36 protein-coding genes, 2 other RNA genes and 25 pseudogenes (1 of these 63 running past the window's edge) are annotated in these 57,671 nt (G+C 73.1%); 28 read left to right on the top strand and 35 right to left on the bottom strand.

The window, feature by feature from the left end:
- Window positions 1-1,003: pseudogene (locus tag ABD946_RS07770) on the bottom strand (HelD family protein) (it extends 1,276 nt beyond the left edge of the window).
- Here ABD946_RS07770 and ABD946_RS07765 point away from each other — a divergent pair.
- Complete coding sequence (locus tag ABD946_RS07765) at window positions 944-1,069, top strand: hypothetical protein (protein WP_345281363.1); 126 nt, start codon at window positions 944-946, stop codon at window positions 1,067-1,069. The pseudogene ABD946_RS07770 and the gene ABD946_RS07765 sit on opposite strands and share 60 nt — an antisense overlap.
- 286 nt (window positions 1,070-1,355) lie before the next feature.
- Here the strand turns inward: ABD946_RS07765 and ABD946_RS07760 are convergent.
- The 7 genes and pseudogenes from ABD946_RS07760 to ftsE (ABD946_RS07730) all read right to left on the bottom strand — a co-directional run bounded on the left by ABD946_RS07760 (window position 1,356) and on the right by ftsE (ABD946_RS07730) (window position 8,058).
- Window positions 1,356-2,530, bottom strand: a pseudogene (locus ABD946_RS07760) (uroporphyrinogen-III synthase).
- A gap of 169 nt (window positions 2,531-2,699) precedes the next feature.
- Window positions 2,700-4,072 (bottom strand): annotated as a pseudogene (locus ABD946_RS07755) (nitrate/nitrite transporter).
- 187 nt (window positions 4,073-4,259) lie between these two features.
- Window positions 4,260-4,635, bottom strand: a transfer-messenger RNA (tmRNA) gene (ssrA, locus tag ABD946_RS07750).
- 91 nt (window positions 4,636-4,726) lie between these two features.
- Window positions 4,727-5,213 (bottom strand): annotated as a pseudogene (smpB, locus tag ABD946_RS07745) (SsrA-binding protein SmpB).
- Window positions 5,214-5,244: 31 nt separating this feature from the next.
- A complete protein-coding gene (locus ABD946_RS07740; protein ID WP_345281359.1) occupies window positions 5,245-6,225 on the bottom strand; it encodes a S41 family peptidase in 981 nt (326 codons plus the stop codon).
- Between the two features lie 174 nt (window positions 6,226-6,399).
- Window positions 6,400-7,311 carry a permease-like cell division protein FtsX gene (gene ftsX / locus ABD946_RS07735; protein ID WP_345281357.1) on the bottom strand — a complete coding sequence of 304 codons (912 nt, stop codon included), beginning with the start codon at window positions 7,309-7,311 and terminating at the stop codon, window positions 6,400-6,402.
- Between the two features lie 57 nt (window positions 7,312-7,368).
- Window positions 7,369-8,058 (bottom strand): cell division ATP-binding protein FtsE, encoded by a 690-nt coding sequence (gene ftsE, locus ABD946_RS07730; protein ID WP_345281355.1) that lies wholly within the window; start codon window positions 8,056-8,058, stop codon window positions 7,369-7,371.
- 299 nt (window positions 8,059-8,357) lie between these two features.
- Between ftsE (ABD946_RS07730) and ABD946_RS07725 the strand changes: the two genes are divergently transcribed.
- Window positions 8,358-8,552, top strand: coding sequence for a hypothetical protein (locus ABD946_RS07725; RefSeq protein ID WP_345281353.1), 195 nt, complete (start codon window positions 8,358-8,360; stop codon window positions 8,550-8,552).
- Between the two features lie 142 nt (window positions 8,553-8,694).
- On the opposite strand, the gene prfB (ABD946_RS07720) is transcribed toward ABD946_RS07725, so the two are convergent.
- The 3 genes and pseudogenes from prfB (ABD946_RS07720) to ABD946_RS42535 all read right to left on the bottom strand — a co-directional run bounded on the left by prfB (ABD946_RS07720) (window position 8,695) and on the right by ABD946_RS42535 (window position 13,219).
- A complete protein-coding gene (gene prfB, locus ABD946_RS07720) occupies window positions 8,695-9,804 on the bottom strand; it encodes a peptide chain release factor 2 (RefSeq protein ID WP_345281351.1) in 1,110 nt (369 codons plus the stop codon).
- 9 nt (window positions 9,805-9,813) lie between these two features.
- Window positions 9,814-11,089: pseudogene (locus ABD946_RS07715) on the bottom strand (serine/threonine-protein kinase).
- Window positions 11,090-11,256: 167 nt separating this feature from the next.
- A pseudogene (locus ABD946_RS42535) lies at window positions 11,257-13,219 on the bottom strand (serine/threonine-protein kinase).
- A 1,046-nt stretch (window positions 13,220-14,265) separates the two neighbouring features.
- On the opposite strand from ABD946_RS42535, the pseudogene ABD946_RS42530 reads away from it, so the two are divergent.
- Together ABD946_RS42530 and ABD946_RS07695 are read left to right on the top strand one after the other, a co-directional pair.
- Window positions 14,266-14,728, top strand: a pseudogene (locus ABD946_RS42530) (FtsK/SpoIIIE domain-containing protein); the annotation flags it as partial.
- Window positions 14,729-15,817: 1,089 nt separating this feature from the next.
- Complete coding sequence (locus ABD946_RS07695; RefSeq protein WP_345281344.1) at window positions 15,818-16,039, top strand: hypothetical protein; 222 nt, start codon at window positions 15,818-15,820, stop codon at window positions 16,037-16,039.
- A 209-nt stretch (window positions 16,040-16,248) separates the two neighbouring features.
- Here the strand turns inward: ABD946_RS07695 and ABD946_RS07690 are convergent, their stop codons facing one another.
- The 14 genes and pseudogenes from ABD946_RS07690 to ABD946_RS07670 all read right to left on the bottom strand — a co-directional run bounded on the left by ABD946_RS07690 (window position 16,249) and on the right by ABD946_RS07670 (window position 24,133).
- Entirely contained in the window at window positions 16,249-17,046 is a 798-nt protein-coding gene (locus ABD946_RS07690; protein ID WP_345281342.1) for a CU044_5270 family protein, read from the bottom strand.
- A complete protein-coding gene (locus tag ABD946_RS07685) occupies window positions 17,046-17,660 on the bottom strand; it encodes an RNA polymerase sigma factor (RefSeq protein ID WP_345281327.1) in 615 nt (204 codons plus the stop codon). Before ABD946_RS07685 ends, ABD946_RS07690 begins: the two co-directional genes overlap by 1 nt.
- Window positions 17,661-17,762: 102 nt before the next feature.
- On the bottom strand, window positions 17,763-19,034 hold the full coding sequence (locus ABD946_RS42525) for an NAD-glutamate dehydrogenase domain-containing protein (protein WP_425558544.1): 1,272 nt from the start codon (window positions 19,032-19,034) through the stop codon (window positions 17,763-17,765).
- A gap of 112 nt (window positions 19,035-19,146) precedes the next feature.
- A pseudogene (locus tag ABD946_RS42520) lies at window positions 19,147-19,371 on the bottom strand (NAD-glutamate dehydrogenase domain-containing protein); the annotation flags it as partial.
- A pseudogene (locus tag ABD946_RS42515) lies at window positions 19,371-19,712 on the bottom strand (NAD-glutamate dehydrogenase domain-containing protein); the annotation flags it as partial. The pseudogenes ABD946_RS42515 and ABD946_RS42520, both read right to left, overlap by 1 nt.
- Window positions 19,654-19,944, bottom strand: coding sequence for an NAD-glutamate dehydrogenase domain-containing protein (locus ABD946_RS42510; RefSeq protein WP_425558547.1), 291 nt, complete (start codon window positions 19,942-19,944; stop codon window positions 19,654-19,656). The pseudogene ABD946_RS42515 and the gene ABD946_RS42510, both read right to left, overlap by 59 nt.
- A gap of 118 nt (window positions 19,945-20,062) precedes the next feature.
- Window positions 20,063-20,119 (bottom strand): annotated as a pseudogene (locus ABD946_RS42505) (NAD-glutamate dehydrogenase domain-containing protein); the annotation flags it as partial.
- Window positions 20,120-20,207: 88 nt separating this feature from the next.
- A pseudogene (locus tag ABD946_RS42500) lies at window positions 20,208-20,384 on the bottom strand (NAD-glutamate dehydrogenase domain-containing protein); the annotation flags it as partial.
- Between the two features lie 80 nt (window positions 20,385-20,464).
- Window positions 20,465-20,629, bottom strand: a complete 165-nt coding sequence (locus ABD946_RS42495) for a hypothetical protein (RefSeq protein ID WP_425558546.1) — start codon at window positions 20,627-20,629, stop codon at window positions 20,465-20,467.
- 190 nt (window positions 20,630-20,819) lie between these two features.
- Window positions 20,820-20,918: pseudogene (locus ABD946_RS42490) on the bottom strand (hypothetical protein); the annotation flags it as partial.
- Window positions 20,888-21,193 carry a hypothetical protein gene (locus tag ABD946_RS42485; protein ID WP_425558545.1) on the bottom strand — a complete coding sequence of 102 codons (306 nt, stop codon included), beginning with the start codon at window positions 21,191-21,193 and terminating at the stop codon, window positions 20,888-20,890. The gene ABD946_RS42485 and the pseudogene ABD946_RS42490, both read right to left, overlap by 31 nt.
- A gap of 86 nt (window positions 21,194-21,279) precedes the next feature.
- A pseudogene (locus tag ABD946_RS42480) lies at window positions 21,280-22,542 on the bottom strand (NAD-glutamate dehydrogenase); the annotation flags it as partial.
- Between the two features lie 461 nt (window positions 22,543-23,003).
- The gene (locus ABD946_RS07675) at window positions 23,004-23,657 is read right to left on the bottom strand and encodes an HAD family hydrolase (RefSeq protein ID WP_345281340.1); all 654 of its coding nucleotides are present in this window, start codon (window positions 23,655-23,657) and stop codon (window positions 23,004-23,006) included.
- A gap of 29 nt (window positions 23,658-23,686) precedes the next feature.
- Window positions 23,687-24,133, bottom strand: a complete 447-nt coding sequence (locus ABD946_RS07670; RefSeq protein ID WP_345281339.1) for an SsgA family sporulation/cell division regulator — start codon at window positions 24,131-24,133, stop codon at window positions 23,687-23,689.
- Between the two features lie 300 nt (window positions 24,134-24,433).
- Here ABD946_RS07670 and ABD946_RS07665 point away from each other — a divergent pair, with 300 nt between their 5' ends.
- Window positions 24,434-25,405, top strand: coding sequence for an RsbRD N-terminal domain-containing protein (locus ABD946_RS07665; protein ID WP_345281337.1), 972 nt, complete (start codon window positions 24,434-24,436; stop codon window positions 25,403-25,405).
- Window positions 25,342-25,653 (top strand): PucR family transcriptional regulator, encoded by a 312-nt coding sequence (locus tag ABD946_RS07660; RefSeq protein ID WP_345281336.1) that lies wholly within the window; start codon window positions 25,342-25,344, stop codon window positions 25,651-25,653. Before ABD946_RS07665 ends, ABD946_RS07660 begins: the two co-directional genes overlap by 64 nt.
- Here the strand turns inward: ABD946_RS07660 and ABD946_RS07655 are convergent.
- The 4 genes and pseudogenes from ABD946_RS07655 to ABD946_RS07640 all read right to left on the bottom strand — a co-directional run bounded on the left by ABD946_RS07655 (window position 25,593) and on the right by ABD946_RS07640 (window position 27,396).
- On the bottom strand, window positions 25,593-26,009 hold the full coding sequence (locus tag ABD946_RS07655) for an endonuclease/exonuclease/phosphatase family protein (RefSeq protein ID WP_345281334.1): 417 nt from the start codon (window positions 26,007-26,009) through the stop codon (window positions 25,593-25,595). The two genes, ABD946_RS07660 and ABD946_RS07655, sit on opposite strands and share 61 nt — an antisense overlap.
- A gap of 162 nt (window positions 26,010-26,171) precedes the next feature.
- Window positions 26,172-26,480 (bottom strand): endonuclease/exonuclease/phosphatase family protein, encoded by a 309-nt coding sequence (locus tag ABD946_RS07650; protein WP_345281362.1) that lies wholly within the window; start codon window positions 26,478-26,480, stop codon window positions 26,172-26,174.
- Between the two features lie 172 nt (window positions 26,481-26,652).
- Window positions 26,653-27,164: pseudogene (locus ABD946_RS07645) on the bottom strand (DUF6912 family protein).
- 49 nt (window positions 27,165-27,213) lie between these two features.
- Window positions 27,214-27,396, bottom strand: coding sequence for a hypothetical protein (locus ABD946_RS07640; protein WP_345281333.1), 183 nt, complete (start codon window positions 27,394-27,396; stop codon window positions 27,214-27,216).
- Between the two features lie 736 nt (window positions 27,397-28,132).
- On the opposite strand from ABD946_RS07640, the pseudogene ABD946_RS07635 reads away from it, so the two are divergent.
- Both ABD946_RS07635 and ABD946_RS42475 read left to right on the top strand, forming a co-directional pair.
- Window positions 28,133-28,558: pseudogene (locus ABD946_RS07635) on the top strand (Rv3235 family protein); the annotation flags it as partial.
- 32 nt (window positions 28,559-28,590) lie between these two features.
- Window positions 28,591-28,716: pseudogene (locus ABD946_RS42475) on the top strand (Rv3235 family protein); the annotation flags it as partial.
- A 256-nt stretch (window positions 28,717-28,972) separates the two neighbouring features.
- On the opposite strand, the gene ABD946_RS07630 reads toward ABD946_RS42475, so the two are convergent.
- Complete coding sequence (locus tag ABD946_RS07630; RefSeq protein WP_425558542.1) at window positions 28,973-29,398, bottom strand: hypothetical protein; 426 nt, start codon at window positions 29,396-29,398, stop codon at window positions 28,973-28,975.
- Window positions 29,399-29,400: 2 nt separating this feature from the next.
- On the opposite strand from ABD946_RS07630, the pseudogene ABD946_RS07625 reads away from it, so the two are divergent.
- A pseudogene (locus ABD946_RS07625) lies at window positions 29,401-29,866 on the top strand (preprotein translocase subunit SecA); the annotation flags it as partial.
- A 252-nt stretch (window positions 29,867-30,118) separates the two neighbouring features.
- Here ABD946_RS07625 and ABD946_RS42470 read toward each other — a convergent pair.
- A pseudogene (locus tag ABD946_RS42470) lies at window positions 30,119-30,590 on the bottom strand (Rv3235 family protein).
- Window positions 30,591-30,841: 251 nt separating this feature from the next.
- Here ABD946_RS42470 and ABD946_RS07620 point away from each other — a divergent pair.
- Genes ABD946_RS07620 through ABD946_RS07610 form a run of 3 tightly spaced genes read left to right on the top strand, consistent with a single transcriptional unit; the run spans window position 30,842 to window position 33,374 of the window.
- On the top strand, window positions 30,842-31,837 hold the full coding sequence (locus tag ABD946_RS07620) for a patatin-like phospholipase family protein (protein WP_345281332.1): 996 nt from the start codon (window positions 30,842-30,844) through the stop codon (window positions 31,835-31,837).
- 49 nt (window positions 31,838-31,886) lie between these two features.
- On the top strand, window positions 31,887-32,396 hold the full coding sequence (locus ABD946_RS07615) for a DUF6912 family protein (protein ID WP_345281331.1): 510 nt from the start codon (window positions 31,887-31,889) through the stop codon (window positions 32,394-32,396).
- A gap of 36 nt (window positions 32,397-32,432) precedes the next feature.
- On the top strand, window positions 32,433-33,374 hold the full coding sequence (locus tag ABD946_RS07610) for an endonuclease/exonuclease/phosphatase family protein (protein ID WP_345281330.1): 942 nt from the start codon (window positions 32,433-32,435) through the stop codon (window positions 33,372-33,374).
- A 17-nt stretch (window positions 33,375-33,391) separates the two neighbouring features.
- On the opposite strand, the gene ABD946_RS07605 is transcribed toward ABD946_RS07610, so the two are convergent.
- A complete protein-coding gene (locus tag ABD946_RS07605) occupies window positions 33,392-34,609 on the bottom strand; it encodes a PucR family transcriptional regulator (protein WP_345281329.1) in 1,218 nt (405 codons plus the stop codon).
- Window positions 34,610-34,909: 300 nt separating this feature from the next.
- Between ABD946_RS07605 and ABD946_RS07600 the strand changes: the two are divergent.
- From ABD946_RS07600 to ABD946_RS07575, 6 genes and pseudogenes are all read left to right on the top strand, one after another.
- Window positions 34,910-35,275 (top strand): annotated as a pseudogene (locus tag ABD946_RS07600) (SsgA family sporulation/cell division regulator); the annotation flags it as partial.
- 111 nt (window positions 35,276-35,386) lie between these two features.
- The gene (locus tag ABD946_RS07595) at window positions 35,387-36,040 is read left to right on the top strand and encodes an HAD family hydrolase (protein ID WP_345281340.1); all 654 of its coding nucleotides are present in this window, start codon (window positions 35,387-35,389) and stop codon (window positions 36,038-36,040) included.
- A 281-nt stretch (window positions 36,041-36,321) separates the two neighbouring features.
- A complete protein-coding gene (locus ABD946_RS07590; RefSeq protein ID WP_345281328.1) occupies window positions 36,322-41,262 on the top strand; it encodes an NAD-glutamate dehydrogenase in 4,941 nt (1,646 codons plus the stop codon).
- A gap of 102 nt (window positions 41,263-41,364) precedes the next feature.
- Window positions 41,365-41,979, top strand: coding sequence for an RNA polymerase sigma factor (locus ABD946_RS07585; RefSeq protein WP_345281327.1), 615 nt, complete (start codon window positions 41,365-41,367; stop codon window positions 41,977-41,979).
- 252 nt (window positions 41,980-42,231) lie between these two features.
- Entirely contained in the window at window positions 42,232-42,546 is a 315-nt protein-coding gene (locus tag ABD946_RS07580; RefSeq protein WP_345281326.1) for a hypothetical protein, read from the top strand.
- Window positions 42,543-42,776 (top strand): hypothetical protein, encoded by a 234-nt coding sequence (locus ABD946_RS07575; protein WP_345281325.1) that lies wholly within the window; start codon window positions 42,543-42,545, stop codon window positions 42,774-42,776. The genes ABD946_RS07580 and ABD946_RS07575 overlap by 4 nt, the downstream gene beginning before the upstream one ends.
- A gap of 7 nt (window positions 42,777-42,783) precedes the next feature.
- Here the strand turns inward: ABD946_RS07575 and ABD946_RS07570 are convergent, their stop codons facing one another.
- Both ABD946_RS07570 and ABD946_RS07565 read right to left on the bottom strand, forming a co-directional pair.
- Window positions 42,784-43,608, bottom strand: a complete 825-nt coding sequence (locus ABD946_RS07570; protein WP_345281324.1) for a hypothetical protein — start codon at window positions 43,606-43,608, stop codon at window positions 42,784-42,786.
- A gap of 618 nt (window positions 43,609-44,226) precedes the next feature.
- The gene (locus ABD946_RS07565) at window positions 44,227-45,201 is read right to left on the bottom strand and encodes an FHA domain-containing protein (RefSeq protein WP_345281323.1); all 975 of its coding nucleotides are present in this window, start codon (window positions 45,199-45,201) and stop codon (window positions 44,227-44,229) included.
- Between the two features lie 833 nt (window positions 45,202-46,034).
- Here ABD946_RS07565 and ABD946_RS07560 point away from each other — a divergent pair.
- The 3 genes and pseudogenes from ABD946_RS07560 to prfB (ABD946_RS07550) all read left to right on the top strand — a co-directional run bounded on the left by ABD946_RS07560 (window position 46,035) and on the right by prfB (ABD946_RS07550) (window position 50,329).
- Window positions 46,035-46,181 carry a hypothetical protein gene (locus tag ABD946_RS07560; protein WP_345281322.1) on the top strand — a complete coding sequence of 49 codons (147 nt, stop codon included), beginning with the start codon at window positions 46,035-46,037 and terminating at the stop codon, window positions 46,179-46,181.
- Window positions 46,182-47,921: 1,740 nt separating this feature from the next.
- On the top strand, window positions 47,922-49,166 hold the full coding sequence (locus ABD946_RS07555; protein WP_345281321.1) for a serine/threonine-protein kinase: 1,245 nt from the start codon (window positions 47,922-47,924) through the stop codon (window positions 49,164-49,166).
- Window positions 49,167-49,213: 47 nt separating this feature from the next.
- Window positions 49,214-50,329: pseudogene (prfB, locus tag ABD946_RS07550) on the top strand (peptide chain release factor 2).
- 142 nt (window positions 50,330-50,471) lie between these two features.
- Here prfB (ABD946_RS07550) and ABD946_RS07545 read toward each other — a convergent pair.
- Complete coding sequence (locus ABD946_RS07545; RefSeq protein ID WP_425558540.1) at window positions 50,472-50,624, bottom strand: hypothetical protein; 153 nt, start codon at window positions 50,622-50,624, stop codon at window positions 50,472-50,474.
- 342 nt (window positions 50,625-50,966) lie between these two features.
- Between ABD946_RS07545 and ftsE (ABD946_RS07540) the strand changes: the two are divergent.
- The 7 genes and pseudogenes from ftsE (ABD946_RS07540) (at window position 50,967) to ABD946_RS07505 (ending at window position 56,944) form a co-directional block, all read left to right on the top strand.
- Window positions 50,967-51,658, top strand: a pseudogene (ftsE, locus tag ABD946_RS07540) (cell division ATP-binding protein FtsE).
- A 57-nt stretch (window positions 51,659-51,715) separates the two neighbouring features.
- Window positions 51,716-52,627: pseudogene (gene ftsX, locus ABD946_RS07535) on the top strand (permease-like cell division protein FtsX).
- 103 nt (window positions 52,628-52,730) lie between these two features.
- Window positions 52,731-53,785 (top strand): annotated as a pseudogene (locus tag ABD946_RS42465) (S41 family peptidase).
- Between the two features lie 35 nt (window positions 53,786-53,820).
- Window positions 53,821-54,290, top strand: a pseudogene (gene smpB, locus ABD946_RS07520) (SsrA-binding protein SmpB); the annotation flags it as partial.
- Between the two features lie 103 nt (window positions 54,291-54,393).
- Window positions 54,394-54,767, top strand: a transfer-messenger RNA (tmRNA) gene (ssrA, locus tag ABD946_RS07515).
- A 188-nt stretch (window positions 54,768-54,955) separates the two neighbouring features.
- Window positions 54,956-56,337 (top strand): annotated as a pseudogene (locus ABD946_RS07510) (nitrate/nitrite transporter).
- A gap of 208 nt (window positions 56,338-56,545) precedes the next feature.
- The gene (locus ABD946_RS07505) at window positions 56,546-56,944 is read left to right on the top strand and encodes a uroporphyrinogen-III synthase (RefSeq protein WP_345281317.1); all 399 of its coding nucleotides are present in this window, start codon (window positions 56,546-56,548) and stop codon (window positions 56,942-56,944) included.
- The last annotated feature ends 727 nt before the right edge of the window (window positions 56,945-57,671 follow it).

Genomic DNA, 57,671 nt, shown 5'->3' with positions numbered 1-57,671 from the left:
CACGTTGCCGCGCACCGCCTTCAGGCGGCGTCGTCCAGCGCAGCGCCTCGCCGCGGCGAAGACCTCAGCTCCGGTCGGGCACCCAGCTCCAGGGCGGCCTTAGGCCGCCCGGCGCAGCAGCGTCACCATCCGGGCCGAGCCCTTCACGTGGGCGGTCTCCGTGGTGTCGTACCGGCCCGCCTCGATGCCGTCGACCAGGCTGCCGACCGCGCGGATCGCACCTGGCCCTCCTCGCCAGCGACGGGCAGCAACGCCCTCGGTGTACGAGACCAGCAGCGCGGTCGGGCTGACCACCAGGATGCCGCCCGCGTACCGGCGGCGGTCCTGGTAGAGCAGGAAGGCGGCGCGGTGCAGCGCGACGGCGGTCTGCCGGTGCCCGGGCCGCCGGTGACCAGGGTGGCACCGGGCGCGGGGGCCCGGATCACCTCGTCCTGCTCCTTCTGGATCGAGGAGACGATGTCGCGCATGGTGGTGGCTGCGGGCCCGGCCCAGCGTCGCCATCAGCGCGCCGTCGCCGACCACCGCCAGCTCCTGACCGCCCAGGGTCGGCGTCAGGTCCGGACGGAGCAGGTCGTCCTCGACGCCGATCACCCGGCGGCCCTTGGACCGGATCACCCGGCGCCGGAATCACCCGGCCCGGCTCGACCGGGGTCGAGCGGTAGAACGGCGCGGCGGCCGGGGCCCGCCAGTCGATCACCAGCGGACCGAACTCGGCGTCCAGCACGCCGAGCCCGGCCGATGTGCAGGGTCTCGGCCACGGCCGGGTCGGCCGGGTCGAGCGGGGTCTGCGACGGGATCCCGTGCTCCTCCGGGGCGTCGGCCTGCTTGGAGGTCGATCCGGCCGAACAGGAAGTCCTCGAACTCGGTGTTCAGCCGGTGCAGGTGCGCCCCGGCGCGGTACACCTGGGGCGTCCCGCTCCGCGAGCGCGCCGGGCGTGCCCACGTGGACGCGCTTGGCGGCGTCCTCGAGGATGTACTCGGCCTCGGCGAGCTTCTCCTCCAACCGGCGGTAGACGGTGTCGAGGTGGCGCTGCTCCTCGGCGATCTCGCGGTCTCGGACGGTGTCTGAGTCTGTGCTGCTGTGCATGGCCTCGTTCAGTGGCGGCTGTGAACCTGCGGGAAAAAAGAGACGGACGGAAGATCCTACGCCCAGGACCCCGCCCAGCGGCAGACACCCGCACACATCACCTGCACCGCACCACCACTCGTAGTGGTCACCCCGGGGGCGCGAGGAACTGCGCGCGGGGGAACGGCAGCACCTGCAACTGGCTCGACTGCCCCGACCTCATCACCGGTCCGCCTTCCGTACTCGCGCAGTTCCCCGCGCCCCTGGGGCCTTCGGCCCGGGCGGCCCGTCAGACGGCGCCGTACTTCTCCCCCGGCTCCGCCGTCGGGTCGACCGCCAGGCGGTAGCCGCGCTTGACCACGGTGGCGACCAGGTTCGGCGTGCCGAGGGCCGCGCGCAGGCGGGCCATCGCGGTCTCCACGGCGTGCTCGTCGTTGCCGGCTGCCGGGCAGGGCGCGAGCAGCTCGGCGCGGGCCACCACCCAGCCGGGGCAGGCGGGCCAGGGCGCGCAGCAGGGCCATCCCGGCGGGCGGGACGGGCCGCAGCTCGCCGTCCACCAGGGCGGCCTGGCCGCGCAGCTCCAGCTGGTGCCCGGCCACCGAGAGCCGCCGCCGCGCTCGGGGAGCCGGGCGGTGAGCAGCTGCACCATCGCGCCCAGCCGCATCCGTTCGGGCCAGACGGTGGCGATGTCCAGTTTCCTCCAGCGGGGCGGCCGTCACGGGCCCCGACGCAGACGGCAGGACGTCGCGGCGCAGCGCGTGCAGCAGCTGGTCGGTCAGGCCGCGCTCCGCTGCCCGGTCGTAGCAGGGCTGAGCACCGCCGGGGCGGAGGTGAAGGTGATCGCGTCCAGCGCGCCGGTGCAGCAGGCGTCCAGCAGCCGGTCCAGCGGGGCGATGGTCGGCGGGCGGCAGCCAGCGGTAGACCGGCACCTCGACCACCTCGGCGCCCGCCGCGGTGAGCGAGTCGACGAAGTCCGCGCTGCGGGGCGCCGTGCAGCTGGACGGCGATCCGCTTGCCCTCGACGCCGTCCTCCAGCAGCTTCTCCAGCACCTCCACCGAGGACTCCGACCTCGCCGACCCACTCCTCCCGCAGCCCGGCGGCCCGGATGGCGCCCTTGGCCTTGGGGCCGCGGGCCAGCACGGAGGCCTTGCCGAGCCGTTCGATCAGCTCGTCGCCGAGGGCCCCAGCCCTCGGCGGCCTCGATCCAGCCCCGGAAGCCGATCCCGGTGGTGGCCACCGCGACGTCCGGCCGGCCCGGCCACCAGCGCCCGGGTGGCGGCGAGGAGTTCGGTGTCGTCGGGCAGCGGCACGATCCGCAGTGCGGCGGCCCGCTGCACGGCGGCGCCCCGGCGTTGGAAGCAGCGTGGCCAGCTCCTCGGAGCGGCGGGCGGCGGTGATGCGACGGTGAATCCGGCCAGCGGAGGCACCGGCTCGGCGGCGTGAGGGGCCGTCAGTTCGTCCATGGCTGTGGGTCCTTCGGTGGTGCGCACCCCGGCTGCGGCGGGCCGGGAGGGGTGGGTGGACGGGCATCCTCCCCCGGGGCGGTGTCGCTGCGGGGTCGGCCGGATTTCCGGGGTGTTTCACGGGCCGGACCGGCCGTCCAGGGGATGGACGGCCGGTCCGGCCCCGGGGTCAGGCCGCGACCCGCTCCTTCACCGGGGCGGTCACCGCGCTGCCGGTGGGGCGGCGCAGGTAGACGGCCCAGGTGAGGGCGGCGCAGACGGCGTACGCCGCCAGGAAGGAGGCGAAGGCGGGGGTCCCGGTCTTGGCGACCAGGAAGGACTGCCGGAAGGCCAGGTTGATGAAGAGGCCGCCGAGCGCGCCGACCGCGCCCGATCACCACGACGGCCGCGCCGGACATCCGGCGGGACCAGGCGGCGGCCATGCTCGGCGGTGGCGCCGAGCTCGGCGATCCGGTTCTGCGCCTTGGCCTCGGAAGATCACCGGGATCATCTTGTAGGGTGGAGCCGTTGCCCAGCCCGGCCAGCACGAAGAGCGTGGTGAACCCGGCCAGGAAGACCGGCAGCGAGCGCTCCGAGGAGGCGTACAGCACCACCAGGGTGGCGGCGGCCATCCCGGCGAAGTTCCACAGGGTGATCCGGGCGCCGCCCCAGCGGTCGGCCAGCCAGCCGCCGACCGGGCGGAATCAGCGAGCCGAGCAGCGGGCCGACGAAGGTGAGCTGGGCGGCTGCAGCGGGGGTGCGGCCGAACTGGGTCTGCAGCACCAGGCCGAAGGCGAAGCTGAAGCCGATGAAGGAGCCGAAGTGTGCCGATGTAGAGCACCGACATCAGCCAGGTGTGACGCTCCCTCAGCACCTCGGCCAGCGCGCCGGTGTCGTTTCTTCATCGGCGCCAGGTTGTCCATGAAGAGCGCGGCGAGGGTGGCCGCGATCACGATCAGCGGCAGGTAGATGCCGAGCACCAGCCGGGGTGAGGTGGCCCCGGCCCAGGTGATCACCGCGAGCGCGACCAGCTGGATCACCGGCACCCCGATGTTGCCGCCGCCGGCGTTCAGCCCGAGCGCCCAGCCCTTGCGGTGCTGCGGGAAGAAGGCGTTGATGTTTGGTCATCGAGGAGGCGAAGTTCCCCCCGCCGAGCCCGGTGAGCGCGGCGACCACCATGAAGGTGGTGTAGGAGGTCCCCGGCTCCATCACGTACGCGGCGGCCAGTGCGGGCAGCAGCAGGAGCAGCGCCGAGACCACCGTCCAGTTCCGCCCGCCGAAGCGGGCCACCGCCACGGTGTAGGGGATCCGGACGAAGGCGCCGACCAGGGTGGGCATCGCGACCAGGAAGAACTTACCGGCCGGGTCGATCCCGTACTTGGGCCCCATGAAGAGGACCATCACCGACCAGAGGCTCCAGATCGAGAAGCCGATGTGCTCCGAGAGCACCGAGAAGACCAGGTTGCGGTTGGCGGTCCGGCGCCCGGTCCGCTCCCAGAACGCCCGGTCCTCCGGATCCCACTCCTGGATCCAGCCCCGTCGCACCGCCGTGTCTCCACTCATCGCAACTCCCCTTGTGCAAGTTCGGCGCCCTGACCTGGACGACCCTAACGGGCCGGGATTTCCGGGGAGTTGTGGGTTGTGAACCCGCCGGTACGGTCCTCTCACCGGGCCGCCCGGCGCGGTGTGAGACCGCCGAAACGCAAGAAGGCCGCCTCCTCGCGGAGTGCGGCCTTCGAGCGACATGGGTCTGTGGAGATGCCGGGAATCGAACCCGGGTCCAGTGGAGTGGATTCAGGACTTCTCCGAGCGCAGTCCGCTGTGAGTTTCTCGGCCCTGGCAGTCACGCGGACAAGCCGCCAACAGGCCCAGCCACTGTTTTATTTTTCCGCCGACCCCCGTGGCCGGGGTGGCGGATGAGTTCCCTAGATTATGCCAGGATCCGGGTCGGGAACTCCCCGGGCTGACACCCATTCACTCTTGCTTAGGCAGCGAGAGCGAACTGCTGGGAATCGCGCTTAGAGTTGGCGATTATTTTTTTGCGACAGATGGTTAACGAGATCATTGCCGCGTTCCTCGGCTCGCTTCTCCTGTTTCGACGTCCCCTGTCGAAACCGATCATCCCCATGTTGAATTGACAAACAGCTCCGGCGGGCGGGCCCTCCGGTGATGTTGCTCGGGCCATAGTACGCGCAGGCACCGGCCAGGGCCAAGCGATTAACCCCGCTGGCGCTTCCGTGCCGCCGCGACGGCCCCGGTCGGACTCGCGGCGGTCCTGCTTCTCGCGCAGGGTCTGCCGCTTGTCGTACAGCTTCTTGCCGACCGCGAGCGCCAGCTCCAGCTTCACCCGGCCGTCCTTGAAGTACAGGGAGAGCGGCACCAGGGTGTGGCCGGTCTCCTTGACCTTCGACTCGATCTTGCGGATCTCGAGCTTGTGCAGCAGCAGCTTGCGCTTGCGCCGCGAGGCGTGGTTCGTCCAGGTCCCCTGGGTGTACTCGGGGATGAACACGTTGTCGACCCACGCTTCGTGGCCCTGCACGTAGGCGTAACCGTCCACCAGGTTGGCCCGCCCCTCGCGGAGCGACTTCACCTCCGTGCCGGTCAGCACCATGCCGCATTCGTACGTGTCGAGGATGGTGTACTCGTGTCGCGCCTTCTTGTTCTGCGCGATCAGCTTCTTTTCCCGTTTCCTTAGCCATAGCACCGGCCATTCTCGCACCTCGCCCGCCCGGTGGTCAGCCCATTTGGCCGCGGCCCAGCCCGGAGAGCACGGTGTCGGCGAGCCGGGTCACCGCCTCCGGGTCGCCGCCCGGCGGCTGGGGGACGTCCGGGGTGAGGCCGGTGCCGTCCGGCGAGCGGCCGGCCGGGGTGGCGTAGCGGCCGACGGTGAGTTCCAGGACGGCGCCGTCGGCGAGGCGGCTGGGCTGCTGGACGGTGCCCTTGCCGAAGGTGCGGGAGCCGACCAGGACGGCGCGGCTGCGGTCCTGGAGCGCCCCGGCGAGCAGTTCGGCGGCGCTCATGGTGCCGCCGTCCACCAGCACCACCAGGGGCACGGTGGTGTCTCCGCCGCGCGCTGCGGTCAGCTCGCGCCGCTCGCCGCGCTCCTGGTACGAGGCCACCGGGCCGCCGTCCAGGAAGAGCGAGGCGGTCCCCACGGCCTGGTCCACCAGCCCGCCGGAGTTGCCCCGCAGGTCCAGCAGGACACCCCGGGCGCCCCGGACGGCCTGCGCCACCTCGGCGGCCACACCGGCCGTGAAGCCGCGCACCGCGACCTTCACCACCCCGGGCCGCAGCTGCTCCACCGTCACGTCCCGGGCGGCCAGCTCGGCCCGGCGCAGCGTCAGCTCACGGGCCGGCCCGCCCGGTCGGCGGACCGTCAGCTCCACCGCCGTGCCGACCTCGCCGCGCAGCCCGGCCACCACCTCGGTGACCGGGAGCCGGTCGGCCGGGGTGCCGTCGATGCCGAGCAGCACGTCCCCGGCCGCGATCCCGGCCTGCCGGGCGGGCCCGTCGGGGTGCACCCGGTCCACCGTGGTGGCCCCGTCCGCCGCCCGCCGCACCGAGAGCCCGACGCCGCGGTAGCGCCCCTTGGTCAGGTCGGTGTACTCCTCGGGCGTGTAGTACGCGGCCCACGGGTCGCCCCCCCTCGGCGACCAGCCGCTCGGCCTGCTGCCGGGACAGCGACGCCCCGGCCAGGTCACGCCCGGCCAGGGCATCGGAGGAGGAGGTGGGCGGGCGCCCGTCGGCCGGAGCCCCGCTCCAGGCCCCGGTGACCGCCCCGGTGAACAGCACGGCGCCGAACGCCAGGGAGAGCACAGCTCCCTGGCGCACTCCCGCACGCAGAGTCACCGGCATGGCAAGGGAGTCTAGGCGCACTGCCTGAGGGGGCGTCAGACCTTCAGGTACTTCCGGAGGGTGATGAACGCCGCGATGCCGGCCATCCCCATGCCGACCACGACCAGCAGCGGGATGACGGTGAGCACCGAGGAGAGCCCGATGAAGTGGATGAACTGCACCCGCTGGGCCAGGAACTCCTGCACGAAGAAGTGCCCGCCGAGCAGCAGCCCGGAGGCCAGCACCGCACCGAGCAGCGCGGCGAAGGCCGCCTCCGCGATGAACGGCATCTGCACGTAGAAGTTCGAGGCACCGACCAGGCGCATGATCCCGGTCTCGCGCCGTCGGCTGAACGCGGACACCCGGACGGTGTTCACGATCAGCAGCAGGGCGACGAAGAGCATCAGCACCATGATCACGAACGCGGCGGTCTGCAGACCGTTCAGCAGGCCGAACAGGTTCTCCAGGATCTTCCGCTGGTCCTCGACCGACTTGACGCCCGGCTTCCCGGCGAAGGCGCTCTGCACCACGTCGTACTTGGTCGGGTCGTTCAGCTTGACCCGCCAGGACTGCGGCATCGCCTCCGCACCCACCGCGGCGAGCAGCGGGTTGTCCGGGTTGGTCTCCTTCCAGCGCTTGTACGCGTCCTGCGAGCTCTCGAAGGTGGAGCTCTGCACCAGCTGGGTCATCTTGTCCAGCTGGCCCTTGACCTCGGCGATCTGCTGGTCGGTGGCGGCACCCGCCGAGCACTGGGCGGAGGTCTTGGCGTCCGACTTGGTGCAGAAGTAGATGCTCACCTCGACCTTGTCGTACCAGTACCCCTTCATGGAGTTGACCTGGTCGCGGACGAGCAGCGAGGCGCCGGCGAGGGCGAGCGATAGCGCGACGCTGACCACGACCGCGATGGTCATGGTCAGGTTGCGGCGGAGACCGACGCCGATCTCCGACAGGACGAACTGGGCGCGCATGGCGTTACTCCAGGGGCAGGCAGGTGGAACGGGCAGGCGGACGGGGCGTCGGGTGGCTCAGTTCTGGTAGCCGTAGACGCCGCGGGCCTGGTCGCGGACCAGCAGCCCCTTGTCGAGCTCGATCACCCGCTTGCGCATCTGGTCGACGATGGCCTGGTCGTGCGTGGCCATCAGGACCGTGGTACCGGTGCGGTTGATCCGGTCGAGCAGCTTCATGATGCCGACCGAGTTCTGCGGGTCGAGGTTTCCGGTGGGCTCGTCCGCGATCAGCAGCATCGGCCGGTTCACGAAGGCCCGGGCGATCGCCACGCGCTGCTGCTCACCACCGGAGAGCTCACCGGGCATCCGGTCCTCCTTGCCGCCGAGGCCGACCAGGTCGAGCACCTCGGGCACCACCTTGTTGATGGCGCTCTTCGGCTTGCCGATGACCTCCAGCGCGAACGCGACGTTCTGCGCGACGGTCTTGTTCGGCAGCAGGCGGAAGTCCTGGAAGACGGTGCCCAGCTGACGCCGCATGTGCGGCACCTTCCAGTTGGACAGCTTGCCGAGGTCCTTGCCCAGCACGTGGACCGCGCCGGTGCTCGGGCGCTCCTCGCGCAGGCAGAGCCTCAGGAAGGTCGACTTGCCGGAGCCGGACGAACCGACCAGGAAGACGAACTCGCCCTTCTCGATCTCCAGCGAGACGTTGTCCAGGGCCGGACGGTTCTGCTTGGGATAGGTCTTGGAGACGTTGTCGAATCTGATCACGGCTGCATCACGGGGGCCATCCTAGGTGGGTCAGGACTCGGACCCTACGCGAAGCCCCTCCGGGCCCGCAGGCACTGTCCGGGGGTTCACCTGGGATTTGGCGAGAAATATCCCGTTCTGCCCGGATAAGTGCGACCCATGTCACAGCCCGGCATGCGGTTGAGCGGTCGGCGAACGGGGAGGACGGGCCGGAACGGGCGGAACCTGGCACAGTGGTAGCTGAGAGCGCCCGTCCAGGGCCGTCCGAGGAACCGGAGGCCCGTCCGGCGCGTTGCAGTAACCAGCAAGGAGGAGATCGCATGACTTGCGACCATCTGGTGTGCGCCAACTGCAACGGCCGCGTGAGTGACGGCCGCTGCCCGGTCTGCCGCGCCAACCGGGCCCGGCTGCAGGACCAGCAGGGCCCGTTCGCCGCGCTGTCGCCCACGGCGCTGCTCGCGCTGATCGTCGGCCTGCTGGCGGTGGCGCTGATCGCCCGTCAGGCCCTGGCCTGACCGACCCCGCACGCGAAAGGGCCCCGGGAACTCCCGGGGCCCTTTTCGGTGCGTCCTTACGCGGCGGCCTCGCGCTGCTTCCGCCAGCGGATGCCGGCCTCGATGCTGTGCTTGATCTTCATCGAGGCCGGCATCCTTCCGATCACGCGGCGGCTTCGCGCTGCTTCCGCCAGCGGATGCCGGCCTCGATGAACCCGTCGATGTCGCCGTCCAGCACCGACTGCGGGTTGCCGACCTCGAACTCCGTCCGCAGGTCCTTGACCATCTGGTACGGGTGCAGCACGTACGACCGCATCTGGTTGCCCCAGGACGAGCCGCCGTCCTTGAGCGCGTCCATCGCGGCGCGCTCCTCCTGACGGCGCCGCTCCAGCAGCTTGGCCTGGAGGACGTTCATCGCCGAGGCCTTGTTCTGGATCTGCGAGCGCTCGTTCTGGCAGGAGACCACGATGCCGGTCGGCAGGTGGGTGATCCGGACCGCGGAGTCGGTGGTGTTGACGCCCTGGCCGCCGGGGCCGGAGGCGCGGTAGACGTCGACGCGCAGCTCGCCCTCGTCGATGTCGACGTGGTCGGAGGTCTCGACGACCGGGAGCACCTCGACGCCGGCGAAGGAGGTCTGCCGGCGGCCCTGGTTGTCGAAGGGCGAGATGCGGACCAGGCGGTGGGTGCCCTGCTCGACCGAGAGGGTGCCGTAGGCGTAGGGCGCCTTGACGGTGAAGGTCGCGGACTTGATGCCGGCCTCTTCGGCGTACGAGGTGTCGTAGACCTCGGTCGGGTAGCCGTGCCGCTCGGCCCAGCGCAGGTACATGCGCATCAGCTGCTCGGCGAAGTCGGCGGCGTCCACGCCGCCGGCCTCGGCCCGGATGTTGACCAGGGCCTCGCGGGCGTCGTACTCGCCCGAGAGCAGGGTGCGGACCTCGAGCTCCTCGACCGCCTTCTGCACCGACGTCAGCTCTGCCTCGGCCTCGGCGCGGGTGTCCGCGTCGTCCTCGGCCTCGGCGAGCTCGAACAGCACGCCGAGGTCCTCGACCCGGCCGCGCAGGGTCTCGAACTTGCGGACCTCGCCCTGGAGGAAGGAGAGCCGGCTGGTCACCTTCTGGGCGTTCGCGACGTCGTCCCAGAGGGCCGGGGCGGCTGCCTCCTCCTCCAGAACGGCGATGTCGGCCCGGATCTTGTCCAGGTCGAGGACGGCCTCGATCGACCCCATGGTCGTTTCGAGGGACTTGAGCTCTTCGGAAGGATCGACGGCTGCCACGCCACCAGACTAATGGTTCGGCGGGCCCGGCTGCGCATGGGTATCCGTCACCCAGTGGATTCCCGCCGGTCGGGCGCCGGAGGTGTGCCGTTCCCGGGCGAAGGCGGAGTACGCGGCGGCCGCGCCGGCCAGCAGCAGCACCGCCGCGATCAGCACCGCGTAGAGCCGGCGGCGGCGCACCAGCGCCCGGCGGCCCTTGCGGTGTCCGGCCGGAGCGGCCTCGCGGCGCTGGGCCTGCGATTCGGCGGCGTAGGAGGCGAGTTCGCGGTCGGAGGGGCGGCGCAGGCTGGTGTGGGTGTCGCGGGTGGAGTCCGGCAGCGGGGCCTGGACCAGCGGGACGGCCGGGCCGCGCCGGCGGCGGTGGGTGCCGGGGCCGGCGTCCACTTCGGTGTAGACCGCCTCGCCCGGGGTGAGCGGGGGCTCGGCCTCGGCGCGCTCGGGGGGGCAGCTGCGGGGGCAGGCCGACCAGGTACGGGAGCTGCTCGCGCAGCCGGGTGGCCAGCTCGGCCGCGCGCAGCCGGGAGGCCGGGGCCTTGGCCAGGCACTCGGTGATGATCCGGGACAGGCCCTCGGGCAGGCCGGGGACGGCCGGCACCTGCTCGGTGACGTGCCGTCGGAGCACCGCGCCGGTGTGGCCGCCGCCGAACGGGGTGAAGCCGGTGAGCAGCTCGTAGAGCACGGTGGCCAGGGCGTAGATGTCGACCGCGGCGCGCGGCTCCAGGCCCTCGATGATCTCGGGGGCGAGGTAGTCGGGGGTGCCGATGATCCGGGTGGCCCGGGTGCGCCGGGGGGCGTCCACCAGGCGGGCGATGCCGAAGTCGGTGAGCTTGGCGCGCGGGGCGCCGCCGGGGCCGGCCGGGGCGGCCAGGTCCAGCAGCACGTTCTCCGGCTTGACGTCGCGGTGGACGATCCCGGCGGCGTGCGCGGCGGCCAGGCCGTCGGCCACGTCGGCGATCACCGAGACGGCGACGGCAGGGGCCAGCGCGCCCTCGCGCTCCAGCCGGGAGCGCAGGTCGGTGCCCTGGACCAGCTCCATCACCAGGGCGAGGTCGTCGCCGTCCACCACCATGTCGCGGACCTCGACCACGTTGGGGTGGTCGAGGCTGGTCAGCGCGGCGCGCTCCTGGACGAAGCGGCCGACCAGCACCTGATCGGATGCCAGGTCCTCGCGCAGCAGCTTGACTGCCACCGGTCCGTCCGGGCCCTCACCGAGCCACACGGTCCCGGCGGACCCCCGGCCGATCACCTGCTGGACGGTGTACCGGCTGCCGATCTTGCGTGCCAATGCTGCTGCTCCGTAGGCGGCGGGAGCGCGCTGCCCTTCTGCGCGCTCGGTAGGTCGGTGCTTCAGCCACCCAACCTACGCGCCCGAGGGCCGTTCGGGGGGACGCCGATCGGCCCGGAACAGCCCTCAGGGGGCAGGAAAAATCGTGAATTGTCGACAAGTCGCCATCACGGCCTCCGGGCTGACGGCCCGGCGGCTAACTGCTCGTCAGGCTGCTGACCCAGTCGCTCGCGTCGGCGAACCAGCCCCTTCACGTTCTCCCACCAGACGGGCAGGTCGGTGAAGTTCCACAGCGCCACGGCGGCCAGGGCCAGCACCACGATGACCATCAGACAGCCCTTCAGGCAGCCCAGGCCCGGGATGTACATCCGGTTCCGGCTGCGCCGGCGCGGCTCGCGCTCCCGCTCCCGCGGGGGCTCGGGCTCGCGCTGCTGCGGGGCCGGGGGCTCCTGGCGGCGCGGCGGGGCCGGCTCGGGGCGGCGGACCGGGGCCGGGGCGGGCGGCGGCGCCTGCTGGTAGGCGGGCGGCTGGGGCTGCTGCTGGGGGTGGCCGTAACCGGGCTGCGCCTGCTGCTGCGGGTACCCGTACCCCGGCTGGGGCTGCTGGCGTCCCTGGTACGGCGGCGGGGCCACCGGCGGGCGCTGGTTGTAGCCACCGGGCGGCTGCGGGCGGGGGCCGCCCTGCGGCGGGCCCGGCTGCCGGTGGGGCTGCGGCTGGTGGGGCTGCGGCTGGTCCGGGCGGTACGGCGAGTACGGCTGCGGCGGCTGGTAGCCCTGCGGGGGCCGGGGCGGCTGCGGGTGGGACTGGTAGGGCTGCGGCGCCACCTGCGGGGCGGGCCAGTCGTCCTGGGCGCCGTAGTCGCCGGGGGCGAAGACCTCGGTCTGCTGGTTGCGGTCCCGGGCGGCCCGAGCTGGGTCTGCCACGGGTGCGGCTGTTCGCCGGCGGGCGCCGCGGGCGCGGCCGGGGCGCCGGGGGGGCACCGGCGGCATCGCCGGGGTCTGCGGCATCACGGCGGTGCGGTCGGCGGCGCCGAGCGGCGGGGCGCCCGCGCCCTGAGGGCTCATCAACCGGGTGGCGGCGGCCGCGTCGTACTGCCCCGAGGGCAGCACCTGGGTCTGCTCGCCGAAGGTCTGGTCGCCGAAGGAGGAGTCGGCGAACTGGGCCGCACCGGCACGCCGGGCTCGGTCGGGGCGCCGGTGGCCGGGGTGGGCCGCGGGTCCGGGCGGAGCAGCTCGCCGACCGCGAAGGCGGCCTCGGCCTGTCCGGCGAGGCGTGCACGCCGATCCCGGCGGCCACCACCCGCAGCGCCTGGGCCAGCGCCACGGCGCTGGGCCGCTCGGCCGGATCCTTGCGCAGGCAGCGCTCGATCACCGTCCAGAGCGGCTCGGCATGGTGCGCGGGCGCTCAGGTCCTGGGCCAGGTGCGCCTGGAGGATCGCCACCGGGTTGTCGCCTCGGAACGGGGCGCGGCCGGTGGTCAGCTCGTACAGCATGATGCCGGCGCCGTAGACGTCCACCGCCGAGGTCTGCGGGCGGCGTCGGCGGGACTCGGGGCGACGTAGGCGGGGGTGCCGACGAACTCGTGGCTGCGGGTGATGCCCGGGGAGTCGGCGAGCCGGGCGATGCCGAAGTCGAGTGAGCATCGGGTGGGCATCTGCTCGGCGCCGTCCACGGTGGTGGAGGCGAGCAGCACGTTGGCGGGCTTGAGGTCGCGGTGCACCCACCCCGTCGGCGTGGCTAGCCGCCAGCGCGTCGGTGATCTGGGCCATCAGCAGGGCGCCGGCGATCGGGCTGAACGGAACCGTTCCGCGCGCAGGTAGTGGAAACAGGTCGTGGCCTGCACCAGGTCCATCACCAGGGCCAGCAGCTCGCCCTCCACCACCAGGTCGCGGGACCCGGACGATGTTGGGGTGGTCAGCCGGCAGCAGGACGGAGCGCTCGCGCAGGAAGCGCATCACCACGTCCGGGTCGGCGGCCAGCTCCTCGCGCAGTATCTTGATCGCCACCGCACTGCCCGGCTCGATCCCCGGCACGACCACGTCCTCGCGCACCCGGGCACGCCAGACGGTGCCGGTGCCGCCCCGCGTCCGAGGGCCTCCTCAAGCAGGTACTTGCTGCCGACTGGCCGCACGCTGTCTCCTCGGTACTACTGCGGTACTGCGCTGCCGTGGTTTTCGGCAACTCTAACGGCGCTCGTCCAGGTTTCCGAGGCGCCCCCGACGGGACCGCTCCCGGCGCGGGTTGACCTGACGGGGCGTCGGCTCCACCATGGCGATCATCGCAAGATCGTCCGATTCTGGTGCCGGGCGCGCCGTGTCCCCCCGTAGTGGCAGTGATGAGACAGGCACCACTCTTGTGGCCCAACGGCATCACTGAAGGGGAGTGCGGGGGCGATGCAGATCGCGGCTCACTGTCCTCCGATGCGCGCAGCGGACTCGGCAGCCGCCGAACGGCCACCGTGACGTCCTGGTCACGGCCCCGGTCGGTACGGCGCTCGGCGCGGTCGCGGGGGCGCTCGCGGTGCGGTGCGTTGCGCGGCCCGCGCTCCGCGACCCATGTGCACCTGTACGCCGGGAACCGGCGGATCGACGAGCAGACCCCGCTCGGCACCCCCGCTGCTCGACGGCGCGGTGCTCTCGCTCACGAGCCCGACCCGGACGCCGACCAGGACGACGCCCGGCCCCGGCCGAGCTGCGCGTCACCGGGCGGCCCCCGACGCGGGCGGCGTGCACCGCCTGCACGGGACCGGGTCACCATCGGCCGCTCCAGCGCCGCCGACGTCCCGCTGGACGACCCGACGTCTCCCGCTGCACCTCTCGCTCATCTCCCCCGACGGCACGTGACCGTCCGGGACCTGGCCTCCACCACGGCACCGTGCTGGACGGCCGTTCCTGCAGCGACGAGTCGGTCGAGCTGGCCGAGGACGGCCTGGTCCGGATCGGCGAGTCCACCCTGCTGGTCACCCGCCCCGAGACCAGGGACGGCAACCGCACACGCCCGACGGCCTCGGCCGGCTCCAGCTGGCCGCCACGCCGTCGGCCCCCGTCCGTCCCGGCCGCCGCCGCGCCGAACCGCCCGCCACCGAGCCCCCGTCGGCGGCCGCCGCTCGCTGTTTCTCCCGCCGACGCCCGGCCGAGCCCGCCGGGCCCAGCGCCGCCCAGCAGCACGCCGCCGTCCGCAGCCGCCAGGCCCGCCGCCCAGCGCGAGCGCTGGCCCGACCCGGCCGCCCTGCTGCTCACCGCGCTCGGCGCCGGCCCCCGGCTCTGGGAGCGCGGCCCGCACCACCCGGACGCGCTCACCCTCCGGCTCGGCACCGCCGACCTCCCGGGCGGCCCCGGCACCGCCCCCGGCACCGTGCTGCCCGCCGTCCCCGTCACCGTGGACCTGCAGACCGCCGCAGCCTGGGGCTCGCCGGGCCGCGCCCCCGGCTGGCCGGCCTGGCCCGCGCGGTGCTCGCCCAGCTCGCCGTGCTGCACCCGCCGAGCTCGCTCAGCCTGGTGTGGCCGCGGCCGACGATGCCCCACTCCGCCGACTGGTCCTGGGCCTTCTGGCTGCCGCACCTGGAGCCGACGCACGGTCAGGACTGCCGCCTGCTGGTCGGTTCGGCCCCGAGCAGACCGAGGCCCGGCTCACCGAGCTGGCCGCCGGTGCGGGCCTGCGCGCGGAGGCCGGCCTGCGCGGGCGGGCCGGCGCGGCTGACGGACCGTCCGGCACCACCGTGCTGCTGCTCGACGGCGCCCCCACCACCGCGCCCGCCCGCGAGGCGCTCGCCGTCCTGCTGGAGGCAGGGCCCGGCCCTCGGCGTCTTCCCGGTCTGCCTGGCCGAGACCCCGCAGGCGCTGCCCGCCGGTCTCGGCGCCACCGCCGTGGTCACCGGCGAGGTCGCCACCCAGCTCACCCTGGACCGCCCGCTGGGCGGCGGGCGGCCGCGAACTGGTCCGCGACCTGGCCCTGGACGCCGTCTCCCCCGCCTGGGCCGAGCGGCTGGCCCGGGTGCTGGCCCCGCTGCGCGAGGCCTCCCCGGTCTCCCGCGGCCCGCTGCCCGAGCAGCTGCGGCTGCTGGACCTGCTCCAGCCCGACACCGTCACCCCCTCCAAGCTGGCCGCCCGCTGGGCCGCGCTGCCCGGCGGCCCCGGCACCGCCACCGCCCCTGCTCGGCACCGGCCGGGACGAGACCCTGCTGGTCGACCTCGCCGACCCGGACGAGCCCAACGGCCCGCACCTGCTGATCGGCGGCGCCCGCGGCACCGGCAAGACCGAGCTGCTGCGCACCCTGGTCGCCCTCCCTCGCCGTCTCCGAGCAGCCCGGGCGGCTGCGGGATCACGGTGGTCGACGGCCGCGGCGGCGGCACTCCCGAGGCTCCCGCCGGCTGGCCGGCGTGCACCGACCTGCCGCAGGTCACCGAGCACGTGGACGCCGGGGCCGACCCGCGCCGCGCCCTGCTCGCCGCCGAGACCCTGCTGGACGAACTCGCCCACCGCGAGGCGCTGTTCGACGGCCTCTCGTTCACCGCCTGGCACAACGCCCGGGCCGCCGTGCAGCCCGCCCCGGCCCTGGTGACGGCCGGCGGCGGCACCGCCCGACGACGGCCCCCCGGGTCGGCCAGCAGCGCAAGCCGGCCGACGTGCTCACCGCCCCGGCCCGGCTGGTCGTGGTGGTGGACGACTCTGGACGCGCTGCTCTCCCCCACCTCCCGGCCGGCCGCCCGCTCAGCGGGCGCTGTCCGCCGTGGCCGAGCGCGGCGGCCTGCTCGGCGGTCCACCTGGTGGCCGCCACCGGGCGCCCGAGCTGGCGGTGGGCACCGCGCTGGACGAGAACGCCCAGCTGCGGATCGCCCTGCGCACCGCCGACCCGGTCGACTCCGACCTGCTGATCCACCTCACCGACGCCGCCGCCCTCCCCGAGGGCACCCCGGGCCGCGCTACCTGCGCCGCCCGGACGGCGGGGTGACGGCCTTCCAGGCCGCCAAGGTCAGCGGCCGCATCCCCCGCACCGCCACCCTGCGCCCCACCGTGGTCGCCGTCGACCCGGCCCAGCTCGGCGCCCCGCCGACCCGCCGCCCGTGTCCGCGAGCTGGGCAACGGCCCGACCGACCTCGCCCTGCTGGCCAGCGCCCTCCAGCGGGCCGCCACCCTCGGGGCCCGGGTCCTGACGGTGTCTCAGGGGCGGTCGCCGGCCTTGTCGACGACCGCCCGGCGGACCACCGCGTCCGCGCCCTGGCCCCAGCGGGCGCCGAGGTACTCGTAGCTGTCGCGGTCGAAGACCCACTCCACGGTGGCCTTGCCGTCCGGCAGCGCCACCCCGACACCGTGCCGGCCGAGCCCGTCCGTGACGTCCTCGTGCACCACCGCCCCGGGGATCAGCCCGGCCGCCCGGAACAGCGCCGCGCTCACCTCCGGTGTCGCGATCTGCTCGGCGACCAGCCGGTTGATCGCCTTGAAGGCGGCGTGCTCGGGGCTCTGGCCCTGCCCCTCGGTCTGAGCCTTGATCAGCGCGAGCAGCGCCGCCGGGTCGGTCGGCAGGGTGGCCACGTAGCGGTAGTTCGGGTTGTTGACGCTGGCCGGCTCGTCCAGCGGGGTCAGCTCCCGCCGCCCGTACCGACTGTCGTCCAGCAGGGCGGGCCGCTTGCCGTCCACCGGCAGCCAGAGCTCGGCCTTCACCTCCGGGTCCTGCCGCTGCACGTAGACGTACTGACTGTCCTTCACCTCCTGCCGCGGCTTGGCCGCCGCCGCCGCGGCCGCCCGGTCCAGCACCACCGAGGCCGCCGAGGCGGTCGGGGCGGCGCCCCCGGTGTTCAGCACCACGGTCAGCGCCAGCGCGCCCGCCAGCACAGGCACTGCGGCCCATCCGTAACGGCGGGTGGTGCTCCTGGGCTTCCGGCTGATCTCGCTCATCAGGTGTCCCCTCAACAGCTGGTGGCGGTCGGCGGGGAGCACCGGCTCGTGCTCGTGGTTCATCAGTTCTTCCCCTCTGACCGGACCGCTTCGACGCGGTCACTCCCTACCTGTCCGCGGCCGCGGTGAGGTTCCGTCAGTTCCTCCGCCGCCAGGTCGCGCAGCCGGGCCCGGGCCCGGGAGAGCCGGGAGCGGACGGTGCCGACCGGCACGCCGAGCGCCTCGGCGGCCGAGGCGTAGTCCAGCCCGGCCAGCACGCAGAGCTGGAAGACCTCGCGCTCGCGGCGGCGCAGCCGCTCCAGCGCGCGCTTGGCGGCGGCCAGCCGGGCGCCGTCGTCCATCCGGCCGACCAGCTCGTCGGCGAAGTCGGGCACCACCTCCCGGTCCGGCAGCCGGGCCAGCGCGGCCCGGTGGCGGCGGCCGGCCCGGGTGGTGTTGCGCAGCACGTTGGTGGCGATGCCGAACAGCCAGGGCCGCACCGACCCGCCGTCCTCCTCCAGCTTCCCGCGCAGCCGCCAGGCCTCCAGGAAGGTCAGCGAGACGGCGTCCTCGGCGGCGGCCCAGTCCCCCAGCGTCCGTACGGCATACCCGTACACCCCCTGTGCGTGTTCGTCGAAGAGCTGCCCGAAGGCGCTCTGGTCCCCGGCGCGCAGCCGGGCCCGTAGTGACAGTTCCACGCCCCTACCTGTCCGCTCGCGCCCCCGGGTTCCGACCAGGATGCCGCGAGGGCGGTACCGGCAGGGAAGCCGGTACCGCCCTCGCGGTGAACTGTCGGACCGTCAGACGCCCGTGCGGAGCAGGGTGCGGATCACCCGCATGGCGACCGAGAGGCTGGACAGCTCGTAGTTGTCCGAACCCCTTATGTCGTCGAGGGTGGTCTTGGCCCGGCTCAGCAGGGTCGAGTTGAGCTCGGCCCAGGCCGCGTACCGCTCCTCGGGCGTGGAGCCCTCGGTGCCGCAGGACAGGATGTCCGCGGTGAGCGCGGAGTGCGCGGCGAACAGGTCCTCGCGGATCGCGGCGCGGGCCATCGAGGACCAGCGGTCGTCGCGCGGCAGCTCGATGATCCGGTCCAGCAGGTGGGTGATCTGCAGGCGGTCGGCCAGGTCGTAGTAGAGCTCGGCGACGTCGGTCACCTCGCTGCCGCTGCGGTCCGCGACGCCGACGATGTCCAGGGTCGGGAAGGCGGAGGACAGACCCGCGATCCGCAGCGCCAGCTCCTCCGGCACGCCGGCCTCGGCCAGCTCCCGGTGGACGCCCTCGAACCAGGTGAGGTCCTCGCCGCGCAGCGGCTTGGGCAGGCTGTCCCAGACCTGGTCGACCCGGGACTGGAAGAACTCGATGGTGCCCTGGATGTCCAGCGGCTGGCGCCGGTTGTTGAGCATCCAGCGGGTGGCCCGCTCGACCAGCCGGCGGGTGTGCAGGCGCATCTTGGTCTGCACCCGCGCCGGGACGGCGTTGTCGAGGCCCTCGACGTCCGACCAGATCCGCTCCAGGCCGAAGACCGCGCGCGCCGCCGCGTGGGTGCGGGCGATCTCCTCCATGGTGGCGCCGGTCTCCTCGCGGAGCCGGAAGGCGAAGGTGCAGCCGCCGCGGTTGATCGTGTCGTTGACGATCAGGGTGGTGATGATCTCGCGGCGCAGCGGGTGCTGGTCGATCGCCTCGGCGAACCGGGCCCGCAGCGCGCTCGGGAAGTACTCGTGCAGCGCGGTGCGGAAGTACGGGTCGTCGGGGAGCTCGGTGGCGAGCAGCTCGTCGGCCAGGGTGATCTTGGTGTAGGCGAGCAGCACCGAGAGCTCGGGCTGGGAGAGCCCGCGCCCGCCGGCCGCCCGCTCCTTGATCTGACGGTCCGTCGGCAGGAACTCGATGGCCCGGTCCAGCTGGCCGTTGCCCTCCAGGCGGTTGATCATGCGGGCGTGCACGTCGACCATCGAGAGGGCCTGGGCGACGGCGTTGGCCAGCACCACGTTCTGCGCGTAGTTGTTGCGCAGCACCAGGTGGCCGACCTCGTCGGTCATCTCGGCGAGCAGCTTGTTGCGCTGCTTGACCGTCATGTCGCCGTCGGCGACGACCTGGTTGAGCAGGATCTTGATGTTGACCTCGTGGGTCCGAGGTGTCCACGCCGGCCGAGTTGTCGATGGCGTCGGTGTTGATCCAGCCGCCGGTGCCCTCGGGGCCGCCGGTCGAGGCGTACTCGATGCGGCCGAGCTGGGTGCAGCCGAGGTTGCCGCCCTCGCCGACCACCCGGGCCCGGACCTGGCCGCCGTTGACCCGGATCGCGTCGTTGGACTTGTCGCCCACCTCGGCGTTGGTCTCGGCGGAGGACTTGATGTAGGTGCCGATGCCGCCGTTCCAGAACAGGTCCACCGGGGACTGCAGGATCGCCTTCATCAGCTCGGCCGGGGGTGAGCTTGGACTCCTCGATGCCGAGCCGCTCGCGCACCTGGGCGGAGAGCTGGATCGACTTGGCGGAGCGCGGGGAAGACGCCGCCGCCGGCCGAGATCAGGCTCTTGTCGTAGTCGTCCCAGGAGCTGCGCGGGACGTCGAAGAGCCGGCGCCGCTCGGCGAAGGAGACCGTCGCGTCCGGGTTCGGGTCCAGGAAGATGTGGCGGTGGTCGAAGGCGGCCACCAGCCGGATGTGCTCGCTGAGCAGCATGCCGTTGCCGAACACGTCACCGGACATGTCGCCGATGCCGACCACGGTGAAGTCCTCGGTCTGGGTGTCGTGGCCCAGCTCGCGGAAGTTGCGCTTGACGGACTCCCAGGCGCCGCGCGCCGTGGATGCCCATGCCCTTGTGGTCGTACCCGGCGGAGCCGCCGGAGGCGAAGGCGTCGCCCAGCCAGAAGCCGTAGCTCTCGGCCACGCCGTTGGCGATGTCCGAGAAGGTCGCGGTGCCCTTGTCGGCGGCGACCACCAGGTAGGTGTCGTCCTCGTCGTGGCGGACCACCTCGGACGGGTGCACGACCTCGCCGGCCACCAGGTTGTCGGTGATGTCCAGCAGCGCCGAGATGAAGGTCCTTGTACGAGGCGATGCCCTCGGCCAGCCAGGCGTCGCGGTCCACCGACGGGTCCGGCAGCTGCTTGGCGACGAAGCCGCCCTTGGCGCCGACCGGGACGATGACGGTGTTCTTGACCATCTGGGCCTTGACCAGGCCGAGGATCTCCGGTGCGGAAGTCCTCGCGCCGGTCGGACCAGCGCAGACCGCCGCGGGCGACCTTGCCGAAGCGCAGGTGCACGCCCTCGACCCGGGGCGAGTAGACCCAGATCTCGAAGGCCGGGCGCGGGGCCGGCAGGTCCGGGATGGCCTTGGGGTCGAACTTCATCGACACGTAGGAGTGCCGCTCGCCGTCCGAGGCGTGCTGGAAGAAGTTGGTCCGCAGGGTGGCCTTGATGAGGTGCAGGAAGGAGCGCAGGATGCGGTCCTCGTCCAGCGAGACGACCTCGTCCAGGGCGCCCGAGAGCTCCTCCAGGATGCCCTCGGTCAGCTCGGACGCACCCTGCTGGTGGCCGGGGCTGAGCGGGCCTCGAAGAGGTTCACCAGCACAACCGGGTGGTGTGGATGTTGTTGCGGAGCGCGTCCTCCATGTAGTCCTGGGAGAAGGTGCTCCCAGGCCTGGCGGAGGTACTTGGCGTAGGCGCGCAGCACCACGGCCTGACGCCAGGTCAGACGGCGGTGAGGACCAGCTCGTCGAAGCCGTCGTTTCTCCGCCTTGCCGGTCCAGGTCGCCGAGAAGGCGTCCTGGAAGCGCTCGCGCGCCTCGTCGGTGAGGGCGGAGGCCTCGCGGCAGGCGCAGGCCGAAGTCGTAGACCCAGGCCTTGGAGCCGTCCTCGCGGTGGGTGAGCGCGTACGGGCGCTCGTCGAGCACCTCGACGCCCAGGCGCTGGAGCACCGGCAGGACCTCGGTCAGCGCGATCGGGCCGCCGACCCGGTAGATCTTGAAGCGGCGCTCGTCGTCGCCCGCGCCGACCGGCTGGTAGAGGTTGAGCACGGAAGTCGCCCTCGCCGCTCAGCGCCTCGATCTGCTTGAGGGTCGGCCACGGCGGTGCGCGGCGGGAAGTCGGCGCGGTAGCCGTCGGGGAAGGCGTTGGCGTAGCGGCGGCCGAGTTCGGCGGCGCGCTCCTCGCCCAGCTCGACGCTGCAGCTGGTCGTGGGACAGCAGTCCAGCCAGAAGCGCGCGGCCGTCGGCCAGCTTGGCTCGATCCGCTCCACTCGGCGTCGGTCAGCGAGGGCAGCTCGCTGCCCTTGGCGACCCGGACGACGAAGTGCAGTCGGGTCAGCACCGACTCGGTGACCAGAACGGTGTACTCGATGTTCTCGCCGTTCAGCTCCTGCCAGCAGCAGGTCCATCAGGCGCAGCCGGATCCGGCGTGGTGTAGGCGGTCGCGCGGCAGGTAGATCAGCGCGGAGAAGTAGCGCCCGTACTCGTCCTGACGGAGGAACAGCCGCAGCCGGCGGCGCTCCTGCAGGTAGAGCACGCTGGTGGCGATGGAGAGCAGCTGCTCGGCCGGGGTCTGGAAGATCTCGTCCCGGGGGAAGGTCTCCAGGATCTGGAGCAGGTCGCGGCCGTCGTGGCTCTCGTTGGCGAAGCCGGAGCCGGCCAGCACCTCCTGCACCTTGCGGCGGACCACCGGGATCCGGGTGACCGACTCGGTGTACGCGGCCGAGGAGAACAGGCCGAGGAAGCGGCGCTCGCCGATCACGTTGCCCTGGGCGTCGAAGCGCTTCACGCCGACGTAGTCCAGGTAGGCCGGGCGGTGCACGGTGGACTTGCTGTTGGCCTTGGTGAGGACCAGCAGCTTCTTCTCGTGCGCCTTGGCCCGGACCGGGGCGGACATCCGGCCGAAGGCCTCGGAGACCGGGTGGTGGTCGGTGTCGTGGCTGAGCGGGTCGGAGCGCAGGATGCCGAGGCCGGTGCCGGGGACGGCCCGCAGCACCTCCTCGCCCTCGTGCTCGGCCAGGTCGTACTCGCGGTAGCCGAGGAAGGTGAAGTGGTCGTCGGCCAGCCAGCGCATCAGCTCCCAGGCCTCGCCGACCTCCTGCTCGGCCAGGTGGGCCGGGGGCTCCTCGGCCAGCTCGTCGGCCAGGCGCAGCGCGGAGTCGCGCATCTTGCCCCAGTCCTCGACGACCTCGCGGACGTCGCCGAGCACCCGGCGCAGGTTGGCCTCGATCGCGTGCAGGTCCTCGCGGTCGGTCTCGCGGTCGATCTCGATGTGCATCCAGGACTCGACCGTGGCGTCGGCGGGCCACTCGGTGCCGGCCGCCTGGCTGCGCGAGCAGGCGTCCAGGTCGAGGATCTCCAGCAGCTTGCCGGTCAGGTCACGGCGCACCACCAGCTGGGGGTGGATCACCACGTGGATGCCGCGGTCCTGGCGGGTCAGCTCGTTGGTGACCGAGTCGACCAGGAAGGGCATGTCGTCGGTGACGACCTCGACCACGGTGTGGCCGCAGGACCAGCCGTTCTCCTCCACCGTGGGGGTGTACACCCGGACCTCGGCGGTGCCCTGCGGGCGCTTCAGGCCGAGGCGGTAGTGCGAGGCCGCCGCGCCGTAGACGTCCACCGGGGTCGCGGTCGACGAGGTCCTCGGGGGCGGTGTGGAGGTAGTAGTACCGCAGGTACGAGGCAAGAGCACCGTTGCTCAGGCCCTCCCCGGGTGCCGCTCCCCCCACCTGGCTGTTCTCAGCGGCTGCCGCTGCCTGGTGAGCAGCTCGGCCTTGGCTGCGTCCAGCTTGGTCTGCATGGCTGTATGGCTCCTGTCGCGCGCCGTTGCGTGACTCGGTGATGGGTCCGGGTACACCGCCGGGTCTACCCGCAATCCTCCACCAGCACCGGAGGAAAGTGGCCCATGGCACGCATGAAGCGACCTTCGTCCGGGTAATGGTGACGGATTCGGCACCCGACGACGTCACTCACCCTAACCAAAGCCCAGCAGGGTGTCAGGGGACATGGAGGCAGAAAGCCGGACGAAGATCACACCGTCCTGGACACGTTGTCCAAACCGGCCGGTCACATGACGCGCCGTCAGACCTCGTCGGCCAGGACCAGTTCGACCGCCTCCGCCAGCGAGTCCACCACCGGGGCCCCGAGCCCCGCCAGCTTCTCCCGGGTGTGCGAACCCCCGGTGTACAGCACCGCACGCGCGCCCATCCAGTGGGCGGCCGCCGCGTCGTCCGCCGCGTCCCCGATCACCACGGTGCGCGCCGGGTCCTGGCCGAGCCGCTCCAGGTGCCGCTTCAGGTAGTCGCGCTTGCCCGTCCCGTACGACTCGCCGACCCGGCCGTCCACCCGGACGAAGTGCTCCTCGATCCCGCGGGCCCGCACCTGCGGCACCAGCCGGTGGTGCTCGTGCATCGACAGCAGCGACTGGCTGCGCCCGGCCGCCCGCCAGCCGGCCAGCAGCCCGGCCGCGCCCTCGGTCAGCCCGCAGGCGTCGCTGAGCTCCTGGTAGCGGTCCTGGAAGGCGGCGTCCAGCACCGTCCACTCGTCCCGGCTGGGCTCGCGGCCGAGCAGCAGCTCGTAGAACTTCGGGATCGGGAAGGTGTACAGCTCCCGGTACTGCTCCAGCGTGATCGGCGCCATGCCGAGCGTGGCGAAGGCCGCGTTGCTGGAGGCCACCACGGCCGCCATGTCGTGCAGCAGGGTGCCGTTCCAGTCCCAGACGATGTGCGTGCTCACCCAGGAACGGTACCCGCCGCCGCCGGCGCTCAGGCCCCGGGGGTCGAGCCGTCCGCCAGCAGCTCGCGCAGCACCCGGTCGACCTGGTGGTGCACGAGCTCGGTGCCGGGCGGCACCAGCTCCTCGGTGCGGCGGACCCACTCCGCCACGGTGGAGGCGTCGGCCTGGAGCAGCACGTCGCCCTCCAGCGAGCGGAGCATCACGGTGAGCAGGCCGCGGCCGCCGACGGTGCTCGGCCAGATCCGCACGTCCCCGCTGCCCGTGGCCCGGTAGACGCCCTCGGCCAGCAGCTCCCGGGCGAAGTACCAGCTGACCGGGGAGGCCGAGTGGACGTGGAAGGTGACGTGCACGGCGTACGGGTCGTCGGCCCGGTAGCCCAGCCGGGCCCGGACCGGGATGCTGTCCTGGGGCGACACCAACAGGTCCATGGTCAGGTCGCGCTCCAGCACGGTGCTCTCCATCTCGCGGCTCTCCATCTCGCGCTCTCCTCCGCTCGTCCCGGTCCGGCGCACTGAGAACGACGCCGGGAACGGGTCGGTACCCGCGGATCCGCAACCCTGTAGGGGCAAACAGCGGTGGCCCGGCCGGTTCTGTCGGTGGCGACAAAAGCGCCGGACAGCCTTCCGGATGACACCGCGTCAACTCCGCGACACCGCCTCACCCCCCGAACGCCCGCCCGTCCGCCCACCCGTCCCGCCACCCCACCGTGCGGCCGCGCCCGGCCGGGCACGAACGGCCCCGGAGCGGCCGGGCCGCCGCTTCCTACCCTGACCGCTATGGACGCTCAACCGACCACGGTGCTGGGGGAATCGACCAAGCGGCTGGCCCGGATCCTGCTCGACGGCCTGCCGGAGCTGACCGAGGAGACGGTCCGCCGGATCCGCGAGGAGCTGAAGGTCTACCAGGACGCCGGCCCGCTGCCGTCCGGCCAGCTGCACGAGGCGGTCCGGGACAACCTGGCCTACTCCCTGCGCGGCCTCACCGGCGAGGAGATCACCCTGGAGGCCCCCCGGGTCACCGGGCGCCGCCGGGCCGAGCAGGGCGTGCCGCTGGCCATGGTGCAGACCGCCTACCGGCTGGGCTTCCGCTGCCTGTGGGAGCGGATGGTCGCCGAGGCCGAGCGCACCGGCGCGGCCAGCAGCGCCGACCTGGTCGCGATGGCCAGCGAGGTCTGGCGGTACAACGACGAGGTGGTGGGCGCCATGGTGGACGCCTTCAACGAGCGCACCGCCGCCCTCAAGATCCAGTGGGACCAGGAGCGTTCGGCCCTGGTGGACGTGGTGCTGCGCGGCGGCATGGGCAACCCCGGGCGGGTCCTGGAGGCCGCCGACATGCTCACCCTGCCCTACGACGGCACCTTCGCCGTGGTGGTCGCGCACGCCCCCGGCCTGGCCCGGCAGGCCCTGCCGGACATCGAACCCGCCCTGCGCAGCCACCAGATGGGCTCCGCCTGGCGCCCTCACCCCCGACGCCCACATCGGCATCGTCTCCATGCAGGACGGCGCGGCGATGGAGCAACTGGTCGAGACGCTACGGCTCCAGACGGTCCGTCGGGCCGGGGTCAGCCCCTGCTACTCCAGACTCGACCAGACCCCGCAGGCCCTCCACCTGGCCCAGGTCGCGCTGGCCAGCGCGGCCCCCCGCTCCGAGACCGTCTCGGTCTTCGACGCCTCCCCCGCTGCCGATGCTGGTGGTCAGCTCCCCCTCCACCGCCTCCCGGATCGGCCACCAGGTGCTCGGCCCGCTGATGGACCTCCCGGAGAGCCAGCGCGAGCAGCTGCTCACCACCATGTCCACCTACTTCGCGGTGGACGGCTCGGCCGACAAGGCGGGCAAACTGCTGTTCTGCCACCCCAACACCATCCGCTACCGCCTGCGCCGGATCGAGCAGCTCAGCGGACGCTCCTTCGAGCGCCCGCTGGACTCGGCCGAGCTCTACATCGCCCTGCAAGCCGTCCTCCGCCTGCCCGAGGTGGTCCGCGACCCGCTGCACTGAGCGCCCTCCGGGGTGCTCAGCCCTCGAACTCGGCCGCCCCCGCGCAGCAGGTGGTGGTCCGACATGCCCGGGGTGCAGGGCGCCGCGTCACCCTTGACGTTGCGGAAGTCCCGGGCGCTCAGGAAGAGGTAGTCGATCTTCGTCGCGGTGGTGGCCTTCGGCGAGCAGAGCGGCTCCACGGTCGGCGCGCCGGTGCGGCAGCGGCCACCCGGCAGCGCGCAGAAGTCGGCGTCGTTCTCGTCCGCCTCCTGGTACTTCCCGCTGCCGCCCGAGTGGTTGTACAGCGCGTCCAGGGCCGGCTCCTGCGGGGTCGCGTTGAAGTCGCCCGCCAGCAGCACCGGCTCGCCCGCGTCCACGTACGCCCCCGGTCAGCCGGGCCACCTCGGCGGCGTGCACCGGCGTGACGGCGTCGTGCGGGTCCAGGTGGGTGTCGCAGACCCGGACCTGACGGCCGGTCACCTTCGCCTGGGCGCAGAGCAGCGCGCGCTGCTCGGTGCCGTCCGGCTTCGGCAGCATCGTCACCGAGCGGCTGCCCGGCACCACGGTGCCAGCCGGACCCCTTCACGAAGATCCCCAGCCCGAACGCGGGTGTCCGTGGCGTCCCACTTGGCGCAGCCGGAGGCCGAGGAGAGCGTCGCGCCCCAGACCGCCTCGTAGCGGCCCGCCAGCTTGGTGCGCAGCAGGTCCCACTGCCCGTGGCAGAGCTCCTGGAGCACCACCACGTCGGCGCTCCAGGCGTCCACCTCGGAGACCAGCTGGTCGCGCCACTTGGCCGGGTCGTTCTGGTAGACGTCCGGGCAGGCCGCCCCGCAGACGTTGTACGTGATGAACCTCGGCTTCGGCCCAGGTCACCGGATCGGCCACGTCGGCCCGGCCGGAGCCCCCGCCAACAGCAGCACCACCACGGCGAGCAGGGCCGTCCACAGCTTGCGCACAGCGCGTTCCCCCTTGATCGACTCCACGACCGGGGGATTCTACGGGGCGTCCAGGCCGTCCGGATCAGGCCAGCAGCGCGGGGATCTCCTGGGTGGCGAACCAGAGCAGCTCGTGGTCCTCGGCACCGTCCACCGTGAACTGCGCGTCCGCGTCGCCCCCGTCCGCCGCGCCGATCGCCGCGACCGCCGCCGCCACGTCGGCCACCACGTCCGCATCGGCCACGTCCGCGTGCACGGCGGCCGCCTTGGCCAGCGGCAGCGGGCCCCTGAGCACGATCCGGCCCAGCGAGGCCTGGTCCTGGTACTCGTCACCGGCGAACGGCGCCACCGCCGAGTCGGCCCACGTCCACCGCCACCACCACCCGGCGGCGCGGGGGCCTGCGCGTCCTCGGCCAGCAGGCGCAGCGCGGCCTGGGCGGCCCGGTTCAGCGCGGCGTACTCCAGCTCCTCCAGGTCGTCGCTGACGTACCACTCCCGTAGTGCCGGGGTCACGGCGTACGCCACCGACTGGTCCAAGGACCCACCGGGGTGCGCGGCCGCCAGTCCGGCCAGGGTGGTGGGCACGTACACGCGCATCGGGGGCTCCGCTTCCTCGGACGATCCGGACAGCCAAACAATACGGGGCTCACCCCCGCAGAGCCCGCGCCGTGGTGTGCAGGGCGGTCTCCAGGGTCAGCGCACGGCGCAGCGGATCCATCATGTTCGGCCCCATCGCGGCCAGGTCCTCCAGCGTCGGGGCCAGCACTGCACCCGCACCCCCCCCGCCGGCCCGCAGCGCCCGCACCTCGCGGAACAGCTGACGGTCCACCACCCGCCGGTACCGGCCCCCGGCGCCGGCGGCTCGCCCCGGGTCCCCGAACACCCCCGCCGGCCGGTCCCCGTCGTTCCTACCGACACCACAACGCAGCGGCCGGTGCCACCCCGGTCGCCGCCTCCTCCGACCAGACCCACACTCCACGCACTACAGCTGCACTCGACCGACCCACCCGACGCGCGGGGCCGGTCCGAGCGCGGCCGTGCCGACACCATGGTCAGGACGTGTACACCCCGCGGGTTGCTCACCGTGACCCCCAGCCGCCCCGGCGAACCGAACCCCCGGCCGCGGCAGCGCGGCAGCGCCCCCGCCCAGCGCCCTCCTCGTACCTACCGAAAGCCCACCCCCCGCCAGGGGGCCCGCGGCGCGTCGTGTCGCAGCCCGCGCTGGTGGTCCGTCAGTCCGCCGTCCACCACCCCCCACGCAACCCGCCAGCAGCGTCCCCAGCACCGACCCGGCCGAGGTCCCGAGGATCACCTCCGCTCCCCCGGCCGCCACCCCGTCTCCTCCTCCACCGCCCGCAGCGCACCCACCGCCCAGGCCGCCCCCAGCACCCCGCCCCCGCCGAGCACCAGACCCCGCCGCACCAGGCACCACCTCCGCCCTCCACCGACCGGCCCCCACGGTACGTCCCCCTTCGTGCCCACCCGCCCGCGCCCCGCCGGTCAACCCCGTGCACCACCCCCGGCCGCCGCAGCCCTTGTCCCCGCACCGCGAACCACCCGGATAGGTGACACCGGCGCGCTCCCGCGACACCTCCCCCCAGGTCCGTTGCCACCGCCACCGGCCCCGGGTACCAAGGAGCCGAACCCGCACCGCTCCGCACGAAGGGCGCCGCCGATGGACCGCTCCCACCGCCGCCGCACCCCGGGTCCGAGCCCTGGTCCACCCCCATCCGCGGCGCCCCGACCGCACCCCGCGCCGTCCGCACCCCGTCGGCGAACTGACCCCGCGTCACCCCCGGGCCGCCTGCGCCCCCGCCCGCACCGGCAGCAGCCGACTCGCCGCCCGCTTCGCCCACCGCCTCGTCGAGGTCCTCACCGGCCACCGCCCCGCCGGCCAGCTCCAGCGCCACACCACCCTCCCCGGGTACCAGCAGCTCACCGCCCTGGTCCGCACCGGCCCCCTCCGCCCCCGCGGCCCGCCTCACCCCCCACCGCCTCGGCCGCGTCCTACGACTCCGCCCCCACCCCCCGCGCCCTCGAGGTCTGCGTCCGCGTCGAGTTCGGCCCCCGCCACCACATGGTCGCCTTCCGCCTCGAACAGCACCGCCGCACCGACCAGTGGCAGTGCACCGCCGTCGAAGCGAGGTAGTTGGAGGCAGCGGCTCGGCCAGGGCAACGCCCAGGGGCGCGGGGAACTGCACGAATCGGAACGCACCCGCCTACAACACGAGCTCCGGCAGCCAGTTGCAACACCAAGGGGCGCGAGGAACTGCGCGCTTCGGGAGGCGGCGCACCCTGCAACTGACCCACCATCAGCCAGTTGCAGGTGCTGCCGTTTCCCCTTCGCGCAGTTTCCTCGCGCCCCTGAGGCGCTGCCCTTCCGGGCGACCGCGTACAGCTACGCGTTACTTCTTGCGGCGGCCCTTCGCCGCGCGGGCGGCCTTGCGCCGCTCCGCCCGGGTCAGCCCGTCGCCGTCCTCGACGCCGTCCTCGAAGTCGCCCTCGATGACGTGCTCGTCGCCGTCCACCGACGGGGCGGTGTAGTGCAGACGCTGCGGCTTCGGAGCCTCCAGCCCTTCGCCTTGATCTCCGGGCGGCCGGCCGCCTGGTGCCTCTCCAGCTTGGGCGAGGGTCTCCTCGGTGTCCGCGAGCGGCACCTCCTCGACCTGCTGCTGCGACCTGGACCTCCAGGTTGAACAGGTAGCCGACGACTCCTCCTTGATGCCCTCCATCATCGCGGAGAACATGTCGAAGCCCTCGCGCTGGTACTCGACCAGCGGGTCGCGCTGGGCCATCGCCCGCAGGCCGATGCCCTCCTGGAGGTAGTCCATTCGTAGAGGTGCTCACGCACCGCCGGTGCGAGCACCTCTACGAGATGGACTACCTCCAGGAGGCATCGGCCTGCGGGCGATGGCCCAGCGCGACCCGCTGGTCGAGTACCAGCGCGAGGGCTTCGACATGTTCTCCGCGATGATGGAGGGCATCAAGGAGGAGTCGGTCGGCTCCTGTTCAACCTGGAGGTCCAGGTCGAGCAGCAGGTCGAGGAGGTGCCGCTCGCGGACACCGAGGAGACCCTCGCCAAGCTGGAGAAGGACCAGGCGGCCGGCCGCCCGGAGATCAAGGCGAAGGGCCTGGAGGCTCCGAAGCCGCAGCGTCTGCACTACACCGCCCCGTCGGTGGACGGCGACGAGCACGTCATCGAGGGCGACTTCGAGGACGGCGTCGAGGACGGCGACGGGCTGACCCGGGCGGAGCGGCGCAAGGCCGCCCGCGCGGCGAAGGGCCGCCGCAAGAAGTAACGCGTAGCTGTACGCGGTCGCCCGGAAGGGCAGCGCCTCAGGGGCGCGAGGAACTGCGCGAAGGGGAACGGCAGCACCTGCAACTGGCTGATGGTGGGTCAGTTGCAGGTGCGCCGCCTCCCGAAGCGCGCAGTTCCTCGCGCCCCTTGGTGTTGCAACTGGCTGCCGGAGCTCGTGTTGTAGGCGGGTGCGTTCCGATTCGTGCAGTTCCCCGCGCCCCTGGGCGTTGCCCTGCCGAGCCGCTGCCTCCAACTACCTCGCTTCGACGGCGGTGCACTGCCACTGGTCGGTGCGGCGGTGCTGTTCGAGGCGGAAGGCGACCATGTGGTGGCGGGGGCCGAACTCGACGCGGACGCAGACCTCGAGGGCGCGGGGGGTGGGGGCGGAGTCGTAGACGCGGCCGAGGCGGTGGGGGGGTGAGGCGGCCGCGGGGGCGGAGGGGGCCGGTGCGGACCAGGGCGGTGAGCTGCTGGTACCCGGGGAGGGTGGTGTGGCGCTGGAGCTGGCCGGCGGGGCGGTGGCCGGTGAGGACCTCGACGAGGCGGTGGGCGAAGCGGGCGGCGAGTCGGCTGCTGCCGGTGCGGGCGGGGGCGCAGGCGGCCCGGGGGTGACGCGGGGTCAGTTCGCCGACGGGGTGCGGACGGCGCGGGGTGCGGTCGGGGCGCCGCGGATGGGGGTGGACCAGGGCTCGGACCCGGGGTGCGGCGGCGGTGGGAGCGGTCATCGGCGGCGCCCTTCGTGCGGAGCGGTGCGGGTTCGGCTCCTTGGTACCCGGGGCCGGTGGCGGTGGCAACGGACCTGGGGGGAGGTGTCGCGGGAGCGCGCCGGTGTCACCTATCCGGGTGGTTCGCGGTGCGGGACAAGGGCTGCGGCGGCCGGGGGTGGTGCACGGGGTTGACCGGCGGGGCGCGGCGGGTGGGCACGAAGGGGGACGTACCGTGGGGGCCGGTCGGTGGAGGGCGGAGGTGGTGCCTGGTGCGGCGGGGTCTGGTGCTCGGCGGGGGCGGGGTGCTGGGGGCGGCCTGGGCGGTGGGTGCGCTGCGGGCGGTGGAGGAGGAGACGGGGTGGCGGCCGGGGGAGGCGGAGGTGATCCTCGGGACCTCGGCCGGGTCGGTGCTGGGGACGCTGCTGGCGGCGGGGGTGGGGACGGCGGACCTGACGGACCACCAGCGCGGGCTGGACCTGGCCGCGGGCCCCCTGGCGGGGGTGGGCTTCGGGTACGAGGAGGCGCTGGGCGGGGCGCTGCCGCCGCTGCCGCGGCCGGGGTTCGGTTCGCCGGGGCTGCTGCGGGCCACGGTGCGCAACCCGCGGGGGTACCCGTTCCTGACCATGGTGTCGGCGGCCGCGCCGACCGGCCGCGCGTCGGTGGCGCCGGTCGGTGAGCTGGTGCGCGGGCTGGTCGGGGAGGCGGCGCCCGGGGGGTGGCCGCTGCGTGTGGTGTCGGTGGACTACGGGACCGGCCGGCGGGTGGTGTTCGGGGACCCGGGGCAGCCGCCGGCGCCGGTGGCGGAGGCGGTGATGGCCTCCTGCGCGATCCCGGGGTGGTTCGCGCCGGTGGAGCTGGACGGGCACCGGTACGTGGACGGCGGCTGCTGGTCGGCGACCAACGCGGACCTGATGCTCGGCCGGGGCCTGGACGAGGTGTACGTCCTGGCCCCGATGGCGCTGCGGCCCGGCTGGCCGGACGGCCGGGGGGAGGTCCGCGGCCCGGTGGGGGCGGTGCGGGAGTGGCGGCGGCGGGACCGGCCGCGCGGGGTTCTGGTGCAACTGGTGGGCCGGTACCGGCGGGTGGTGACCCGTCAGCTGTTCCGCGAGGTGCGGGCGCTGCGGGCGGCGGGGGTGCGGGTGCAGGTGCTGGCCCCGACGCTGGAGGACCTGGCCGCGATGGGGCCGAACATGATGGATCCGCTGCGCCGTGCGCTGACCCTGGAGACCGCCCTGCACACCACGGCGCGGGCTCTGCGGGGGTGAGCCCCGTATTGTTTGGCTGTCCGGATCGTCCGAGGAAGCGGAGCCCCCGATGCGCGTGTACGTGCCCACCACCCTGGCCGGACTGGCGGCCGCGCACCCCGGTGGGTCCTTGGACCAGTCGGTGGCGTACGCCGTGACCCCGGCACTACGGGAGTGGTACGTCAGCGACGACCTGGAGGAGCTGGAGTACGCCGCGCTGAACCGGGCCGCCCAGGCCGCGCTGCGCCTGCTGGCCGAGGACGCGCAGGCCCCGCGCCGCCGGGTGGTGGTGGCGGTGGACGTGGCCGACTCGGCGGTGGCGCCGTTCGCCGGTGACGAGTACCAGGACCAGGCCTCGCTGGGCCGGATCGTGCTCAGGGGCCCGCTGCCGCTGGCCAAGGCGGCCGCCGTGCACGCGGACGTGGCCGATGCGGACGTGGTGGCCGACGTGGCGGCGGCGGTCGCGGCGATCGGCGCGGCGGACGGGGGCGACGCGGACGCGCAGTTCACGGTGGACGGTGCCGAGGACCACGAGCTGCTCTGGTTCGCCACCCAGGAGATCCCCGCGCTGCTGGCCTGATCCGGACGGCCTGACGCCCCGTAGAATCCCCCGGTCGTGGAGTCGATCAAGGGGGAACGCGCTGTGCGCAAGCTGTGGACGGCCCTGCTCGCCGTGGTGGTGCTGCTGTTGGCGGGGGCTCCGGCCCGGGCCGACGTGGCCGATCCGGTGACCTGGCCGAAGCCGAGGTTCATCACGTACAACGTCTGCGGGGCGGCCTGCCCGGACGTCTACCAGAACGACCCGGCCAAGTGGCGCGACCAGCTGGTCTCCGAGGTGGACGCCTGGAGCGCCGACGTGGTGGTGCTCCAGGAGCTCTGCCACGGGCAGTGGGACCTGCTGCGCACCAAGCTGGCGGGCCGCTACGAGGCGGTCTGGGGCGCGACGCTCTCCTCGGCCTCCGGCTGCGCCAAGTGGGACGCCACGGACACCCGGTTCGGGCTGGGGATCTTCGTGAAGGGTCCGGCTGGCACCGTGGTGCCGGGCAGCCGCTCGGTGACGATGCTGCCGAAGCCGGACGGCACCGAGCAGCGCGCGCTGCTCTGCGCCCAGGCGAAGGTGACCGGCCGTCAGGTCCGGGTCTGCGACACCCACCTGGACCCGCACGACGCCGTCACGCCGGTGCACGCCGCCGAGGTGGCCCGGCTGACCGGGGCGTACGTGGACGCGGGCGAGCCGGTGCTGCTGGCGGGCGACTTCAACGCGACCCCGCAGGAGCCGGCCCTGGACGCGCTGTACAACCACTCGGGCGGCAGCGGGAAGTACCAGGAGGCGGACGAGAACGACGCCGACTTCTGCGCGCTGCCGGGTGGCCGCTGCCGCACCGGCGCGCCGACCGTGGAGCCGCTCTGCTCGCCGAAGGCCACCACCGCGACGAAGATCGACTACCTCTTCCTGAGCGCCCGGGACTTCCGCAACGTCAAGGGTGACGCGGCGCCCTGCACCCCGGGCATGTCGGACCACCACCTGCTGCGCGGGGCGGCCGAGTTCGAGGGCTGAGCACCCCCGGAGGGCGCTCAGTGCAGCGGGTCGCGGACCACCTCGGGCAGGCGGAGGACGGCTTGCAGGGCGATGTAGAGCTCGGCCGAGTCCAGCGGGCGCTCGAAGGAGCGTCCGCTGAGCTGCTCGATCCGGCGCAGGCGGTAGCGGATGGTGTTGGGGTGGCAGAACAGCAGTTTGCCCGCCTTGTCGGCCGAGCCGTCCACCGCGAAGTAGGTGGACATGGTGGTGAGCAGCTGCTCGCGCTGGCTCTCCGGGAGGTCCATCAGCGGGCCGAGCACCTGGTGGCCGATCCGGGAGGCGGTGGAGGGGGAGCTGACCACCAGCATCGGCAGCGGGGAGGCGTCGAAGACCGAGACGGTCTCGGAGCGGGGGGCCGCGCTGGCCAGCGCGACCTGGGCCAGGTGGAGGGCCTGCGGGGTCTGGTCGAGTCTGGAGTAGCAGGGGCTGACCCCGGCCCGACGGACCGTCTGGAGCCGTAGCGTCTCGACCAGTTGCTCCATCGCCGCGCCGTCCTGCATGGAGACGATGCCGATGTGGGCGTCGGGGGTGAGGCGCCAGGCGGAGCCCATCTGGTGGCTGCGCAGGGCGGGTTCGATGTCCGGCAGGGCCTGCCGGGCCAGGCCGGGGGCGTGCGCGACCACCACGGCGAAGGTGCCGTCGTAGGGCAGGGTGAGCATGTCGGCGGCCTCCAGGACCCGCCCGGGGTTGCCCATGCCGCCGCGCAGCACCACGTCCACCAGGGCCGAACGCTCCTGGTCCCACTGGATCTTGAGGGCGGCGGTGCGCTCGTTGAAGGCGTCCACCATGGCGCCCACCACCTCGTCGTTGTACCGCCAGACCTCGCTGGCCATCGCGACCAGGTCGGCGCTGCTGGCCGCGCCGGTGCGCTCGGCCTCGGCGACCATCCGCTCCCACAGGCAGCGGAAGCCCAGCCGGTAGGCGGTCTGCACCATGGCCAGCGGCACGCCCTGCTCGGCCCGGCGGCGCCCGGTGACCCGGGGGGCCTCCAGGGTGATCTCCTCGCCGGTGAGGCCGCGCAGGGAGTAGGCCAGGTTGTCCCGGACCGCCTCGTGCAGCTGGCCGGACGGCAGCGGGCCGGCGTCCTGGTAGACCTTCAGCTCCTCGCGGATCCGGCGGACCGTCTCCTCGGTCAGCTCCGGCAGGCCGTCGAGCAGGATCCGGGCCAGCCGCTTGGTCGATTCCCCCAGCACCGTGGTCGGTTGAGCGTCCATAGCGGTCAGGGTAGGAAGCGGCGGCCCGGCCGCTCCGGGGCCGTTCGTGCCCGGCCGGGCGCGGCCGCACGGTGGGGTGGCGGGACGGGTGGGCGGACGGGCGGGCGTTCGGGGGGTGAGGCGGTGTCGCGGAGTTGACGCGGTGTCATCCGGAAGGCTGTCCGGCGCTTTTGTCGCCACCGACAGAACCGGCCGGGCCACCGCTGTTTGCCCCTACAGGGTTGCGGATCCGCGGGTACCGACCCGTTCCCGGCGTCGTTCTCAGTGCGCCGGACCGGGACGAGCGGAGGAGAGCGCGAGATGGAGAGCCGCGAGATGGAGAGCACCGTGCTGGAGCGCGACCTGACCATGGACCTGTTGGTGTCGCCCCAGGACAGCATCCCGGTCCGGGCCCGGCTGGGCTACCGGGCCGACGACCCGTACGCCGTGCACGTCACCTTCCACGTCCACTCGGCCTCCCCGGTCAGCTGGTACTTCGCCCGGGAGCTGCTGGCCGAGGGCGTCTACCGGGCCACGGGCAGCGGGGACGTGCGGATCTGGCCGAGCACCGTCGGCGGCCGCGGCCTGCTCACCGTGATGCTCCGCTCGCTGGAGGGCGACGTGCTGCTCCAGGCCGACGCCTCCACCGTGGCGGAGTGGGTCCGCCGCACCGAGGAGCTGGTGCCGCCCGGCACCGAGCTCGTGCACCACCAGGTCGACCGGGTGCTGCGCGAGCTGCTGGCGGACGGCTCGACCCCCCGGGGCCTGAGCGCCGGCGGCGGCGGGTACCGTTCCTGGGTGAGCACGCACATCGTCTGGGACTGGAACGGCACCCTGCTGCACGACATGGCGGCCGTGGTGGCCTCCAGCAACGCGGCCTTCGCCACGCTCGGCATGGCGCCGATCACGCTGGAGCAGTACCGGGAGCTGTACACCTTCCCGATCCCGAAGTTCTACGAGCTGCTGCTCGGCCGCGAGCCCAGCCGGGACGAGTGGACGGTGCTGGACGCCGCCTTCCAGGACCGCTACCAGGAGCTCAGCGACGCCTGCGGGCTGACCGAGGGCGCGGCCGGGCTGCTGGCCGGCTGGCGGGCGGCCGGGCGCAGCCAGTCGCTGCTGTCGATGCACGAGCACCACCGGCTGGTGCCGCAGGTGCGGGCCCGCGGGATCGAGGAGCACTTCGTCCGGGTGGACGGCCGGGTCGGCGAGTCGTACGGGACGGGCAAGCGCGACTACCTGAAGCGGCACCTGGAGCGGCTCGGCCAGGACCCGGCGCGCACCGTGGTGATCGGGGACGCGGCGGACGACGCGGCGGCCGCCCACTGGATGGGCGCGCGTGCGGTGCTGTACACCGGGGGTTCGCACACCCGGGAGAAGCTGGCGGGGCTCGGGGCCCCGGTGGTGGACTCGCTGGCGGAGGCGGTCGAACTGGTCCTGGCCGACGAGGTCTGACGGCGCGTCATGTGACCGGCCGGTTTGGACAACGTGTCCAGGACGGTGTGATCTTCGTCCGGCTTTCTGCCTCCATGTCCCCTGACACCCTGCTGGGCTTTGGTTAGGGTGAGTGACGTCGTCGGGTGCCGAATCCGTCACCATTACCCGGACGAAGGTCGCTTCATGCGTGCCATGGGCCACTTTCCTCCGGTGCTGGTGGAGGATTGCGGGTAGACCCGGCGGTGTACCCGGACCCATCACCGAGTCACGCAACGGCGCGCGACAGGAGCCATACAGCCATGCAGACCAAGCTGGACGCAGCCAAGGCCGAGCTGCTCACCAAGGCAGCGGCAGCCGCTGAGAACAGCCAGGTGGGGGGAGCGGCACCCGGGGAGGGCCTGAGCAACGGTGCTCTTGCCTCGTACCTGCGGTACTACTACCTCCACACCGCCCCCGAGGACCTCGTCGACCGCGACCCGGTGGACGTCTACGGCGCGGCGGCCTCGCACTACCGCCTCGGCCTGAAGCGCCCGCAGGGCACCGCCGAGGTCCGGGTGTACACCCCCACGGTGGAGGAGAACGGCTGGTCCTGCGGCCACACCGTGGTCGAGGTCGTCACCGACGACATGCCCTTCCTGGTCGACTCGGTCACCAACGAGCTGACCCGCCAGGACCGCGGCATCCACGTGGTGATCCACCCCCAGCTGGTGGTGCGCCGTGACCTGACCGGCAAGCTGCTGGAGATCCTCGACCTGGACGCCTGCTCGCGCAGCCAGGCGGCCGGCACCGAGTGGCCCGCCGACGCCACGGTCGAGTCCTGGATGCACATCGAGATCGACCGCGAGACCGACCGCGAGGACCTGCACGCGATCGAGGCCAACCTGCGCCGGGTGCTCGGCGACGTCCGCGAGGTCGTCGAGGACTGGGGCAAGATGCGCGACTCCGCGCTGCGCCTGGCCGACGAGCTGGCCGAGGAGCCCCCGGCCCACCTGGCCGAGCAGGAGGTCGGCGAGGCCTGGGAGCTGATGCGCTGGCTGGCCGACGACCACTTCACCTTCCTCGGCTACCGCGAGTACGACCTGGCCGAGCACGAGGGCGAGGAGGTGCTGCGGGCCGTCCCCGGCACCGGCCTCGGCATCCTGCGCTCCGACCCGCTCAGCCACGACACCGACCACCACCCGGTCTCCGAGGCCTTCGGCCGGATGTCCGCCCCGGTCCGGGCCAAGGCGCACGAGAAGAAGCTGCTGGTCCTCACCAAGGCCAACAGCAAGTCCACCGTGCACCGCCCGGCCTACCTGGACTACGTCGGCGTGAAGCGCTTCGACGCCCAGGGCAACGTGATCGGCGAGCGCCGCTTCCTCGGCCTGTTCTCCTCGGCCGCGTACACCGAGTCGGTCACCCGGATCCCGGTGGTCCGCCGCAAGGTGCAGGAGGTGCTGGCCGGCTCCGGCTTCGCCAACGAGAGCCACGACGGCCGCGACCTGCTCCAGATCCTGGAGACCTTCCCCCGGGACGAGATCTTCCAGACCCCGGCCGAGCAGCTGCTCTCCATCGCCACCAGCGTGCTCTACCTGCAGGAGCGCCGCCGGCTGCGGCTGTTCCTCCGTCAGGACGAGTACGGGCGCTACTTCTCCGCGCTGATCTACCTGCCGCGCGACCGCTACACCACGCGGATCCGGCTGCGCCTGATGGACCTGCTGCTGCAGGAGCTGAACGGCGAGAACATCGAGTACACCGTCTGGTCCACCGAGTCGGTGCTGACCCGACTGCACTTCGTCGTCCGGGTCGCCAAGGGCAGCGAGCTGCCCTCGCTGACCGACGCCGAGGTGGAGCGGATCGAGGCCAAGCTGGCCGAGGCCGCGCGCTTCTGGATGGACGGCTTCCACGACCAGCTGCACGTCGAGCTGGGCGAGGAGCGCGCCGCCGAACTCGGCCGCCGCTACGCCAACGCCTTCCCCGACGGCTACCGCGCCGACTTCCCGCCGCGCACCGCCGTGGCCGACCTCAAGCAGATCGAGGCGCTGAGCGGCGAGGGCGACTTCCGGCTCAACCTCTACCAGCCGGTCGGCGCGGGCGACGACGAGCGCCGCTTCAAGATCTACCGGGTCGGCGGCCCGATCTCGCTGACCGAGGTCCTGCCGGTGCTCCAGCGCCTGGGCGTCGAGGTGCTCGACGAGCGCCCGTACGCGCTCACCCGCGAGGACGGCTCCAAGGCCTGGGTCTACGACTTCGGCCTGCGCCTGCGCGAGGCCTCCGCCCTCACCGACGAGGCGCGCGAGCGCTTCCAGGACGCCTTCTCGGCGACCTGGACCGGCAAGGCGGAGAACGACGGCTTCAACGAGCTGGTCCTCACCGCCGGTCTGACCTGGCGTCAGGCCGTGGTGCTGCGCGCCTACGCCAAGTACCTCCGCCAGGCCGGGAGCACCTTCTCCCAGGACTACATGGAGGACGCGCTCCGCAACAACATCCACACCACCCGGTTGCTGGTGAACCTCTTCGAGGCCCGGCTCAGCCCCGGCCACCAGCAGGGTGCGTCCGAGCTGACCGAGGGCATCCTGGAGGAGCTCTCGGGCGCCCTGGACGAGGTCGTCTCGCTGGACGAGGACCGCATCCTGCGCTCCTTCCTGCACCTCATCAAGGCCACCCTGCGGACCAACTTCTTCCAGCACGCCTCGGACGGCGAGCGGCACTCCTACGTGTCGATGAAGTTCGACCCCAAGGCCATCCCGGACCTGCCGGCCCCGCGCCCGGCCTTCGAGATCTGGGTCTACTCGCCCCGGGTCGAGGGCGTGCACCTGCGCTTCGGCAAGGTCGCCCGCGGCGGTCTGCGCTGGTCCGACCGGCGCGAGGACTTCCGCACCGAGATCCTCGGCCTGGTCAAGGCCCAGATGGTCAAGAACACCGTCATCGTCCCGGTCGGCGCCAAGGGCGGCTTCGTCGCCAAGCAGCTGCCGGACCCGTCGGTGGACCGCGACGCCTGGCTGGCCGAGGGCATCGCCTCGTACAAGACCTTCATCTCGGCGCTGCTGGACATCACCGACAACCTGGTGGCCGGCGAGGTCGTGCACCCGTCCGAGGTGGTCCGCCACGACGAGGACGACACCTACCTGGTGGTCGCCGCCGACAAGGGCACCGCGACCTTCTCGGACATCGCCAACGGCGTGGCCGAGAGCTACGGCTTCTGGCTGGGCGACGCCTTCGCCTCCGGCGGCTCCGCCGGGTACGACCACAAGGGCATGGGCATCACGGCGCGCGGCGCCTGGGAGTCCGTCAAGCGCAACTTCCGCGAGCTGGGCCACGACACCCAGACCGAGGACTTCACCGTGGTCGGCATCGGCGACATGTCCGGTGACGTGTTCGGCAACGGCATGCTGCTCAGCGAGCACATCCGGCTGGTGGCCGCCTTCGACCACCGCCACATCTTCCTGGACCCGAACCCGGACGCGACGGTCTCCTTCGCCGAGCGGCGCCGGCTCTTCGACGTCCCGCGCAGCTCCTGGGACGACTACGACAAGAGCCTGATCTCGGCCGGCGGCGGCGTCTTCCCGCGCTCCGCCAAGTCGATCCAGCTCTCCGCCCAGGTGCGCGAGCGGCTCGGCATCGAGGAGTCCAAGCTCACCCCGGCCGAGCTGATGAAGGCGATCCTGCAGTCCCCGGTGGACCTGTTCTGGAACGGCGGCATCGGCACCTACATCAAGTCCTCCGCCGAGACCAACGCCGAGGTGGGCGACAAGTCCAACGACGCGATCCGGGTCAACGGCGGCCAGGTCCGGGCCCGGGTGGTCGGCGAGGGCGGCAACCTCGGCTGCACCCAGCTCGGCCGCATCGAGTACGCCTCGACCGGCGGCCCCGAGGGCACCGGCGGCTGGATCAACACCGACGCCATCGACAACTCGGCCGGCGTGGACACCTCGGACCACGAGGTCAACATCAAGATCCTGCTCAACCAGGTCGTCGCCGACGGCGACATGACGGTCAAGCAGCGCAACAAGCTGCTCGCCGAGATGACCGACGAGGTCGGCCACCTGGTGCTGCGCAACAACTACGCGCAGAACGTGGTGCTGGCCAACGCCGTCGCCCAGGCCCTCTCGATGGTCGACGTGCACGCCCGCATGATCAACCGCCTGGAGGGCAACGGCCAGCTGGACCGGGCCATCGAGTTCCTGCCGACGGACCGTCAGATCAAGGAGCGGGCGGCCGGCGGGCGCGGGCTCTCCCAGCCCGAGCTCTCGGTGCTGCTCGCCTACACCAAGATCACCCTGGCCGACGAGCTGCTCGCCACCGAGCTCCCCGACGACCCGTACTTCCGCACCGCGCTGCACGAGTACTTCCCGAGCGCGCTGCGGGCCCGGTTCGCCGAGGCGATCGACCAGCACCCGCTGCGCCGCGAGATCATCACCACCCTGATCGTCAACGACACGATCAACCGCGGCGGCTGCACCTTCGCCTTCCGGCTCCGCGAGGAGACCGGCGCCACCATGGAGGAGATCGCCCGCACCCACGCGGCGGCGCGCGCGGTCTTCGGCCTGGAGCGGATCTGGTCGGACGTCGAGGGCCTCGACAACGCCGTCCCGGCGCGGGTGCAGACCAAGATGCGCCTGCACACCCGCCGGCTGGTCGAGCGGGCCACCCGCTGGATGCTCAACAACCGGCGCCAGCCGCTGGACATCCAGGGCACCATCGAGTTCTTCCAGTCCCGGGTCGACCAGGTCTGGGACAGCCTGCCCAAGCCGCTGCGCGGCGAGGACCTCACCTGGTTCGAGGGCGTCCACCGGGAGCTGGCCGAGGCCGGCGTGCCGGAGGAGCTGGCGCTGCGGATCGCGGGTCTGTCCTCCGCCTTCCCGACCCTGGACATCGTCGGCGTCGCGGACCGCAGCGGCAGCGAGGTGACCGACGTCGCCGAGCTCTACTACGACCTGGCCGACCGCCTGCAGATCACCCACCTGCTGGACCGGATCATCGAGCTGCCGCGCGACGACCGCTGGTCCTCGATGGCCCGCGCCGCGATCCGCGAGGACCTGTTCGCCGCGCACTCCGCGCTCACCGCGGACATCCTGTCCTGCGGCACCGAGGGCTCCACGCCCGAGGAGCGGTACGCGGCCTGGGCCGAGCTCAACTCGACCCTGCTGAGCCGGGCCAAGACCACCCTCGACGACATAAGGGGTTCGGACAACTACGAGCTGTCCAGCCTCTCGGTCGCCATGCGGGTGATCCGCACCCTGCTCCGCACGGGCGTCTGACGGTCCGACAGTTCACCGCGAGGGCGGTACCGGCTTCCCTGCCGGTACCGCCCTCGCGGCATCCTGGTCGGAACCCGGGGGCGCGAGCGGACAGGTAGGGGCGTGGAACTGTCACTACGGGCCCGGCTGCGCGCCGGGGACCAGAGCGCCTTCGGGCAGCTCTTCGACGAACACGCACAGGGGGTGTACGGGTATGCCGTACGGACGCTGGGGGACTGGGCCGCCGCCGAGGACGCCGTCTCGCTGACCTTCCTGGAGGCCTGGCGGCTGCGCGGGAAGCTGGAGGAGGACGGCGGGTCGGTGCGGCCCTGGCTGTTCGGCATCGCCACCAACGTGCTGCGCAACACCACCCGGGCCGGCCGCCGCCACCGGGCCGCGCTGGCCCGGCTGCCGGACCGGGAGGTGGTGCCCGACTTCGCCGACGAGCTGGTCGGCCGGATGGACGACGGCGCCCGGCTGGCCGCCGCCAAGCGCGCGCTGGAGCGGCTGCGCCGCCGCGAGCGCGAGGTCTTCCAGCTCTGCGTGCTGGCCGGGCTGGACTACGCCTCGGCCGCCGAGGCGCTCGGCGTGCCGGTCGGCACCGTCCGCTCCCGGCTCTCCCGGGCCCGGGCCCGGCTGCGCGACCTGGCGGCGGAGGAACTGACGGAACCTCACCGCGGCCGCGGACAGGTAGGGAGTGACCGCGTCGAAGCGGTCCGGTCAGAGGGGAAGAACTGATGAACCACGAGCACGAGCCGGTGCTCCCCGCCGACCGCCACCAGCTGTTGAGGGGACACCTGATGAGCGAGATCAGCCGGAAGCCCAGGAGCACCACCCGCCGTTACGGATGGGCCGCAGTGCCTGTGCTGGCGGGCGCGCTGGCGCTGACCGTGGTGCTGAACACCGGGGGCGCCGCCCCGACCGCCTCGGCGGCCTCGGTGGTGCTGGACCGGGCGGCCCGCGGCGGCGGCGGCCAAGCCGCGGCAGGAGGTGAAGGACAGTCAGTACGTCTACGTGCAGCGGCAGGACCCGGAGGTGAAGGCCGAGCTCTGGCTGCCGGTGGACGGCAAGCGGCCCGCCCTGCTGGACGACAGTCGGTACGGGCGGCGGGAGCTGACCCCGCTGGACGAGCCGGCCAGCGTCAACAACCCGAACTACCGCTACGTGGCCACCCTGCCGACCGACCCGGCGGCGCTGCTCGCGCTGATCAAGGCTCAGACCGAGGGCAGGGCCAGAGCCCCGAGCACGCCGCCTTCAAGGCGATCAACCGGCTGGTCGCCGAGCAGATCGCGACACCGGAGGTGAGCGCGGCGCTGTTCCGGGCGGCCGGGCTGATCCCCGGGGCGGTGGTGCACGAGGACGTCACGGACGGGCTCGGCCGGCACGGTGTCGGGGTGGCGCTGCCGGACGGCAAGGCCACCGTGGAGTGGGTCTTCGACCGCGACAGCTACGAGTACCTCGGCGCCCGCTGGGGCCAGGGCGCGGACGCGGTGGTCCGCCGGGCGGTCGTCGACAAGGCCGGCGACCGCCCCTGAGACACCGTCAGGACCCGGCCCCGAGGGTGGCGGCCCGCTGGAGGGCGCTGGCCAGCAGGGCGAGGTCGGTCGGGCCGTTGCCCAGCTCGCGGACCGGGCGGCGGGTCGGCGGGGCGCCGAGCTGGGCCGGGTCGACGGCGACCACGGTGGGGCGCAGGGTGGCGGTGCGGGGGATGCGGCCGCTGACCTTGGCGGCCTGGAAGGCCGTCACCCCGCCGTCCGGGCGGCGCAGGTAGCCGCGGCCCGGGGTGCCCTCGGGGAGGGCGGCGGCGTCGGTGAGGTGGATCAGCAGGTCGGAGTCGACCGGGTCGGCGGTGCGCAGGGCGATCCGCAGCTGGGCGTTCTCGTCCAGCGCGGTGCCCACCGCCAGCTCGGGCGCCCCGGTGGCGGCCACCAGGTGGACGCCGAGCAGGCCCGCCGCGCTCGGCCACGGCGGACAGCGCCCGGCTGAGCGGGCGGCGGCCGGGGAGGTGGGGGAGAGCAGCGCGTCCAGGTCGTCCACCACCACGACCAGCCGGGCCGGGGCGGTGAGCACGTCGGCCGGCTTGCGCTGCTGGCCGACCCGGGGGGCCGTCGTCGGGGCGGTGCCGCCGCCGGCCGTCACCAGGGCCGGGGCGGGCTGCACGGCGGCCCGGCGTTGTGCAGGCGGTGAACGAGAGGCCGTCGAACAGCGCCTCGCGGTGGGCGAGTTCGTCCAGCAGGGTCTCGGCGGCGAGCAGGCGCGGCGCGGGTCGGCCCCGGCGTCCACGTGCTCGGTGACCTGCGGCAGGTCGGTGCAGCCGGCCAGCCCGGCGGGAGCCTCGGGAGTGCCGCCGCCGCGGCCGTCGACCACCGTGATCCGCAGCCGCGCCCGGGCTGCTCGGAGACGGCGAGGGAGGCGACAGGTGCGCAGCAGCTCGGTCTTGCCGGTGCCGCGGGCGCCGCCGATCAGCAGGTGCGGGCCGTTGGGCTCGTCCGGGTCGGCGAGGTCGACCAGCAGGGTCTCGTCCCGGCCGGTGCCGAGCAGGGCGGTGGCGGTGCCGGGGCCCGCCGGGCAGCGCGGCCCAGCGGGCGGCCAGCTTGGAGGGGGTGACGGTGTCGGGCTGGAGCAGGTCCAGCAGCCGCAGCTGCTCGGGCAGCGGGCCGCGGGAGACCGGGGAGGCCTCGCGCAGCGGGGCCAGCACCCGGGCCAGCGCTCGGCCCAGGCGGGGGAGACGGCGTCCGGGCCAGGTCGCGGACCAGTTCGCGGCCGCCGCCGCCCAGCGGGCGGTCCAGGGTGAGCTGGGTGGCGACCTCGCCGTGACCACGGCGGTGGCGCCGAGACCGGCGGGCAGCGCCTGCGGGGTCTCGGCCAGGCAGACCGGGAAACGCCGAGGGCCGGGCCCTGCTCCAGCAGACGGCGAGCGCCTCGCGGGCGGGCGCGGTGGTGGGGCGCGCGTCGAGCAGCAGCACGGTGGTGCCGGACGGTCCGTCAGCCGGCGCCGGCCCGCCCGCGCAGGCCGGCCTCCGCGCGCAGGCCCGCACCGGCGGCCAGCTCGGTGAGCCGGGCCTCGGTCTGCTCGGGGCGAACCCGACCAGCAGGCGGCAGTCCTGACCGTGCGTCGGCTCCAGCGTGCGGCAGCCAGAAGGCCCAGGACCAGTCGGCGGAGTGGGCCTCGTCGGCCGCGGCCACCACCAGGCTGAGCGAGCTCGGCGGGTGCAGCACGGCGAGCTGGGCGAGCACCGCGCGGGCCAGGCCGGCCAGCCGGGGGCGCGGCCCGGCGAGCCCAGGCTGCCGGCGGTCTGCAGGTCCACGGTGACGGGGACGGCGGGCAGGCACGGTGCCGGGGCGGTCCGGGGCCGCCCGGGAGGTCGGCGGTGCCGAGCCGGAGGGTGAGCGCGGTCCGGGTGGTGGGGCCGCCGCTCCCAGAGCCGGGCCGGCGCCGAGCGCGGTGAGCAGCAGGGCGGCCGGTCGGGCCAGCGCTCGCGCTGGCGGCGGCCTGGCGGCTGCGGACGGCGCGTGCCTGCTGGGCGGCGCTGGGCCCGGCGGCTCGGCCGGGCGTCGGCGGGAGAACAGCGAGCGGCGGCCGCCGACCGGGGGCTCGGTGGCGGGCGGTTCGGGCGCGGCGGCGGCCCGGGACGGACGGTGGCCGACGGCGTGGCGGCCAGCTGGAGCCGCCGAGGCCGTCGGGCGTGGTGCGGTTGCGTCCCTGGTCTCGGGGCGGGTGACCAGCAGGGTGGACTCGCCGATCCGGACCAGGCCGTCCTCGGCCAGCTCGCCGCTCGTCGGCAGGAAGCGGCCGTCCAGCACGGTGCCGTGGTGGAGGCCAGGGTCCCGGACGGTCACGGCTGCCGTCGGGGGAAGAGTGGAGCGAAGAGGTGCAGCGGAGACGTCCGGGTCGTCCAGCGGGACGTCGGCGGCGCTGGAGCGGCCGATGGTGACCCGGTCCCCGTGCAGGCGGTGCACGCCGCCCGCGTCGGGCGCCGACCGGTGACGCGCAGCTCGGCCGGGCCCCCAGGGCGTCGTCCTGGTCGGCGTCCGGGTCGGGCTCGTGAGCGAGGCACGCGCCGTCGAGCAGCGGGGGGTGCGAGCGGAGGTCTGCTCGCGATCCGACGATTCCCGGCGTACAGGTGCCACATGGGTCGCGGAGCGGGGCGCAGCAACGCCCACCGCACCGGCGAGCGCCCCCGCGACCGCCGCCGAGCGCCGTACCGACCGGGCCGTGACCAGGACGTCACGGTGGCCGTTCGGCGGCTGCCGCAGTCGTGCGCGCTCGGAGGACAGTGAGCCGCGATCTGCATCGCCCCCGCACTCCCATTCCAGTGATGCCGTTGGGCCACAAGATTGGTGCCTGTCATCCTCCCTGCCACTACGGGGGACACGGCGCGCCCGGCACCAGAATCGGACGATCTTGCGAGTCGCCATGGTGGAGCCGACGCCCGTCAGGTCAACCGCGCCGGGAGCGGTCCCGTCGGGGGCGCCTCGGAAAACCGGACGAGCGCCGTTAGAGTTGCCGAAAACCACGGCAGCGCAACCGCAGTAGTACCGAGGAGACAGCGTGCGGCCAGTCGGAGCAAGTACATGCTTGAGGAGGCCCTCGGACGGAGGGGCCACCGGCACCGTCTGGCGTGCCCGGGTGCGCGAGGACGTGGTCGGCCGGGGATGAGCCGGGCAGTGCAGGTGGCGATCAAGATACTGCGCGAGGAGCTGGCCGCCGACCCGGACGTGGTGATGCGCTTCCTGCGCGAGCGCTCCGTCCTGCCTCCGCTGACCACCCCAACATCGTCGGGTCCCGCGACATGGTGGTGGAGGGCGAGCTGCTGGCCCTGGTGATGGACCTGGTAGCAGGCCCCGACATGTTCAATACCTGCGCGGGAACGGTACGTTCCGCCCGATCGCCGGCGCGCCTGCTGATGGCCCAGATCACCGACGCCGCTGGCGGCTAGCCCCAAGCCGACGGGGTGGTGCACCGCGACCTCAAGCCCGCCAAAGTGCTGCTCGCCTCCACCACCGTGGAACGGCGCCGAGCAGATGCCCACCGATGCTCCACCGACTTCGGCATGCCCGGCTCGCCGACTCCCCGGGAATCACCCGCAGCCACGAGTTCGTCCGGCACCCGCCCTACGTCGCCCGAGTCCGCCGACGCCGGCCCGCAGACCTGGCGGGGGACGTCTACGGCGCCCGGCATAATGCTGTTACGAGCTGACCACCGGCCGCGCCCCGTTCCCAGGGCGGACAACCCGGTGGCGATCCTCCCAGGCGCACCTGGCCCAGGAGACCCTGAGCGCAGCGCACCATGCCGAGCCGCTTGGACGGTGATCGAGCGATGCTGCGCAAGGATCCGGCCCCGAGCGGCCCAAGCGGCCGTGGCGATGGCCCAGGCGCTGCGGGTGGTGGCCGCCGGGATCGGCAGTGCACGCCTCGCCGGACCAGGCCGAGGCCGCCTTTCGCGGCGGCGAGCTGCTCCGCCCGGACCCGGGCCCACCCCGGCCACCGGCGCCCCAGACCGAGCCGGCGTGCGGTGCGGCAGTTCGCCGATCCTCCTTCGGCAGACCAGACCTTCGGCGAGGCAGACCCAGGTGCTGCCCTCGGGGCAGACGGACGCGGGCCGCCGCCACCCGGTTGATGAGCCATCAGGGCGCGGGCGCCCGCCGCTCCGGCGCCGCCGACCGCACCGCCGTGATGCCGCGACCCCCGGCGATGCCGCCGGTGCCCCCCGGCGCCCCGGCCCCGCCGCCCGCGGCGCCCGCGGCGAACAGCCGCACCCGATGGCAGACCCAGCCTTCAGCCGGCCGCCCGGGACCGCAAACCAGCAGACCGAGGTCTTCGCCCCCGGCGACTACGGCGCCCAGGACGACTGGCCCGCCCCGCAGGTGGCGCCGCAGCCCCTACCAGTCCCACCGCAGCCGCCCCGGCCCCCGCAGGGCTACCAGCCGCCGCAGCCGTACTCGCCGTACCGCCACGGACCAGCCGCAGCCCCACCAGCGCAGCCCCACCGGCAGCCGGGCCCGCCGCAGGGCGGCCCCCGCCGCAGCCGCCCGGTGGCTACAACCAGCGCCCGCCGGTGGCCCCGCCGCCGTACAGGGACGCAGCAGCCCCAGCCGGGTACGGGTACCCGCAGCAGCAGGCGCAGCCCGGTTACGGCCACCCCCAGCAGCAGCAGCCGCCCGCCCTACCAGCAGGCGCCGCCGCCCGCCCCGGCCACCGGTCCGCCGCCCCGAGCCGGCCCCGCCGCGCCGCCAGGAGCCCCGGGCCCGCAGCAGCGCGAGCCCGAGCCCCCGCGGAGCGGTGAGCGCGGAGCGCGCGCCGGCGCGCAGCCGGAACCGGATGTACATCACGGGCCTGGCTGCCTGAAGGGCTGTGTGATGGTCATCGTGGTGCTGGCCCTGGCCGCCGTGCGCTGTGGAACTTCACGACCTGCCCGTATGTGGGAGAACGTGAAGGGCTGGTTCGCCCGACGCGAGCGACTGGGTCAGCAGCCTGACGAGCAGTTAGCCGCCGGGCCGTCAGACCCGAGGCCGTGATGGCGACTGTCGACATCACGATTTTTCCTGCCCCCTGAGGGCTGTTCCGGGCCGATCGGCGTCCCCGAACGGCCCTCGGGCGCGTAGGTTGGGTGGCTGAAGCACCGACCTACCGAGCGCGCAGAAGGGCAGCGCGCTCCCGCCGCCTACGGAGCAGCAGCATTGGCACGCAAGATCGGCAGCCGGTACACCGTCCAGCAGGTGATCGGCCGGGGGTCCGCCGGGACCGTGTGGCTCGGTGAGGGCCCGGACGGACCGGTGGCAGTCAAGCTGCTGCGCGAGGACCTGGCATCCGATCAGGTGCTGGTCGGCCGCTTCGTCCAGGAGCGCGCCGCGCTGACCAGCCTCGACCACCCCAACGTGGTCGAGGTCCGCGACATGGTGGTGGACGGCGACGACCTCGCCCTGGTGATGGAGCTGGTCCAGGGCACCGACCCTGCGCTCCCGGCTGGAGCGCGAGGGCGCGCTGGCCCCTGCCGTCGCCGTCTCGGTGATCGCCGGACGTGGCCGACGGCCTGGCCGCCGCGCACGCCGCCGGGATCGTCCACCGCGACGTCCAAGCCGGAGAACGTGCTGCTGGACCTGGCCGCCCCGGCCGGCCCCGGCGGCGCCCCGCGCGCCAAGCTCACCGACTTCGGCATCGCCCGCCTGGTGGACGCCCCCCGGCGCACCCGGGCCACCCGGATCATCGGCACCCCCGACTACCTCGCCCCCGAGATCATCGAGGGCCTGGAGCCGCGCGCCGCGGTCGACATCTACGCCCTGGCCACCGTGCTCTACGAGCTGCTCACCGGCTTCACCCCGTTCGGCGGCGGCCACACCGGCGCGGTGCTCCGACGGCACGTCACCGAGCAGGTGCCGGCCGTCCCCGGCCTGCCCGAGGGCCTGTCCCGGATCATCACCGAGTGCCTGGCCAAGGCCCCGGCCTCCCGGCTGCGCGCGGCCGAGCTGGCCACCCGGCTGCGCGAGCAGCTCCCGTACCTGGTCGGCCTGCCCCCGCAGCTGCCCCCCGAGCGCGCCGAGGCCGAAGCCCCCGCTCACCCCGGGCGAGGCGGTCTACACCGAAGTGGACGCCGGCCCGGCACCCACCGCCGCCGGCGCGGCCCGGCCGTCCCGCTGGTCCAGGCCCCGCTGCCGGACTCCACCCGCGACACCCACACCAGCCTGCGCCGCCCCCTCCGACCGCGAACTCGCCTCCTACGCCGCCGAATCGCAGGCCCAGCGCCGCGAGGCCGCTCCGGCCGGACACCGCAAGGGCCGCCGGGCGCTGGTGCGCCGCCGCCGGCTCTACGCGGTGCTGATCGCGGCGGTGCTGCTGCTGCTGGCCGGCGCGGCCGCCGCGTACTCCGCCTTCGCCCGGGAACGGCACACCTCCGGCGCCCGACCGGCGGGAAATCCACTGGGTGACGGATACCCATGCGCAGCCGGGCCCGCCGAACCATTAGTCTGGTGGCGTGGCAGCCGTCGATCCTTCCGAAGAGCTCAAGTCCCTCGAAACGACCATGGGGTCGATCGAGGCCGTCCTCGACCTGGACAAGATCCGGGCCGACATCGCCGTTCTGGAGGAGGAGGCAGCCGCCCCGGCCCTCTGGGACGACGTCGCGAACGCCCAGAAGGTGACCAGCCGGCTCTCCTTCCTCCAGGGCGAGGTCCGCAAGTTCGAGACCCTGCGCGGCCGGGTCGAGGACCTCGGCGTGCTGTTCGAGCTCGCCGAGGCCGGAGGACGACGCGGACACCCGCGCCGAGGCCGAGGCAGAGCTGACGTCGGTGCAGAAGGCGGTCGAGGAGCTCGAGGTCCGCACCCTGCTCTCGGGCGAGTACGGACGCCCGCGAGGCCCTGGTCAACATCCGGGCCGAGGCCGGCGGCGTGGACGCCGCCGACTTCGCCGAGCAGCTGATGCGCATGTACCTGCGCTGGGCCGAGCGGCACGGCTACCCGACCGAGGTCTACGACACCTCGTACGCCGAAGAGGCCGGCATCAAGTCCGCGACCTTCACCGTCAAGGCGCCCTACGCCTACGGCACCCTCTCGGTCGAGCAGGGCACCCACCGCCTGGTCCGCCATCTCGCCCTTCGACAACCAGGGCCGCCGGCAGACCTCCTTCGCCGGCGTCGAGGTGCTCCCGGTCGTCGAGACCTCCGACCACGTCGACATCGACGAGGGCGAGCCTGCGCGTCGACGTCTACCGCGCCTCCGGCCCCGGCGGCCAGGGCGTCAACACCACCGACTCCGCGGTCCGGATCACCCACCTGCCGACCGGCAATCGTGGTCTCCTGCCAGAACGAGCGCTCGCAGATCCAGAACAAGGCCTCGGCGATGAACGTCCTCCAGGCCAAGCTGCTGGAGCGGCGCCGTCAGGAGGAGCGCGCCGCGATGGACGCGCTCAAGGACGGCGGCTCGTCCTGGGGCAACCAGATGCGGTCGTACGTGCTGCACCCGTACCAGATGGTCAAGGACCTGCGGACGGAGTTCGAGGTCGGCAACCCGCAGTCGGTGCTGGACGGCGACATCGACGGGTTTCATCGAGGCCGGCATCCGCTGGCGGAAGCAGCGCGAAGCCGCCGCGTGATCGGAAGGATGCCGGCCTCGATGAAGATCAAGCACAGCATCGAGGCCGGCATCCGCTGGCGGAAGCAGCGCGAGGCCGCCGCGTAAGGACGCACGAAAAGGGCCCCGGGAGTTCCCGGGGCCCTTTCGCGTGCGGGGGTCGGTCAGGCCAGGGCCTGACGGGCGATCAGCGCCACCGCCAGCAGGCCGACGATCAGCGCGAGCAGCGCCGTGGGCGACAGCGCGGCGAACGGGCCCTGCTGGTCCTGCAGCCGGGCCCGGTTGGCGCGGCAGACCGGGCAGCGGCCGTCACTCACGCTGGCCGTTGCAGTTGGCGCACACCAGATGGTCGCAAGTCATGCGATCTCCTCCTTGCTGGTTACTGCAACGCGCCGGACGGGCCTCCGGTTCCTCGGACGGCCCTGGACGGGCGCTCTCAGCTACCACTGTGCCAGGTTCCGCCCGTTCCGGCCCGTCCTCCCCGTTCGCCGACCGCTCAACCGCATGCCGGGCTGTGACATGGGTCGCACTTATCCGGGCAGAACGGGATATTTCTCGCCAAATCCCAGGTGAACCCCCGGACAGTGCCTGCGGGCCCGGAGGGGCTTCGCGTAGGGTCCGAGTCCTGACCCACCTAGGATGGCCCCCGTGATGCAGCCGTGATCAGATTCGACAACGTCTCCAAGACCTATCCCAAGCAGAACCGTCCGGCCCTGGACAACGTCTCGCTGGAGATCGAGAAGGGCGAGTTCGTCTTCCTGGTCGGTTCGTCCGGCTCCGGCAAGTCGACCTTCCTGAGGCTCTGCCTGCGCGAGGAGCGCCCGAGCACCGGCGCGGTCCACGTGCTGGGCAAGGACCTCGGCAAGCTGTCCAACTGGAAGGTGCCGCACATGCGGCGTCAGCTGGGCACCGTCTTCCAGGACTTCCGCCTGCTGCCGAACAAGACCGTCGCGCAGAACGTCGCGTTCGCGCTGGAGGTCATCGGCAAGCCGAAGAGCGCCATCAACAAAGGTGGTGCCCGAGGTGCTCGACCTGGTCGGCCTCGGCGGCAAGGAGGACCGGATGCCCGGTGAGCTCTCCGGTGGTGAGCAGCAGCGCGTGGCGATCGCCCGGGCCTTCGTGAACCGGCCGATGCTGCTGATCGCGGACGAGCCCACCGGAAACCTCGACCCGCAGAACTCGGTCGGCATCATGAAGCTGCTCGACCGGATCAACCGCACCGGTACCACGGTCCTGATGGCCACGCACGACCAGGCCATCGTCGACCAGATGCGCAAGCGGGTGATCGAGCTCGACAAGGGGCTGCTGGGTCCGCGACCAGGCCCGCGGCGTCTACGGCTACCAGAACTGAGCCACCCGACGCCCCGTCCGCCTGCCCGTTCCACCTGCCTGCCCCTGGAGTAACGCCATGCGCGCCCAGTTCGTCCTGTCGGAGATCGGCGTCGGTCTCCGCCGCAACCTGACCATGACCATCGCGGTCGTGGTCAGCGTCGCGCTATCGCTCGCCCTCGCCGGCGCCTCGCTGCTCGTCCGCGACCAGGTCAACTCCATGAAGGGGTACTGGTAACGACAAGGTCGAGGTGAGCATCTACTTCTGCACCAAGTCGGACGCCAAGACCTCCGCCCAGTGCTCGGCGGGTGCCGCCACCGACCAGCAGATCGCCGAGGTCAAGGGCCAGCTGGACAAGATGACCCAGCTGGTGCAGAGCTCCACCTTCGAGAGCTCGCAGGACGCGTACAAGCGCTGGAAGGAGACCAACCCGGACAACCCGCTGCTCGCCGCGGTGGGTGCGGAGGCGATGCCGCAGTCCTGGCGGGTCAAGCTGAACGACCCGACCAAGTACGACGTGGTGCAGAGCGCCTTCGCCGGGAAGCCGGGCGTCAAGTCGGTCGAGGACCAGCGGAAGATCCTGGAGAACCTGTTCGGCCTGCTGAACGGTCTGCAGACCGCCGCGTTCGTGATCATGGTGCTGATGCTCTTCGTCGCCCTGCTGCTGATCGTGAACACCGTCCGGGTGTCCGCGTTCAGCCGACGGCGCGAGACCGGGATCATGCGCCTGGTCGGTGCCTCGAACTTCTACGTGCAGATGCCGTTCATCGCGGAGGCGGCCTTCGCCGCGCTGCTCGGTGCGGTGCTGGCCTCCGGCTGCTGCTCGGCGGGCACTTCTTCGTGCAGGAGTTCCTGGCCCAGCGGGTGCAGTTCATCCACTTCATCGGGCTCTCCTCGGTGCTCACCGTCATCCCGCTGCTGGTCGTGGTCGGCATGGGGATGGCCGGCATCGCGGCGTTCATCACCCTCCGGAAGTACCTGAAGGTCTGACGCCCCCTCAGGCAGTGCGCCTAGACTCCCCTTGCCATGCCGGTGACTCTGCGTGCGGGAGTGCGCCAGGGAGCTGTGCTCTCCCTGGCGTTCGGCGCCGTGGCTGTTCACCGGGGCGGTCACCGGGGCCTGGAGCGGGGCTCCGGCCGACGGGCGCCCGCCCACCTCCTCCTCCGATGCCCTGGCCGGGCGTGACCTGGCCGGGGCGTCGCTGTCCCGGCAGCAGGCCGAGCGGCTGGTCGCCGAGGGGGGCGACCCGTGGGCCGCGTACTACACGCCCGAGGAGTACACCGACCTGACCAAGGGGCGCTACCGCGGCGTCGGGCTCTCGGTGCGGCGGGCGGCGGACGGGGCCACCACGGTGGACCGGGTGCACCCCGACGGGCCCGCCCGGCAGGCCGGGATCGCGGCCGGGGACGTGCTGCTCGGCATCGACGGCACCCCGGCCGACCGGCTCCCGGTCACCGAGGTGGTGGCCGGGCTGCGCGGCGAGGTCGGCCACGGCGGTGGAGCTGACGGTCCGCCGACCGGGCGGGCCGGCCCGTGAGCTGACGCTGCGCCGGGCCGAGCTGGCCGCCCGGGACGTGACGGTGGAGCAGCTGCGGCCCGGGGTGGTGAAGGTCGCGGTGCGCGGCTTCACGGCCGGTGTGGCCGCCGAGGTGGCGCAGGCCGTCCGGGGCGCCCGGGGTGTCCTGCTGGACCTGCGGGGCAACTCCGGCGGGCTGGTGGACCAGGCCGTGGGGGACCGCCTCGCTCTTCCTGGACGGCGGCCCGGTGGCCTCGTACCAGGAGCGCGGCGAGCGGCGCGAGCTGACCGCAGCGCGCGGCGGAGACACCACCGTGCCCCTGGTGGTGCTGGTGGACGGCGGCACCATGAGCGCCGCCGAACTGCTCGCCGGGGCGCTCCAGGACCGCAGCCGCGCCGTCCTGGTCGGCTCCCGCACCTTCGGCAAGGGCACCGTCCAGCAGCCCAGCCGCCTCGCCGACGGCGCCGTCCTGGAACTCACCGTCGGCCGCTACGCCACCCCGGCCGGCCGCTCGCCGGACGGCACCGGCCTCACCCCGGACGTCCCCCAGCCGCCGGGCGGCGACCCGGAGGCGGTGACCCGGCTCGCCGACACCGTGCTCTCCGGGCTGGGCCGCGGCCAAATGGGCTGACCACCGGCGGGCGAGGTGCGAGAATGGCCGGTGCTATGGCTAAGGAAACGGGAAAGAAGCTGATCGCGCAGAACAAGAAGGCGCGACACGAGTACACCATCCTCGACACGTACGAATGCGGCATGGTGCTGACCGGCACGGAGGTGAAGTCGCTCCGCGAGGGGCGGGCCCAACCTGGTGGACGGTTACGCCTACGTGCAGGGCCACGAAGCGTGGGTCGACAACGTGTTTCATCCCGAGTACACCCAGGGGACCTGGACGAACCACGCCGTCGCGGCGCAAGCGCAAGCTGCTGCTGCACAAGCTCGAGATCCGCAAGATCGAGTCGAAGGTCAAGGAGACCGGCCACACCCTGGTGCCGCTCTCCCTGTACTTCAAGGACGGCCGGGTGAAGCTGGAGCTGGCGCTCGCGGTCGGCCAAGAAGCTGTACGACAAGCGCAGACCCTGCGCGAGAAGCAGGACCGCCGCGAGTCCGACCGGGCCGTCGCGGCGGCACGGAAGCGCGCAGCGGGGTTAATCGCTTGCCCTGGCCGGTGCCTGCGCGTACTATGGCCCGAGCAACATCACCGGAGGGCCCGCCCGCCGGAGCTGTTTGTCAATTCAACATGGGGATGATCGTTTCGACAGGGGACGTCGAAACAGGAGAAGCGAGCCGAGGAACGCGGCAATGATCTCGTTAACCATCTGTCGCAAAAAAATAATCGCCAACTCTAAGCGCGATTCCCAGCAGTTCGCTCTCGCTGCCTAAGCAAGAGTGAATGGGTGTCAGCCCGGGAGTTCCCGACCCGGATCCTGGCATAATCTAGGGAACTCATCCGCCACCCCGGCCACGGGGGTCGGCGGAAAAATAAAACAGTGGCTGGGCCTGTTGGCGGCTTGTCCGCGTGACTGCCAGGGCCGAGAAACTCACAGCGGACTGCGCTCGGAGAAGTCCTGAATCCACTCCACTGGACCCGGGTTCGATTCCCGGCATCTCCACAGACCCATGTCGCTCGAAGGCCGCACTCCGCGAGGAGGCGGCCTTCTTGCGTTTCGGCGGTCTCACACCGCGCCGGGCGGCCCGGTGAGAGGACCGTACCGGGCGGGTTCACAACCCACAACTCCCCGGAAATCCCGGCCCGTTAGGGTCGTCCAGGTCAGGGCGCCGAACTTGCACAAGGGGAGTTGCGATGAGTGGAGACACGGCGGTGCGACGGGGCTGGATCCAGGAGTGGGATCCGGAGGACCGGGCGTTCTGGGAGCGGACCGGGCGCCGGACGCGCCAACCGCAACCTGGTCTTCTCGGTGCTCTCGGAGCACATCGGCTTCTCGATCTGGAGCCTCTGGTCGGTGATGGTCCTCTTCATGGGGCCCAAGTACGGATCGACCCGGCCGGTAAGTTCTTCCTGGTCGCGATGCCCACCCTGGTCGGCGCCTTCGTCGGATCCCCTACACCGTGGCGGTGGCCCGCTTCGGCGGGCGGAACTGGACGGTGGTCTCGGCGCTGCTCCTGCTGCTGCCCGCACTGGCCGCCGCGTACAGTGATGGAGCCGGGGACCTCCTACACCACCTTCATGGTGGTCGCCGCGCTCACCGGGCTCGGCGGGGGGAACTTCGCCTCCTCGATGACCAACATCAACGCCTTCTTCCCGCAGCACCGCAAGGGCTGGGGCGCTCGGGCTGAACGCCGGCGGCTGCAACATCGGGGTGCCGGTGATCCAGCTGGTCGCGCTCGCAGCGGTGATCACCTGGGCCGGGGCCACCTCAACCCCGGCTGGTGCTCTGGCATCTACCTGCCGCTGATCGTGATCGCGGCCACCTCGCCGCGCTCTTCATGGACAACCTGGCGCGCGATGAAGACGACACCGGCGCGCTGGGCCGAGGGTGCTGAGGGAGCGTCACACCTGGCTGATGTCGGTGCTCTACATCGCGCCTTCGGCTCCTTCATCGGCTTCAGCTTCGCCTTCGCCTGGTGCTGCAGACGCCAGTTCGGCCGCACCCCGCTGGCAGGCCCGCCCAGCTCACCTTCGTCGGCCCGCTGCTGCGGCTCGCTGATCCGCCCGGTCGGCGGCTGGCTGGCCGACCGCTGGGGCGGCGCCCGGATCACCCTGTGGAAACTTCGCCGGGATGGCCGCCGCCACCCTGGTGGTGCTGTACGCCTCCTCGGAGCGCTCGCTGCCGGTCTTCCTGGCCGGGTTCACCACGCTCTTCGTGCTGGCCGGGCTGGGCAACGGCTCCACCTACAAGATGATCCCGGTGAGATCTTCGAGGCCAAGGCGCAGAACCGGATCGCCCGAGCTCGGCGCCACCGCCGAGCAGGCCGCCGCCTGGTCCGCGCGCGGATGTCCGGCGCGGCCGTCGGGGTGATCGGCGCGGTCGGCGCGCTCGGCGGCCTCTTCATCAACCTGGCCTTCCGGCAGTCCTTCCTGGTCGCCGAAGAACCGGGACATCCCCGCCTTCGCCTCCTTCCTGGCGGCGTACGCCGTCTGCGCCGCCTCACTGGGCCGTCTACCTGCGTGCCGCCCACCGGCAGCGCGGTGACCGCCCCGGTGAAGAGCGGGTCGCGGCCTGACCCCGGGGCCGGACCGGCCGTCCATCCTGGACGGCCGGTCCGGGCCCGTGAAACACCCCGGAAATCCGGCCGACCCGCAGCGCGACACCGCCCGGGGGAGATGCCCGTCCACCCAACCCTCCCGGCCCGCCGCAGCCGGGGTGCGCACCACCGAAGGACCCACAGCAGGACGAACTGACGGCCCCTCACGCCGCCGAGCCGTGCCGTCGTGCATCCGCTGGCCGGATTCACCGTCGGCATCACCGCCGCCGCCGCTCCCGAGGAGCTGGCCACGCTGCTCCAACGCCGTGGCGCCCGCCGTGCAGCGGGCCGCCCGCACTGCGGATCGTGCGCTGCCCGACGACACCGAACTCCTCGCCGCCACCCGGGCGCTGGTGCCGGGCCGCCGGACGTCGCGGTGGCCACCACCGGGATCGGCTTCCGGGGGCTGGATCGAGGCGCCGAGGCTGGGGCCTCGGCGCACGAGCTGATCGAACGGCTCGGCAAGGCCTCCGTGCTGGCCCGCGGCCCCAAGCAAGGGCGCCATCCGGCCGCCGGGCTGGCGGGAGAGCTGGTCGGCGAGGTCGGAGTCCTCGGTGGAGGTGCTGGAGAACTGCATGGAGGATGACGGCGTCGAGGGCATGGCGTGATCGCTGTCCAGCTGCACGCGCCCCGCAGCGCGACTTGCGTCGGACTCGCCATCACCGGCGCGGCGGGCGCCGAGTGGTCGAGGTGCCGGTCATAACCGCTGGCTGCCCCAGCCCGCTGACATCTGCCCGCTTGGACCGGCTGCTGGGACGCCTGCTGCACCGCGCGCGCTGGACGCGATCACCTTCACCATCCGCCCCGGCGGTGCTCAGCCTGCTCGACCGGCCGGAGCTGCGGCCTGACCGACCACTGCTGCACGCGCTGCGCCGCGACGTCCTGCCGGTCTGCGTCGGGCCCCGTGACGGCCGCCCCGCTGGAGGAAACTGTGACATCGCCACCGTCTGGCCCGAACGGATGACGGCTTGGCGCGATGGTGCAGCTGCTCACCGCCCGGCTCTCCCGAGCGCGGGGCGGCGCTCTCGGTGGCCCGGGCACCAGCTGGAGCTGCGCGGCCAGCCGCCCTGGTGGACTGCGAGCTAGCGGCGTCCCGTCCCGCACGCGCCGGGATGGCCCTGCTGCGCGCCCTGGCCCGCCGCCCCGGCTGGTGGTGGCCCGCGCCGCGAGCTGCTCCGCGCCCTGCCCGGCAGCGGCAACGACGAGCACGCCGTGGAGACCGCGATGGCCCGCCTGCGCGCGCCGCTCGGCAGCGCCGAACCTGGTCGCCACCGTGGTCAAGCGCGGCTACCCGGCCTGGCGGTCGACCCGAC

Source organism: Kitasatospora albolonga (assembly GCF_039535905.1).
Taxonomy (GTDB): domain Bacteria; phylum Actinomycetota; class Actinomycetes; order Streptomycetales; family Streptomycetaceae; genus Kitasatospora; species Kitasatospora albolonga.
The sequence above is the reverse complement of the archived record's forward strand: the minus strand, read 5'-3'. Positions and strand labels throughout refer to the sequence as shown.

Coding starts and splice junctions, on each gene's coding strand:
- ABD946_RS07670 (WP_345281339.1), bottom strand. CDS start 24,133: ATGGAGAGCCGCGAGATGGAGAGCACCGTGCTGGAGCGCGACCTGACC.
- ABD946_RS07615 (WP_345281331.1), top strand. CDS start 31,887: ATGCGCGTGTACGTGCCCACCACCCTGGCCGGACTGGCGGCCGCGCAC.
- ABD946_RS07605 (WP_345281329.1), bottom strand. CDS start 34,609: ATGGACGCTCAACCGACCACGGTGCTGGGGGAATCGACCAAGCGGCTG.
- ABD946_RS07740 (WP_345281359.1), bottom strand. CDS start 6,225: ATGCCCTGGCCGGGCGTGACCTGGCCGGGGCGTCGCTGTCCCGGCAGC.
- ABD946_RS07660 (WP_345281336.1), top strand. CDS start 25,342: ATGCTGGTGGTCAGCTCCCCCTCCACCGCCTCCCGGATCGGCCACCAG.
- ABD946_RS07725 (WP_345281353.1), top strand. CDS start 8,358: ATGACTTGCGACCATCTGGTGTGCGCCAACTGCAACGGCCGCGTGAGT.
- ABD946_RS07630 (WP_425558542.1), bottom strand. CDS start 29,398: ATGGACTACCTCCAGGAGGGCATCGGCCTGCGGGCGATGGCCCAGCGC.
- ABD946_RS07690 (WP_345281342.1), bottom strand. CDS start 17,046: ATGAACCACGAGCACGAGCCGGTGCTCCCCGCCGACCGCCACCAGCTG.
- ABD946_RS42525 (WP_425558544.1), bottom strand. CDS start 19,034: ATGACGGTCAAGCAGCGCAACAAGCTGCTCGCCGAGATGACCGACGAG.
- ftsX (WP_345281357.1), bottom strand. CDS start 7,311: ATGCGCGCCCAGTTCGTCCTGTCGGAGATCGGCGTCGGTCTCCGCCGC.
- ABD946_RS07560 (WP_345281322.1), top strand. CDS start 46,035: ATGGTGGTGGAGGGCGAGCTGCTGGCCCTGGTGATGGACCTGGTAGCA.
- ABD946_RS07665 (WP_345281337.1), top strand. CDS start 24,434: ATGGACGCTCAACCGACCACGGTGCTGGGGGAATCGACCAAGCGGCTG.
- ABD946_RS07590 (WP_345281328.1), top strand. CDS start 36,322: ATGCAGACCAAGCTGGACGCAGCCAAGGCCGAGCTGCTCACCAAGGCA.